Here is a 56,381-nt window from a genome sequence, read left to right on the forward strand (position 1 = left end):
ACCGCCGAGGTGATCGTGGTGGCCTTCCGGCACGACACCATCGGCACGATCGTCATCGTCGCCACCGCCACCGCGGCCCTGGTCGTGCTCGCCGGGCTGCTGCTACCGGTGCGTAGCCGGAAGACCACCGAGGATCCACCGGTTCTCGGACAGTTTGGGGTAGGACTGTAGGCATGGGCAGCCGATGTGAGGTGTGGTGGGCACAACCGGCGGTCGAGACCCCACGCCTGCTCGGATTGCTCGACGGCGTTGAGCGGGACCGGCACGCGGCCTACCACCGGGCGGTCGACCAGGCCCGGTTCCTGGCCGGGCGGGTGGTCGGCAAGGCGCTGCTGGCCGCGCGGCTCGGTCTCGAACCCGGTCAGGTGGTGCTGGACAGCACCTGCGCGGACTGCGGGCGCACCCACGGCAAGCCGCGGGTGGTGCGTCCGGAGTCGTTCCCGCCGGATCGCCCGCTGCCCGAGATGTCGATCTCGCACTCCGGGGACCGGATCGCGGTCGCGGTCACCGACGGCGAGCCGGTGGGCGTCGACGTCGAGCAGGAGCGCGACGTCCAGGTGGAGGACCTGGTCCGGATGACGCTGTCGGTCGACGAGCTGCCGGTGTTCGCCGGGGTGCCCTCGGCCGACCGGGACGCCGCGTTCTTCACGATCTGGTCCCGCAAGGAGGCGGTGCTCAAGGCGACCGGGCGCGGGTTGTCCATCGCGATGACCAAGGTGACGGTCAGCCCGTGGGATGCCCCGCCCCGGCTGCTGGCCTCCCGATCGTCCGAAGTGGACGTCGCGGCGCTGCGGATGGCCCAGCTGGACGCCGGTTCCGGGTACCGGGCCTGCGTGGCGGTGCTGGCCGGCCCGAACTTCCCGGCCGACGGCTGGGTGAGCGAGCACGACGCCGGCCCGCTGGTGGCCGGGCTGTCCTGACCGGTCGGCTCAGCCCGACAGCTCCAGTCCCATCGCGCCGAGCAGGGTGCGGAACTTGGCCGAGGTCTCGGCCAGCTCGAGGTGCGGCTGGGAGGCCGGCATGATCCCGGCGCCGGAGTAGAGCTGGACGGTGTGGTCGACGATCTCGGCGCAGCGGATCGCCACCACCCACTCGCCGTCACCGGCCGCGTCGCACCAGCCGACCGCCCCGGCGTAGAAGCCACGGCGGAACGGCTCCAACTCGGCGATGGTGCGCCGGGCCAGATCGGGCGGGGTGCCGCAGACCGCCGGGGTGGGGTGCAGCGCGCAGGCCAGCCGCAGCGCCGAGATCCCCGGGTCGATCAGCTCGCCGGTGACCTGGGTGGACAGATGCCAGACCGCGGGCGTGCTGACCAGCTCCGGCTCCGGCGATACGGCCAGCCGGCGGCAGAACGGCCGCAGCGCGTCCACCACCGCCTCCACCACGACCAGGTGCTCGTCGAGGTCCTTTGCCGAGGCCAGCAGCGCCTCGGCGGCCCGCCGGTCGGCGTCCGGATCGGGGTCGCGCGGCACGGTGCCGGCGATCGGGTTGGCGGTGACCATCGGGCCGGTCCGGCGCAGCAGCAGCTCCGGGCTGGCCCCGACCAGGGTGCGCCGCTCGGCGCCGGCCGGCGGCAGGTCGACCGCGTAGGTGTAGCCGGAGACGTTGGCGCGCAACAGGTTGCCCAGCACCGCGCGCGCCTCCACCGGCACCGCCGTGGTCAGCCGCAGCGCCCGGGCCAGCACGACCTTGCGCAGCTCACCGCCGTTCAGCGCGGCCACCGCGCGGGCGACCCGGCGCTCGAACTCCTCCGGAGCGGGCAGCGGTTCGACCGCGCAACCGGGTAGGGCCACCGGGAACCGGTCGGCGCTGGCCCGCGGTGGCCCGGCCCAGCGCGCCGTCCTCGGCAGCACGACGTGCGGTGAGTCCGCCGGGTCGAACGGAAGGGCGCCGACCGCGACCGGGATGCCGGAGTCGGTCAGCAGCTTGGTCACCAGTCCGGACAGCTCGTCGGGGTCCGGCTCGGTGACGGTGTCCTCGGCACCGGAGGCGAGCAGCGTGCGCTTCGGGGTGGACAGAAAAAACGACCCGGGGCGGTAATCGTTCACCAGCCCGATCGGGTCGCGGTTCGGCTCGCCGTTCGCAGCGCCCACCTGTTCATGATGGCCGGGCGATGCGCCGGCGGTGCGGCCCCGGAGGTGAGACCTTGACCACGCAAGACCACACCTCCGGCGGGCCACCCCAGCTAGGACAGAGCGTCGATCAGGGCGGAGCGCTGCCGCTCGCCCAGGCCGGCGGCCCGGCGGTCCGGGTCGATCCCGGCCTGCTCGAGCAGTGCGGCCGCCTTGACCGCACCGACGCCGGGAACCGCCTTGAGCAGGGCGGACACCTTGGTCTTGCCGACCGTTTTGTCCTCCTTGGCGCGCTTGAGCACGGACGCGATGGTCTGCTTACCGGCCTTGATCGACGCCAGCAGCTCCGAACGCGCCTTGCGCGCCTCGGCAGCCTTCGCCAACGCCTCAGCGCGCTGCTCCGGAGTCAACGTGGGCAGAGCCACTGTCATTTCCTTCCGTTGTCGAGGTCTGAACGGACCGACGCGAACACTGACCGTCACCGGGCTACGAAACCGCTCCGTACCCGGCACGCCGTTCAGCACGGCCGCGCGGTGCCTCCCACCAGTAAACGACAGGCGCCGATGAACATACGCGCGACACGCGCAAACGTCACGGTCCCCCACCCGTCGGAGTGGAAACAACTCTCCGTGACCACACGCGGCGTATCCGCCCCTGCGGGTTATCGTGCACCGTGACGGCCCCCAACGCCCACGCCAGTCAAGGGAGTCTGAACAGCGATGTTGAGCACGATGCAGGATGGACCGCTGTCCATCGCCCACCTGCTCCGGCACGGCAGCCGGGTCCACGCCGCCAGCGAGGTTGTCACCTGGACCGGTGACGGTTCGCGCAGGTCAAGCTACGCAGAGGTGGGACGGGAGGCGGCCCGGCTGGCGCACGCGCTGCGCGGCCTCGGGGTCACCGGGGACCAGCGGGTCGGCACGTTCATGTGGAACAACACCGAGCACCTGGTCGCCTACCTCGCGGTGCCGTCGATGGGCGCCGTGCTGCACACGCTCAACCTGCGGCTGTTCCCCGAGCAGCTGACCTACGTGGTCAACCACGCCGAGGACCACGTGATCCTGGTGGACGCCTCGGTGGCGCCGCTGCTGGCGAACGTGCTGCCCACGTTCACCACCGTGCGGCACGTGATCGTGGCGAACGGCGACGCCGCGGCGCTGACCGCTCCGGACGGGGTCACCGTGCACTCCTACGCCGAGCTGCTGGCCGACCAGCCGGACGAGTTCGACTGGCCGATCGTGGACGAGAACTCGGCCGCGGCCATGTGCTACACCTCCGGCACCACCGGCAACCCCAAGGGCGTCGTCTACTCACACCGCTCGATCTGGCTGCACTCCATGCAGGTGTGCATGACCGACTCGATGGCGGTCTCCCAGGCCGACCGGGCGCTGGTGATCGTGCCGCAGTTCCACGCGATGGCCTGGGGCATGCCGTACGCGGCGTTCATGGTGGGCGCGTCGCTGATCATGCCGGACCGGTTCCTGCAGCCGGCTCCGCTGGCCGCCATCATCGCCGCGGAGAAGCCGACCCTGACCGGCGCGGTGCCCACGATCTGGCAGGGCCTGCTCGGCCACCTCGCCGAGCACCCGCAGGACCTGGCGCCGCTCGGGGACGTGATCGTCGGCGGGTCGGCCTGCCCGCCCGCGCTGATGACGGCGTTCGACGAGCTGGGCGTCAACATCATCCACGCCTGGGGCATGACCGAGACCTCGCCGCTCGGCAGCGTGTCCCGGCCGCCCGCCGGGCTCGACCCCAAGCAGGCCTGGGAGTACCGCATCCTGCAGGGCCGGTTCCCGGCGTCGGTGCGGGCCCGGCTGATCGACGACGACGGTGCCGAGGTGCCGTGGGACGGCGAGAGCGTGGGCGAGCTCGAGGTGTCCGGCCCGTGGGTGACCGACTCCTACTACCGGCTCGAGGACGGCGGGGACGGCTCGGAGAAGTTCGACAACGGGTGGCTGCGCACCGGTGACGTCGGCAGCATCACTCCGGACGGGTTCCTCCGGCTGACCGACCGGTCCAAGGACATCATCAAGTCCGGCGGTGAGTGGATCTCCTCGGTGGACCTGGAGAACCAGGTGATGGCGCACCCGGCGGTGGTCGAGGCCGCGGTGATCGGGGTGCCGGACGAGAAGTGGGACGAGCGGCCGCTGGTCGCCGTCGTGCTGCGGGAGGGGCAGCAGGCCACGCCGGAGGAGCTGCGCGAGTTCCTGGCCGGCAAGGTGGCGAAGTGGCAGGTCCCGGAGAACTGGACCTTTGTCGACGAGGTGCCCAAGACCAGCGTGGGCAAATTCGACAAGAAGCGGTTGCGCGCGGCACATGCCGAGGGACGGCTCGATATCCGCCACCTGATCTGATCTTTGGGTTCATACTGCCGGCATGGACTTCCGGCCGGTACCAAGTGGACACGCGAACCCGGCGGCCCGGCCCGTGCGGCCGGCCGCCGGGTCACGGTTGTGGAAACCGATATCCTGGGGGGCGAGGGATCGGCTCATCGCCGTGGAAGTCGCGCAAAGCCAGGCTGTCCTGTGAGATCAGCGCGCGGTGTGGGGGCTAACCTACCGGTAGGTATGCATCTTATGGCCGATCACCCGAGGGAGGTGACCAGCCTGCAGTCCGAGTCGGTGGCGCCCCAGTCCGACCGGGCGACCGAGCGTTCCCGGAAGCTGAACGCGACGTCGTACGTGGTCCTGGGGATGCTCTGCCACGGCCCGGCCACCAGCTACGACCTCAAGCAGCGGATCGCGTACACGATCGGCAACTTCTGGGCGTTCGCGCACTCGCAGATCTACGACGAGCCGGTGCGCCTGGTCGCCGACGGGCTGGTCACCGAAACGGTCGAGCAGGGCGGCCGGCGCAAGCGCACCTACTCGATCACCCGGGCCGGGCGCACGGCGCTGCGGGACTGGCTGGCCAGCAACACCCACGAGCAGACCGAGATCCGGGATCTGGGGCTGCTCAAGCTGTTCTTCGCCGCGTTCGGCGACAAGGAGGACCTGCTCCGGCTGGCAAGGGACCGGTACGAGTCGCACCGGGCCCGGGCGGACAGCTACATCGAGCAGTACGAGCGGATCGTGGACGCGGCCGATCCGTGGCAGGTCAAGACGCTCGAGCTGGGGATGCGCTACGAGCGCACGGTCGAGCAGTTCTGGGCGGACTTCATCGCGGAGCTGGAGGGCACGGACCAGCCGGACGCCAAGTGACGGCGAAGCATTTACAAACCCGGTGACGAGCGCGAAAATCACCACCATGCGCGCGCACCCGTTCCGGCTTCGCCTCGCCCGGCTGTGCACCGTCGTCGTCGTGGGGGCCGCCATGGCTGTGTCGCTCCCGGCCGGCGCCGTTGCGGCACCGGACCCGGCGCCGGTCGACTTCCACCAGTGGCGCTCGCTGCCCGAGCTGCTCTCCGGCCGCACCGAAGGCCTGCTCCCGGCCCCGCTCGGGGGTCTGCGGATCGGCCGGCCGGTGGGCACCGTCGAGCACACCGAACCGGACCTGGGCACCACCCGGCGCTACGAGTACGGCCGGTGGACCTCGCCGCTGTACCGGCCGGGGTTCGACGCCAACCAGCTGGTCGCCTCCTGGAACGCCCGCACCCCGGCGGCGACCTGGCTCCAGGTGGAGATGCAGGGCCGCACCGACGCCGGGGTGAGCACCGCGTGGTACGTCATGGGCCGCTGGGCGCTCGGCGACACCGACGTCATCCGGACCAGCCTGCCCGCCCAGTCCGACGAGTCCGGCTTCGTCGACGTGGACACGTTCGTGGCGCGCGGCGCCGTGCGGCTGCGGGCCTACCAGCTGCGGGTCACGCTGTACCGGGAGGCCGGCAGCCACGCCTCCCCCACCCTGGCCATGATCGGCGCGATGGCCTCGGCGGTCCCCGACCGGTTCACCGTCCCGTTGTCCGCGCCCGGCCCCGCACGCGGCATCGAACTGCCGGTGCCGCGGTACTCGCAGAACATCCACATCGGCGAGTACCCGCAGTACGGCGGCGGCGGGGAGGCCTGGTGCAGCCCGACCTCGACCGAGATGGTGGTCGAGTACTGGGGTCGCCGGCCCAGCCCGGCGGACCTGGCCTGGGTCGATCCGTCCTATCCGGACCCATCGGTGGACCACGCGGCCCGCTACACCTACGACAAGGACTACGACGGCACCGGGAACTGGCCGTTCAACACCGCCTACGCGGCCAGCTTCGGCCTGTCCGGGCACGTCACCCGGCTGAAGTCGCTGACCGAGCTGGAGCGCTACATCCGGGCCGGCATCCCGGTGGTCACCTCGCAGTCGTTCCGGGCCGACGAACTGGACGGCGCCGGGTACGGCACCGCCGGGCACCTGATGGTGATCGTCGGGTTCACCGAGAACGGCGACGTGATCGCCAACGACCCGGCGTCGAGCGGCAACGACGAGGTGCGCAACGTCTACCGGCGCGACCAGTTCGAGACGATCTGGTTGCGCACCAAGCGATACACCGCGAGCGGCAGCGTGGCCGGCGGCTCCGGCGGGATCGCCTACATCATCAAGCCGGTGTGGTGGCGCGGCCCGTAACCTCGCCGGGTGGAGCTGTTGTTCGTGTACGGCACGCTGCAACCCGGGGCCAGCCACTGGCACCTGCTCGAGCCGTGGGTGACCGGAACGCCGCGACCGGCCCGGTTGCCCGGCGTGCTGTACGACACCGGCCGCGGCTATCCGGCGCTCGAACTGCGCGCGGACGGGCCGGGGGTGCCGGGATGGGTGGTTGCGCTGCGCTCGCCGAGCGATCCCGCGCTGGCCGTGGTGGACTCCTACGAAGGCCCGGAATACCAGCGGGTCCGGGTGACCCTGCCGGACGGAGTCCGGTGCTGGACCTATGTCTGGGTCGAGGGATTCGACGGGATGCGCCGGCTCGAGGAGCCGTGGCCGGCCGGATAAGGGGGTGGCACGGGTGTTTCGGCCCGTCGTCGTCGCCTGCTGCCTTGCCGGCGCGGGCCTGGCCGGGTGCGGTGCGCCGAGCCCGGACCCCGCGGCCGGCTCGGGCACGACCACCACGACCGCCGGCCCGCCGGCCACCGCCTCGACCGCCCCGTCGCTCGGCGACGTGCCGCGGTGCGAGACCGGCTGGCTGACCGGCAGCGTCAGGCCGCTGGAACCGGCCGCCGGCAACCGGTACGCGCAACTGGTGCTGACCAACACCGGCGGTCCGCTGTGCGCCATGTACGGCTACGGCGGCCTGCAACTGGTCGACGCACAGGGAACGCCTAACCCGACCGACCTGGTGCGCACCCCGGACCCCGGACCGACGCTGGTGAGCCTCAAGCCCGGCGAGGCGGCGGTCAAGAAGCTGCACTGGACCGTGGTGCCGTCCGGCGACGAGCCGACCACCGGGCCGTGCCAGCCGCCGTCGGCCGGCGCCAAGGTGATCCCGCCGGACGAGACCACGGCCCTGTCGGTGAACTACGACTTCGGCTCGGTCTGCGCCGGCGGCAAGATCGAGGGCAGCGCCTACTTCCGGGCCTGATGGGCGGATTTTCGGTGAATCGCTGGTCAAATCGACGGCCCGAGGAGCAGGCTGGGCCCCATGAGCGAGCTTGCGAGCGAATCTCCAACACTGCGCCGCCGCCGAGCCCGCGAGGCGGCGGGCCGGAACAGCACCGAGCTTGCGAGGGGCTGGAACGAATGAGTAGCGAGCAGATCATCGCGACGCCTCGTACCGAGCGGCTGGAGCCGGTGACCGGGCCGGAACCGGACCCGGACCCGCTCGCCAAGATCACCCTGACCCCGCGCCGGTTCGCCGCGGTGCTGGCCACGGTCGGGCTGCTGGTCGGCCTCCTCCTCGCCCTGCTGCCGGTGCACGTGGCCGGGCCGGATCCGGCCAACCCGACCAGGGTCAGCTGCGGCAACACAATCGGCGGCGTCGAGTCCGGTTCCGTCGCCGGCGGTCTGGACCGGCCCGGCGAGGACACCATGGTCGCCTACGTCGACATGTGCGAACGCGCGATCGGTGCGCGGGTGTTCTACGCCTGGCCGATGTTCTTCGCCGGCGGCCTGGTGATCATCTGGCTCGGCGTGGTGCGCCGGCCGGTGACCTGACCGGGTCGGCGTCAGACCAGCTTGCCGGGGTTGAGCACCCAGTTCGGATCGAGCGCCTCCTTGACCGCGCGCAGCACGTCCACGCCGAGCGGGCCGATCTCCGCACCAAGGTAGGGCGCGTGGTCGACGCCGACCGCGTGGTGGTGCGTGATCGTCCCGAATGGACGGATGGCGGCGCAGGCCGCCGCCTTGGCCGCCGACCACTGGCCGATCGGGTCCTCGTCGGAGCGCGGGGCGATCACCGTGAAGTACAGCGACGCGCCGGTCTCGTAGGCGTGCGAGATGTGGCAGGCCACCACCGGAACCTGCCCGGCCACCTCCAGCGAGCTGGTCAGCGCCTCCCGCACCGCGTCGCGCAGGAGGTCCAGAGATGACCAGTAGGTGGCGGTCTCCAGCGTCTCGACGCACACGCCCTGGTCCATCAGCGCGTCCCGCTGGCGCGGACCGGAGAACCGGCCGGCGCGCCATTTCTCCCCCACCGAGCGTCCCAACCCGACGGTGCGCACGCCCCGCAGCGCCCGCAAGGTGGCCGCCCGGCGAGCCCGCACGGCGTCCGTCGCGGTGTCCTCCCAGCCGAGGATCAGCAGGCACGGCTCGCCGATGCCGCGCAGCCGCAGATAACGGCGCAGTGCCGCGGTTTTCCACCCGCCGGACAGGCTCAGCGCCATCTCGGTCTCGGTGGGGTCGGACAGCCGGGTCACGTCGGCCAGCACCCGGGCCTGGGCCAGCGCGCGCACCGCGGCGGCCCCGGCGGCCCAGCCGTCCACCACGAACCCCTCGTAGCGGCGCACCGACGGTCGCGGCCGCACCCGCAGGGTCACCTCGGTGATCACGCCGAAGGTGCCCTCGCTGCCCACCACGAGCTGACGCAGGTCCGGACCGGCCGCCGAGGCCGGCGCCACGCCCAGCCGCCACTCGCCGCGCGGGGTGGCCAGCCGCACGCCCTCGATCATGTCCTCGAACCTGCCGTAGCCGGCCGAGGCCTGGCCGGAGGACCGGGTCGCGGCGAACCCGCCGAGGGTGGCCCGCTCGAACGACTGCGGCACGTGGCCGATGGTCAGCTCGTGCGGCAGCAGCAACCGTTCCGCCTCCGGCGCGACCACGCCGGCCTGGAAGGTGGCCAGCCGGGACACCGGGTCCACCGACACCAGCCGGTTCAGCCGCACCAGGTCCAGCGCCACCACGGCCGCGCAACCGCCGCGCAGCGCCGTCACGCCGCCGACCACCGAGGTGCCGCCGCCGAACGGCACGATGCCGACGCCGTGCTCGGCGCAGCACTCGACCACCCGCTGCACCTGGTCCGGGTCGGCCGGCAGCAGCACCGCGTCCGGCACCGCCAGCTCGCCGGATCCCCGGTGCCGCAACAGGTCCAGGTAGGACAGTCCACCGGCCCTTGCCAGCCGCTCGGCCGGGTCGAGCAGCAGGTGCTGTTCGCCGACGATGGCGGTCAACGCCGCGTGCGCCGGCTCCGGCAGGGCCGACTCCGGCACCGGGAACGTCGAGCCGGGTGCGACCGGCGTGCTCCGCTCGACCAGTCCGGTGCGGGTGCGCAGCCAGCGCATCACGTGCGCCGGCAGGTGTGCGGCCTCGGCGCCCTCCGGCGTCCAACCGCACCGGACCCCGGGGTCCAGGTGTTCCACAGGCTCTGTCACGCGCTACAGTGTGACACATGACGTCAAAACGTCACACCGCACCGTCACCCAACCGGGTGGAAGACGACACGCTGCTGGACGCCGCCCGGGCCTGTGTACTGGCCGACGGGGTGCGCCGGACGACGCTGTCCAGTGTGGCGCGGGCCGCCGGGGTCAGCCGGATGACGCTCTACCGCCGGTTCCCCGACGTGCGCAGCCTGCTCGCCGCGCTGATGACCCGGGAGTTCGGCACGCTGCTGACCCGGGCCGGTGCGGCCACCTCGACCTCCGCCAGCGCGCGCGAACGCCTGGTCGCGGCCACCGTGGACGGCGTGTGCGCGTTGGTGATGGAGCCGCTGATGCGCACCCTGCTCGACCGCGACGCCGAGCTGCTGCTGCCGTACCTGGTCGATCGGGTCGGCACCGTGCAGCGCAGCGCCGAGCTGTTCCTGCGCGAGCAGCTGATCGCCGGGCACCAGGACGGCTCGGTGCGCCGGGCCGACCCGACCGTGCAGAGCCGGGCGATCTACCTGGTGGCGCAGTCGTTCGTGGTGTCCATGCGCCCGGCCACCCGGGACGTGGACCGGGTGGCGCTGGTCGGCGAGCTGACCCAACTGCTGGATGCGGCCCTGCGGCCGAAGACCGGGGAGGACCGGTGAACACGTCTCTGGATGCCGGACGGCGGGCCCGCGAGCTGGACGCGCTGACCGAGGTCGACCTGCTGGTGGTCGGCGGCGGCGTGACCGGGGCCGGGGTGGCTCTCGACGCCGCCTCCCGCGGTCTGTCGGTGGCCCTGGTCGAGGCGCACGACCTGGCCTTCGGCACGTCGCGCTGGTCCAGCAAGCTGGTGCACGGCGGGCTGCGCTACCTGGCCCGTGGCGACGTCGGGTTGGCGCACGAGAGCGCGGTGGAGCGCGGAATCCTGATGACCCGCACCGCGCCGCACCTGTCCCGGCCGCTGCCCCAGCTCATTCCGTTGCACGACACGGTTTCCGGGCGTACCGCTCGGCTGGCCATGGCCGGGCTGCGGGCCGGCGACGGGCTGCGCCTGCTCGCCCGCACCCCCGGTTCGCTGCTGCCCCGGCCGCGCCGGGTGTCCGCCCCGGAGGCCCTGGCGCTGGCGCCCGGCCTGCGCACCGCCGGCCTGCGCGGAGGGCTGCTGTCCTTCGACGGCCAGCTCACCGACGACGCCCGGCTGGTGGTGGCGCTGGCCCGGACCGCGGCCGGGTTCGGCGCCCGGATCCTGACCAGGGTCCGGGCCCTCGCGCTGACCGGCACCGGAGCCGAGCTGCGCGACGAGCTGACCGGTCGGGTCTTCTCCGTGGCGGCCCGGGCCGTGATCAACGCCGCCGGGGTGTGGGCCGGCTCGCTGGTGGACTCCGTGCGGCTGCGCCCGTCCCGCGGCTCGCACCTGGTACTCGACGGCACCGCGCTCGGCCTGTCCGGCACGGCCCTGACGGTCCCGGTCCCGGGCGGCTTCGGCCGGTTCGTCCTGCTGCTGCCGCAACGCGACGGCCGGGTCTACCTCGGCCTCACCGACGAGCCGGTCTCCGGCCCGATCCCGGACGAGCCCACCGTCCCCGCGTCCGATGTGGACTTCCTGCTCGAGATCGCCTCGTCGGTGCTGCGTCGCCCGCTGACCTCCGCCGACGTCCTCGGCAGCTACGCCGGCCTGCGCCCGCTGCTGGACACCGGCGGCGCCACCGCCGACCTGTCCCGGCACCACGCCGTGCTCACCGCACCGTCGGGCGTGATCACCGTGGTCGGCGGCAAGCTCACCACCTACCGCAAGATGGCGCAGGACGCGGTCGACGCCACCAACCTCCCCGCCGGCCCCTGCCGCACCCGCGGGCTCCCCCTCGTCGGCGCCGCCGCCCGCCCCACACTGTCCACTCTGGACGCCGGACCCCGCCTGGTCGCCAAGTACGGCACCGAAGCCCCACGGATCGCCGCACTCGCCGAACTCGACCCCGAGCTGGGTCGCCCGGTCGCGCCCGGCCTTGAGGTGACCGGCGCCGAGATCGTCTGGGCGGTCCGCCACGAAGGCGCCCTCGACCCCGACGACGTCCTGCACCGCCGCACCCGCATCGGCCTGGTCCCCACCGACCTCGCCGCCGCCCGCCCGGCAGTCGCCGACCTCGTCGGCCGCACCCTCGCCGGCCTGGAGGCGTCCGCGCCCTAAGGGGTCAGCTCGATGGCGCGGACGCGGTCGGCGGCGCGTTGGACTTCGTCGGGGGTGCCGTGGATTTCGAAGTGCATCTCGTCGACGGCGGCGTTGCGGAAGTCGCCGCCCCAGCGGACCACCTGGACGTCATAGAGGATGCGGCGGAGTTCCTCGATCTGGGCGGTGCTGAAGGTTCCGGCGCGGCCCTGCGGGTGGGCACCCCAGTTGGCGTCCACGGCGGTGCCGCTGGCGTGGTTGGACCAGACGCCGGTGTTGCCGATGGTGCGGGGGTTGTAGCCGCCGGTGGTGGCGGCGTCCAGCGGCTCGACGCCTTGGTTGAACCGGGTGAGCACATGGATGAGGATGTCGCCGGCCGGACCGCGGGCCACCGAGATCCGCACGTTGGTGCCCGGGATGGTCGTGGTCTGCAGCGGCGGGTTGATCGGCCAGCCGTTCTGCGAGGTGACCGCGGGCGGGCGGGTGACGGGCTGCCCCTGAGCCAGTTGGGTGTTGCCGGGCTGCGCCTGAGCCGACTGGGTGTTGCCGGTGAAACCGTCGTAGCGGTAGTTCGGACCGCCGTCGAAGTTCTGCCGGGTGATGTCCGGCGCCGCGCCCTGCGGCGAGGTGCCGGCGGAGACGTTGCCGCCGTAGTTCAGGTTGGACCCGGTGATCTGCGCCGTCTGGTTGCCGCTGGCGATGTTGCCGACCGTGTTCATCAGCTGCTTGACCGCCTTGACCAGCTGCATGACCTTCTGCACCAACTGGAGGATCTTCTGCAGGGTCTGGATCAGCTTCTGGATCTTCATCAGGCACTTCTGCGCCGACTGCACCGCGGTCATCACCGACTGCGCGATGCCCTTGGCGATGCTGGCCCCGAACGAACCCCAGGCAGCGGCCAGCGCCTCGATGATGATCATGATGATCCTGTTGCACGCCTGGTTGATCAGGTCCATCACCATCTTGCGCACCTCGGCGAGCGCCTTGCCGGCACCGGCCAGCGCACCGGAGATGCCCTGGCACACCTGGGACATGCTGTCCAGGTTGGTGGCCTGGGTCTCGCCGGTGGTCCGGTAGGCGTCGCCGGCCGCGCCGGTCCAGGAGGCGGTCTCCCGCCGGGACGCGTCCCGGTACTGCTGGGCGCTGTTCACCAGCTGCTCGGCCGACCGGATGAAGCCCTGGGCGCTGGTCATGATCGAGTTGGCGTCGCCGAGCAGCGCGTCGAACGGCTCCCGGAGGAACTTGATGTGCCCGATCAGCCAGCCGAACCCGGCCGAGGAGATCGACCCGAGCGGGTCGCCGCCGAGGTTGATGATGTCCATGGCGACGTTGGTCGCGCCCATCCCGGCGGAGAGCCAGTCCCCGCGGTCGATCGCGGACGCGGTGCCGCGCACGTCGTTGTAGAGACCCTGGGCGGTCGTCTGGCCGCGGTTCGCCGTCGTGCCCGGACTGCTCATCGCCGTTCTTCCCCTCCGGTCACAGCCAGGAGCTGGGCGTGCGCCTGGTCCACCTGCTGGTAGAGGTCGGCGACATCGCGCAGACCGTTGTGCACGTCGACGAACGACTTGGCGGCGCCCAGCAACCCGTCCCGGACCAGCTCACTGGCCATGATCAGCGCCGAAGCGAAGAACTTGCCGACCACGCCGTATGAGTCGCCGCCCACCGACGAGGCGGCCATGTTGACCGCCGAGCTCACCTGGTTCGAGATGGTCGCAACGGTCTGCGCGTGCTGCCGTACTTCGGCCACGTTGACGGCAAAACTGTCTGCCATGGTTGTCCACCGATCGCTCTACTGGATGACTTCCGGGGGATTTTCGAAGTAGTCGTCGTCGGATCTGGTGTCCGGCTTCAGGTCCGGGTTCTCCGCATCGTCCTTGCCGTCGCCGCTGTAGCCCTCCGGCAGGGCGTGCTTGACCACGTCGAGCGCCTCGGACTCGCCGACCAGGCCGCGCATCGCCTCGACCACCTGGGCGCCGGCGTCGCGCTGGGCCTGCCGGGTGGTCTCCAGGATCAGCCGGGACAGCCGCTCCGGGTCCATGTCCCGCACGCTGGGCCGCAGCTCGAGGTCGGTGGTGGCGCCGCTGGCGCTGACCCGTACCAGCACCTCGCCGTCCGGCGACGTGGCCATGCCGCCGACCGCGCGCAGCGCCTTGTCGGTCTGCTCGGCGCGCTCGGCGACCGCCTTCAGCTTCTCGTCGTACTGCAGGAGCCACTGCTGTGGGTCCATCGGGCGCCCCTCCAATGGTCCATCACGGATCATCGTAAGTCTTTGACGGAGCATGCCCCATCCGGTTCCCCCGGGAGAGCGGTTTGGGAAAACTTTCTCCAGGCCATGCCCGCGCGATCGACTCTACGACGAGGCGGGATACTTGGTCACGGGGTGCAGCCGAGGAAGGGGTCGCGCGTGCCACCACCGGCACTGGAGATCGACGGGATCTCCAAGCGGTACGGCGAGATCGTCGCCCTGCGGGAGCTGACCTTCGACGTGCGGGCCGGGGAGCTGTTCGGGTTCGTCGGCAGCAACGGTGCCGGCAAGACCACCACGATGCGGATCGCGCTCGGCGTGCTGGCCGCGGACGCCGGCCAGGTGCGCTGGGCCGGGGAGCCGGTCACCCTGGCCGCGCGGCGCAGGATCGGCTACCTGCCCGAGGAACGCGGCCTCTACCCGCGGATGAAGGTGTTGGACCAACTGGTCTACCTCGCCGAGCTGCACGGCATGTCGACCAACGACGCGCACCGCGCCGCCGAGCACTGGATCGCCCGGCTCGGGCTGCGCGACCGGCGCGGCGACGAGGTGCAGAAGCTGAGCCTGGGCAACGCGCAACGGGTCCAGCTGGCCGCCGCGCTGGTGCACGACCCCGAGGTGCTGGTGCTGGACGAGCCGTTCTCCGGGCTGGACCCGGTGGCGGTCGACGTGCTGAGCCAGGTACTGCGTGAGCGCGCGGCCGCCGGCACCCCCGTGCTGTTCTCCAGCCACCAATTGGATCTGGTGGAGCGGCTCTGCGACCGGGTGGGCATCATCGCCGCCGGCCGGCTGGTCGCCTGCGGCACGGTGGCCGGGCTTCGCGCCGGCGGCGGCACCCGGCTGGTGGTGCACGCGCCGAACGCCCCGGCCGACTGGGCCGCCGGAATCGCCGGGGCCGAGGTGCTCGGTGTCCACAATGGATGGACAACTCTGTTACTGGAGAACGAAAGCGACGACCAGGCCGTGCTGTCGGCGGCGCTGGCGACCGGGCCGGTGCACGAGTTCAGCCGGCGGGCGCCGTCCCTGGCCGAGCTGTACCGCGACGTGGTCGGCAAGGGGGCCGGGTGAGGAACCACTCCCCGGCCCGCATGGTCCGGCTGATCGCCCGGCGCGAGCTGAACACCAGGCTGCGCACCAAATCCTTCGTGATCGGCACCGTGGTGTCCATTGTGGTGCTCGCCGGGTTCGTGTTGATGCAGAGCACGCTGTTCAGTACTGCCAACACACTCCTCGTCGGACTGAACGGCCAGGCGATCGCGGTGGCCGAGCAGCTGACCCGGACCGGAGAGCAGCTCGGCCGGGACATCGCGACCCGGGAGATCATCGACGCCGAGGCCGGCCAGCAGCTGGTCGCCGACGGCGAGCTGGACGCCCTGGTCAGCGGTCCGCCGGCCGGCCTGCAGGTGCTGGTGCGCGAGGAGCTGGACCCCGACCTGCAGGTGGCGTTGGACGCGATCGTGCAGCAGCAGGTGCTCGAAGCCCAACTGGCCGCGGTCGAGGATCTGGACGCCGAGGCGGTGCTGCAGACGGTGGCCGGCGCGCATGCCGAGGTCGACGCGCTTGAGGAGCCCGACCCGCAGCACGGCCAGCGGCTGGGCACCGCGCTGCTGATCATCGCGCTGCTCTACGTCTCGCTGGTGCTCTACGGCACGGCGGTGGCCCAGGGCGTGATCGAGGAGAAGTCCAGCCGGGTGGTGGAGCTGCTGCTGTCCACGGTGCGACCGTGGCAGCTGCTGTCCGGCAAGGTGGTCGGCCTCGGCCTGGTCGGACTGATCCAGCTGGCCGTGATCGAGGGGGTCGGGTTGCTGCTGGCCGTGCTGACCGGCGTGCTGGGCACCTCCGGCATCGCGGCCGGCTCGGTGCTGTGGGGCCTGGTCTGGTACGTGCTGGGATTTTTCCTGTACGCAACGGTGTTCGCCGCGGTCGGGTCGCTGGTCTCCCGCCAGGAGGACGCGCAGCCGGTACTCACCCCGATCACCCTGATGCTGGTGCTCGCGTTCGTGCTCGGCTTCGGGGTGCTGGCGCAGGACCCGACCAGCACGGCCAGCACGGTGCTGTCCCTGATCCCGCCGTTCTCCCCGATCCTGATGCCCGGCAAGATCGCCCTCGGCGCCGCGCCGGCCTGGCAGATCGTGGCCGCGATCGGCCTCACCCTGGCCGCGGTCGCCGTGCTCACCGCGATCGGCGGCCGGATCTACCACAACGCCGTGCTGCGCATGGGAACCCGGGTTCGGCTGCGGGACGCGCTGCGCGGGTAGGGGTTACCGGCCGGACTCAGCGCCGGTCCACCGACAGGTAGTCGCGCTCGGTCGGACCGGTGTAGACCTGGCGCGGCCGGCCGATCTTGGTGGCCGGGTCGTTCATCATCTCGCGCCAGTGCGCGATCCAGCCGGGCAACCGGCCGAGCGCGAACAGCACGGTGAAGAACTTGGTCGGGAACCCCATCGCCCGGTAGATCAGACCGGTGTAGAAGTCCACGTTCGGGTAGAGCTTGCGCTCGATGAAGTAGTCGTCGGCGAGCGCCCGCTCCTCCAGGCTCTTGGCGATGTTCAGCAACTCGTCGTCGCCGCCGAGCCGGCCGAGGATCTCGTCCGCGGTCTTCTTGATGATGGCGGCCCTCGGGTCGTAGTTCTTGTAGACCCGGTGGCCGAAGCCCATCAGCTTGATGCCCTCCTCGCGGTTCTTCACCTTCTTCACGAAGGTGTCCACATCGCCCTCGTCGTCCCGGATCCGCTCGAGCATGTCCAGCACGGCGCTGTTGGCCCCGCCGTGCAGCGGCCCGAACAGCGCGTTGATCCCGGCCGAGATGCTGGCGAACAGGTTGGCCTCGGACGAGCCGACCAGCCGCACAGTGGAGGTCGAGCAGTTCTGCTCGTGGTCGGCGTGCAGGATGAACAGCAGGTCCAGCGCCCGGGCCAGCTCCGGGTCCACCTGGTAGGGCTCGGCCGGCAGACCGAAGGTCATCCGGAGGAAATTCTCCACCAGTCCGAGTGAATTGTCCGGATACAGGAACGGCTGACCGACCGATTTCTTGAACGCGTAGGCCGCGATCGTCGGGAGCTTGGCCAGCAGCCGGATGGTGGAGATCTCCACGTGCTGCTGATCGAACGGCTTCAAACTGTCCTGATAGAAAGTGGACAGTGCGGACACCGCGGAGGACAGCACCGGCATCGGGTGCGCGTCGCGGGGAAAGCCGTCGAAGAACCGCTTGAGATCCTCGTGCAGTAACGTGTGTTTGTTGATCTTTTCGGTGAACTCGGCCAGCTCGGTCGCGGACGGCAGCTCGCCGTAGATCAGCAGGTAGCTGACCTCGATGAAGGTCGATCGCTCCGCCAGCTGCTCGATCGGATAGCCGCGGTAACGCAGGATTCCGGCGTCCCCGTCGATATAGGTGATCTCCGACGAGCAGGCGGCCGTGTTGACGAAGCCCGGATCGAGGGTCACCAGGCCGGTGGTCGCCAGCAACTTGCCGAGGTCGATGCCTGGGGCGCCTTCCGCGGCCGGCTTGATGGTCATCGTGTGCTCGCCGCCGTGATGGCTGAGCACAACGGTGCCGGGGTTCGTGGTCCCGTCAGGCATGCAAGTCCCTCTCGCAGTCTTTGCGGATTGGGGTCTCCCATTCTTACGCTAGTGCTCCGCGCGCGCTACGGACACTTTTCCGGCGCGATGTCGATCACAACCGGTCAGGCCGGGTCGAGCTCGGCGGCGTAGGGCGGCTCGGCGCCGGCGCGGGAGACGGTGACCGCGGCGGCCCGCGCGGCGAAACCGAGGGCGGCGCGCCAGGCGTCCACGGGTACCGCGCGGAGGGCGTCCGGGCTGGTCACGCCGGTGCGGTGCAGCCAGCACAGCAGCGCACCGTGCACGGTGTCGCCGGCCCCGATCGTGTCCACCACGGTGACCCGGGGGGCCGGCACGTCCAGGTGCCCGCCGTCGCCGGTGAGCACCGCGAGGCCGGCACCGCCCCGGGTGAGCACCGCGGCGGCCGGACCTTCAGCCAGCCACGAGCGCACCACGGCCAGCACGTCAGCCTCCGGCGTGCCGGAATCCAGCGCGGCCAGCCAGCGAGCGTCCTCAACGGACAACTTCAGCAGGCCGACGTCGGGCAGCCAGGAGGCGAACCGGGCCCGGTGGCCGTCCGGGTCGGACACCAACACCGGCCGGATGTTGGGGTCCAGCACGGTGAGGCCACCGCGCCGGGCGTGCCGGCGCAGCAGCGACTCGTAGGTGCTGGCGCCGGGCTCGAGCAGCAGCGAGAGGGTGCCGAGGGAGAGCGTGTCGACCTCGGGCGGCAGTTCGCCGGGATCGGCCACCAGCCGGTCGGCGGTTCCCTCGACGTGGAAGGTGTACCGGGCCGACCCGTCCGGGCCGATCCCGGCCACCGCGAGCGTCGTCGGCTCCGGCCCGCGCTGGACCAGCCCGGTGTCCACACCGGACCGGTGCAGCCTGCGCAGCAGCGCATCGCCGAAGGCATCGGTGGACAGCCGGGACAGGAACCGCACCGGTGCGCCGAGCCGGCCGGCGGCGATCGCCACGTTGTACGGCCCACCACCGGGAAACGGGCGCAGCGGGGCGAGCCCATCGTCCACAGTGGAGGAGACCGGAACCAGATCGATGAGGGCTTCGCCACCGACGACTATCACCCCGCCGTTATAGCATCCCTACCGATCAGTAGGACGTCATACTGTTTACATGCCTGCCGATCGACTGTTGCCCACCACCGAGGCCGAGGACCTCATCAAGCTCGTCCGCGAGATCGCCCGGGACGAACTGGCCCCGCTGGCCGCCCGGTACGAGGAGGAGGAGCGGTTCCCGCGCGAGCAGTTCCGGCTGCTCGGCCGCAGTGGGCTGCTCGGGCTGCCCTACCCGGAGCAGTATGGCGGCGGAGCCGTCAACTACGAGGTCTACCTGCAGGTCCTCGAGGAGCTCGCCAGCGCCTGGATGACCGTCGGCGTCGGGCTCTCGGTGCACACCATGTCGTGCTACGCGTTGGCCGAGTACGGCACCGAGGAGCAGCGCGAGCGCTGGCTGCCGGACATGCTGGCCGGCGAGTTGCTCGGCGCCTACGCGCTGTCCGAGTCGCACGCCGGGTCGGACGCCGCGGCCCTGGCCACCCGGGCGATCCGGGACGGCGAGGTGTACCTGGTGAACGGCACCAAGTCCTGGATCACCCACGGCGGTCAGGCCGACTACTACACGACCATGGTGCGCACGTCCGACGACGGCGGGAAGGGGATCAGCTGCCTGCTGGTGGCCGCCGCGACCCCGGGGCTGTCCGCGTCCTCGCCGGAGCGCAAGATGGGCCTGACCGGCTCCCCCACCACCCAGATGATCTTCGACGACGCCCGGGTGGACGCCGACCGGCTGATCGGCCGGGAGGGCACCGGACTGAAGATCGCGCTGAGCTCGCTGTCCTCCGGCCGGCTGGGCATCGCCGCGTGCGCGGTCGGGCTGGCCCAGGCCGCGCTGGACGAGGCGGTCCGGTACGCCAAGCAGCGCACCCAGTTCGGCCGCCCGATCATCGACTTCCAGGGGGTGGAGTTCCTGCTCGCCGACATGGCGGCCGCGGTGGAGTCGTCCCGGGCCACGTACCTGGAGGCGGCCCGGCGCCGGGACCGCGGCCTGCCGTTCCAGCGCCAGGCCTCGATCGCCAAGCTGATCGCCACCGACGCCGCCATGCGGGTCACCACCGACGCCGTCCAGGTCCTCGGCGGCGCCGGCTACACCCGCGACTTCCCGGTCGAGCGCTACATGCGCGAGGCCAAGGTGCCGCAGATCTTCGAGGGCACCAACCAGATCCAGCGGCTGGTCATCGCCCGCGAGCTGCGCGGCACCTGATCAGCGGGACTCGGTGTAGAACGGGCTGACCGTGACGCCCTCGCCGGTGTGCTCGTCGAACCGGTAGACCTCGCGGCCGCCGATGAAGACCCGCATGGCGCGGCTCATCACGTCAAGCGGATCGCCGGACCAGATCACCAGGTCGGCGTCCTGGCCGGGGGCGATGCTGCCGACCCGGTCGGCAAGGCCCATGATCTCGGCCGGGTTGACGGTGATCGAGCGCAGCGCGGTGTCGGCGTCCAGACCTTCCTTCATGGCCAGCGTGGCCTGGTGCACCAGGAAGTGGATCGGCACCACCGGGTGGTCGGTGGTGATCGCGATCTTCACCCCGGCCCTGGCCAGGATCCCGGGGTTGCGCAGCGACCGGCGGCGCAGCTCGACCTTGAGCCGGCTGGTGAACAGCGGCCCGATGATCACCGGGATGTTCTTCGCCGCCAGCAGATCGGCCAGCAGGTGGCCCTCGGTGCCGTGGTCGATCACCAGCCGGTAGCCGAACTCCTCGGACAGCCGGATCGCGGTGACGATGTCGTCGGCCCGGTGGCTGTGCTGGCTCCAGGACAACTGCCCGTCCAGCACCCGGACCAGCGCCTCCAGCGTGGTGTCCCGGGTGAACGGCTCGCGCTCCCGCTCGGCGTGCTCGCGGCGCAACCGGTAGTCCTGCGCCGCGACGAACGCGTCCCGGATCACCGCGGCCACGCCCAGCCGGGTGGACGGCAGCTTGTCCTTCTCGCCGTAGACCCGCTTGGGATTCTCACCGAGGGCGCTCTTGATGCTCACCGGCTCGCGGATCACCATCTCGTCGGCCGTGCGGCCCCACGCCTTCACCGCGACCGTCTGGCCGCCGATCGGGTTGCCCGAGCCCGGTTTGACCACGATCGTGGTGACGCCGCCGGACAGCGCGTCCCGGAAGCCCTCGTCGTCCGGGTTGATCCCGTCGATGGCACGCAACCGGGCGCCGTTCGGATCGGTCATCTCGTTGACGTCGACGCCGACCCAGTGCTCACCCTCCTCAAGCACCCCGACGTGCCCGTGCGCCTCCACGAAACCGGGCAACAGCCAGGAACCGGACACATCGACGGTCTCCGCGTCGTCCGGAATGTCCACGTCGACCGGCTTGCCCACGGCGACGATCTTGCCGTCCGCCACCAGAACCGTGCCGTCCTCGATCGGCGGGCCGGATACCGGAACCACGTACCCGCCCAGGAATGCGGTAGTCACAGCGGCATGATCCCCCAGCGTCCGGCCCAGGACTTACCGGGCTCCAGATGTATCAGGTCGGTGCCCGAGTTCAGCGCGTCCGGCGGGCAGGTCATCGGCTCGATGGCCACGGCGAACCCGCCCTGGTCGTTCGGGAAGTCGGACGGCGTGAACACCTGCACCCAGCGGAAACTGCGGTCCGCCCACACCTCGACGCCGCCGCGCGGATGCCACAGCGCGTGCCGGATCACGCTGCCGCGTGGCTTGCAGCCGCCGAACGCGTGGTCCAGGTCCGGCATCTCGCAGACCAGCCGGCCCCGCCGGAAGTCCAGGTCGGAGCCGCGGATGTCCACCGCGGGGCCACTCGGCACCATGCGCACCGGGTCGAGCGGCAGCATCGTGGTCGCGGCCAGCTTGAGCTCGCAGTCGGACATGCTCACCCGGCCGGTCCGCAGGTACGGGTGCGCCCCGACGCCGAACGGCATGACCGCGTCGCCCAGGTTGTGCATGCCGTGCGTGACGTTCAGCCCGCGCAGCCCCAGCTCATAGGAGATGCTGGTGCGAAAGGGAAACGGCCAGCCGGGCTGGGGCTCGACGGTGACCTCCATGGTCACCTTGGCCTTGGTGTGCTCGGTGACCTTCCAGGTCTCCTGCCGCACCAGGCCGTGGATCGCGTTGCCCCTGGCCGGCTCGGTGATCTCCAGGTCCTGCGGTTTCCCGTCGTGAGTCCAGCGGGCGCCGGCCACCCGGTTGGGCCACGGCACCAGGATCGCCCCGGCGCCAAGCGGCGGTTCGACGTCCTCGCCGAAAGTTTCGGTGTAGGGCACGCCTTCCGCCTCGAAGGCGCGCAGCCCGGCACCGACCGTCGTGACGATCGCTCGGGAGCCGGACTGGCTGATCTCCAGCTGTTCCCCGGTGGGTCCGCTCATGGGGATGAGCTTAGGGCTCGGCCGGGCCGGCGACCACGCCGCCGCGCCCGGCCGGCTGCGGTCCTACTTGGACAGTGCGGAAGTGTCGTCCGATTCGTTGGCCCGCACACCCTTTTTGCGCAGGTACAGCCAGTTGACGATCCAGAGCAGAACGCCGAGGCCGATCAGGATCAGGGCGATCACGTAGTCGCTGGCCGGCCGCCCGGACAGCACCGGGATCGCGAGGTACCCGCACAGTACGGCGGCCAGCAGCGGCGCCCAGGTCGGTGCGACGAAGTGCTTGTGCGACACGGTTTCCCGGCGCAGCAGCAGCACCGCGACGTTGACGATGGTGAACACGATCAGCAGCAACAGCGCCGTGGTGCCGCCCAGCTTGCTCACCCCGTCGGCGCCGACGGTGGCCACCAGTACCGCCGCGATCCCCGTGGTGACCAGGATCGACACCCAGGGCGTGCGCCGGAACGGGTGCACGATGCCGAACGCGCCCGGCAGGATCCGCTCGTTGGACATGCCGTACAGCAGCCGGCTGGCCATCAGCATGTTGATCAGCGCCGAGTTGACCACCGCGAACAACCCGATGAACGCGAACAACCGCAACGGGAAGTCCGGGGCACCGACCGTGATCACCTGGAGCAGCGCGTTCGACCGGGCCGCCGCGAGCTGGTCGGCCGGGATCAGCAGCGACGAGGTGAGCGCCACCAGGATGTAGATCACCGCGGCCGCGCCGAGCCCCAGCAGCAGGGCCTTCGGGAAGATCCGGGGCGGATCCACGCATTCCTCGGCCATGTTCACCGAGTCCTCGAAGCCCACCATCGCGAAGAACGCCAGCGAGGTCGCGGCCGTGATCGCCAGCAGCCAACTGGTGTCCGCGGTGTTGATCTCGGTCAGCCGGCTCGGCTCCCCCTTGCCGCCGGCGACCGCCAAGACCCCGATCGCGATGATGATCAGCAGACCGGACAGCTCGATGCAGGTCAGCACCACGTTGGCCTTGACCGACTCGGACACCCCGATGAAGTTGATCGTGGCCAGCATGAGGATGAACAGCACCGCCACGATCGCCACGACCGTCGGCGTCACCGTGATCCCGAACGACGCCGGCAGGTAGGTCGCGCCGAACGCCCGTGCCGCCGCCGACGCCGAGGTGATCCCGGAGCACATGACGGTGAACGCCACCAGGAACGTCAGGAACGGAACCCGGAACGCCCGGTTCGTGTAGAGCGCCGCCCCCGCGGCCTGCGGGTACTTCCCGGACAGTTCCAGGTAGCTGAACGCGGTCAGGAACGCCACCACGAACGCCACCAGGAACGGCACCCAGAGCGCCCCACCGATCCGCCCCGCCACACTGCCGGTCAGCGCATAGATCCCGGTCCCCAGCACATCCCCGATCACGAAGAAGAACAGCAGCTTCGGCCCGATCGCCCGCTTCAGTGCGGGCTGCCCCGTGGGTGTCTCAGTCGCCATTCCCCAGAGTGTGCCGGATCACACCACCACAAACCATCCCATCCCGGTTAGCTCCCCCACCCCAGTTCCGCACCCGCCCGAGTCGCCAATTCCAGCACCCGAGTCGCCGGTGACAACACGGCGAGTTCCCGGTTCCGGCAGGTGAGTTGCTGGTTCCGGGCCGGCGAGTCGCCGGATCGGGTTCAGGGATGCGGGTCTGGTTGGCAGATGTCCCCGGCTGCGTGCGGAACGCCGGGTCGGTTGCTCTGGCAGAGCCGGGCCCGGCGTTCCGGGCACCGAGCAACCGGCGCCACTCGGCGAGCCGCCCGTTCGTGCGCGAGTCGTGCAGTTCAGTCCGGGTGGCGGCGAGCTGGCGTTATCCGCGATCAAGCGCGATGGTGCGATCCGAACGGAGGAACCGGTGCCAGGTCGGCGGCTCGAAGGTGAGAGTCGGGCCGGAGGTGTCCTTGGAGTCGCGGACGGCGACTCTGGCATGGGTACGGGCGACCTCCACGCATCCGCCCTGCGGCTCCTGGCTGTGACTACTCTTCCGCCACGCGGTGGGGAACATCCTTGTCCAATCGGTCGTACTCGCTCGCCAGGGCGGCGAGCAGCACTCGCGATTGTTCCGCATCGAGCGCGGCCTTGGTGATCTCCTGGGATCGCGCCTGGTAGCGCTCAACGAATTCGGCATCCTCCATGAACAGGCCGTTGAAACCATTTTCTTGGTAGACCAGGGGCTTGTGCCCGCTGTAGTAGAAGACATGAAATCCGGGGCCGAAGTAAGAACCCTCGCCCAAGCAGCGTGGCACCACCCGGATGTCGATGTTCGGCTGGTCGGAGAGCAGGACCAGGTTCAGGAGCTGATCGTTCATCACTCGGTTGCCACCGATTGACAGATGGAGCACCTGCTCATGCACGAAGAAAGCTGCGCGGACCGGCCGCCATGGATCGCGCAGGATGCGCTGGCGCCGCATCCGGATCTCCACCGCACGGTTGACGTCGTCGCGGCCGAGACCGAACTGTCTGATGAGGGCACGGGCATAGTCCTCCGTCTGCAGGAGACCGGGCAGGACAAGCGGCTCGTAGCCGAACGTTTCGGCGGCGGTGCTCTCGTGGAAAACCAGCGATCTGAGCTGCCGGCTCATCCAGAAGCCTCGTTCGGCGTCGCGGCAGAGTGGGAGGATCTCGTCGAGGTCCTCGCGCTTCGCGCCGAGGTGGGCGAGGTAGAAGACCACGTCGACTTCGTCGCTGGTGCGTTGGCCGGTTTCTATTCGGGAGACCTTGGTCGCCGACCATTGGAGTTTGGTGGCGATGTCGTGGCCGCGGAGACCGGCGGCTTTGCGGCGGAGTTTGAGTTCGTTGCCGAGTTCGCGGGTGCAGGCGGTCGACTCGATGGGGCTCATGCGGTCAACTTAGGAGTGGGGCCGCGTCAATCAAGGGACACGCGGGGAAGTGCACTCGAATGGTTTAGGGGGTGGGGGTTGTTTCGGTGGGTGCAATGTGGCGCCAGAAGGCGGGGAGGAGGGCGACGGCGATGATGGTGAGGATGATGACCAGGGTGCCGCCGATGATGGTGGTGGCGGCGGTGCCGATGGTGGTGGCGGCCCAGCCGTGCAGGAGGTCGGCGATGCGGGGGCCGCCGGATACGACGACGGTGAAGGCGCCTTGCATTCTGCCGCGCATTTCGTCGGTGGCGGCGGTTTGCAGGATGGCGTTGCGGTGGATGGCGCTGACCAGGTCGGCGGCACCGCCTATCGCGAGGAAGAGGACGGCGAGAAGAAGCGCGGTGGAAAAGCCGAAGGCGATGACGGCGGCGCCCCAGAGGATGACGGCGAAGGTGACCACGACGCCTTGGCGGGGGAGGCGGGAGACGGAGCCGGAGAACAGGCCGCCGAGGACGGCGCCGATGGGCATGGCGGCGTAGAGCAGGCCGAGGGCGAGGCCGCCGCCGGGGGGATCGCCGAAGGTGTGTTGGGCCATCTCGGGGAACAGGGCCCGGGGCAGACCGGCGACCATGGCGATGAGGTCGATCACGAACGAGGCCAGCAGCACGTTCTTCGTTGCCATGTAGCGGAAGCCGGCCAGGATGTCGCGGATGCCGGCGCCGGTCGAGGTGCCGGTGCCGGGGGGCATGGCGGGGAGCAGGAACAGGGGAATCTGGGCGAGGAACAGGGCCACCGTGTCGATCAGGTACAAAGTGGACAGTCCGAGAACGGGGATGAGGGCGCCTGCGGCGAGCGGGCCGAAGACCATGCCGAACATGAAGACCGTGAAGCCAAGTGCGTTGGCCTGCGGAACCAGGTCCACCGGGACGAGGCGGGGGATGGCGGCGTTGCGGGCCGGCCCGTTGACGGCCAGGCACGCCTGCTGCACGCCGAGCAGGACCAGGATCACCCACACGGATGCGAGGCCGGCGAAGGCCTGCAGCCAGAGCAGGGCGGAGGTGATCCCGAGACCCATACCGCTGACGATCATCACGGTGCGGCGGTCGAACGCGTCGGAGATGGCGCCGCCCCACAGGCCGAACACGATGAGCGCGACCAGGCCGACGGCACCGGTCAGGCCGACCCAGCCGGACGACCCGGTGATGTCGTAGACCTGCTTGGGAACCGCGACCGCGGACAGTTGGCCGCCCACCGCGGTCACCGCGGTCGTGGTCCACAGCCGGCGGAATTCCCGGATCCGCAGCGGCCGGACATCGATCAGAATCCGGCCGAGCAACGACCGCGGCCGCGCCTCGGCCCGAGATCCCCCGTCAGAACCCACAACGGATGAGCTTAGCTCTGCTAACTATCTCGGTTCGAGTGAATTGGGACTCAGGGCGCGACGCGCTCGATCTGCCAGGTGTCGCGGACCAGCTTGTAGCGCAGCCGGTCGTGCATCCGGTCGGCCCGACCCTGCCAGAACTCCACCAGCTCGGGCCGAATCCGCCACCCGCCCCAGTGCGGCGGCACCGGCACGTCGTCGGTGTCGGCGAACCGGCGCTGGATGTTGGCCAGCGCCGCGTCCAGGGCCTTGCGGCCGGACACCACGCTGGACTGCGGCGAGGCCCAGGCGCCGAGCTGCGAACCGCGCGGCCGGCTGGCCCAGTACTCCGCCGTCTCGTCCTGGCTGACCTTCTCCACGATGCCGCGGACGGTCGCCTGCCGGTGCAGGTCGTACCAGGGGAACGTGGCCGAGGCGTACCGGGTGGCGAACAGGTCGTGGCTCTTGTTCGAGGTGTAGTTGGTGAAGAACACGACCCCGCGCTCGTCCAAGCCCTTGGCGAGCACGGTGCGTGACGACGGCAACCCGTCCGGGCCGGCCGTGGCCAACACCATCGCGTTGGGCTCGGCGACCCCGGCCCGGGTGGCGTCGTCCACCCAGCGCTTCAGTTGCGCCAGCCACGTGGCGGCCAGATCCGACTCGTAGAGCGCGCCCTGCTCATAGGACACCCGCATCGCCGGCAGGTCGATCGCCACTTCGGTGAGCTCACCGTCGGCCATACTTCATCTCCTCGCCCGCTCCAGACCTTCCTCTGGACGGTACGGGGAAATCGGGCACACCGAAACCACCGCTACGGTGACTCCGCCCACGCGGAATCGATCTCGTTGGGCGGGGTCGGCACGGTATCGATTACGGGATCGTTGCCGGTCGGGTGATGGATGCGATGATCATGGCCCGGATCTCGGCGGCCACGTCCGCGGCCGGCACCGGCGGGTCCTGGGTCTGCCACTCGCGCAGCAGCCCGGTGATGGCTCCGACCAGGCCGATCGCGGTCAGGTGGTAATTCCGCTCCGGCGCGAGCCCGGCGGCCGCCGCGCGCGCACATTCCGCCTCGATGAACTGTGTGTAACGCTCGACCCAGTCCTTGTGCTGGCGCTCCATGGCATCGCTGACGCCCGGCGCCTCGACGTAGTTCAGCCGCGGGTACCGGGGGTCGGACGTGACCGCCTCGACGAACGCGTCCACCAGGCTGGTGACCCGGGTGAGCGCATCCGCGTCGGTGAGCACGTCGAGCAACGGCAGCATGCGTCTCATGGCGAGTTGATTGATCTGCGCGTGCAACTCGAGCAGAAGGGCTTCCTTGCTGGCGAACTTCTCGTAGAAGTTGCGGGTGGACACGCCGGCCCGGGTACACAGGTCGGCGATCTTCGTCCGGTGATAACCCTTCGAGGTGAACTCGTCCAGCGCGGCCTCGAGAAGCTTGTCTCGCCGCTCGGCTCGCCGCTGCTCGGTGTCGACACCCCCGTAGGTACGGGTATGTGTGCTGCCGTTCTCTTCGCCCAAAACTACCGCCTCCTCGCGCGCGGAATATTTCATCACGAAAGGAGGCCTTTTGTAACTGCGATCTGCAACTTGCCCCCCGCCCGGGGGACCCACGCTCGAGCGGTTCGATAACGATGGAAATACCGACCGCCAAGAGTGGGCGATTGTCATCGATTTATCGGACGCTTCCGGTAGGATTCCGCGCCTCGTCGAGGTCACGCAGTGCCGTCACGGCGTCGTCGGCCAGCGCCGTGGCGATCCAGCCGCCTGCGGCCAACGGGGAGCGCGACCACCAGTCCCCGCTCGCCGGGGCGGGCGGGGGACCGTCGCTGACCACGATCTCCGTGGCCAGCACCCGACGACCGGCGAACCGGGCCAGGCTGCCGTCCAGCACCTCGTCACCGATCTCCAGACACTGCCGCAACACCGGCACCCCCGCCCGGCAGACGTGCGTCTCGGTGGTCAGCCGGCCCGGCCGCTCCCCCGTACGGCCGAGCACCAGCACCTCCCGGCAGCGCAGCCCGGCAGCGCCGGCCAGCTCGGCCCGCAGCACCGACCGGTGCCGGGCCCGCCCGGTGACCACGGTGGGCTCCGGCAGATAGGACATCTCGGCACCGGCACCGAGGTCGAGGGTGAGGCGGAACCGGCTCGGCTCGAACCGGTGTCCCGGCAACGCGAGCGTGGCGGCCACCCCGAGGAGCTCGAGCCGGGCCCCGGCCCCCACCCGCACGGTCAGCTCGAGGTCGTCGCCGGCGAGTGGCGCGGCGGCCGAGTTGAGCAGGCGCACCACGGCCGCGGCACCCCGGTCGCGGTCGGGCATCAGGGTCAGCGGGGCGGCCGAGCGCAGCCGGCGGATCACGCTGTGGCCGCGGCCGTCCAGCTCGACGGCGAGCCCGGCGCGCGCTCTCACGCCGGTGCCGCCACGAGGCCAAGCTGCGCCCGTACCCAGGCGGCCACGTCCGGCGCATCCGGACTGTCCACAAGCGACTGACTGATCACCGGAAGGCCGCCGCGGACCCGGTGCGCGTCGGCCGACATCACCCCGAGGTCGGCGCCGACCAGCGGGGCAAGGTCGGTCTTGTTGATCACCAACAGATCCGCGGTGGTCACACCCGGACCGCCCTTGCGCGGCACCTTGTCCCCGCCGGCCACGTCCACGACGAAGATCTGCCGGTCGACCAGACCCCGGCTGAACACCGCGGTCAGGTTGTCCCCGCCGCTTTCGATGATCACCAGCCGCAACCCGGAAAACCGGTGCTCCAGCCGCTCGACCGCGTCCAGGTTGGCGGTGATGTCGTCCCGGATCGCCGTGTGCGGGCAGCATCCGGTCTGCACCGCCTCGATCCGCTCCGGGTCGAGCACGCCGGCCGCGCGCAGGAAGTCCGCGTCCTCGGTTGTGTAGATGTCGTTGGTCACCACGGCAAGCGGGACGGCCGGACCGAGCACCCGGCACAGGGCCGCCACCAGCGCGGTCTTCCCGCTGCCCACCGGTCCGCCCACGCCGAGCCGCATTGCCCGCCCGGCAAGCGGCTGATGCTCGTGCGGGTCGTGGTGGAATCCGTCAGCTGGCAAACAGACGCACCTCCCTGTCGTGCGCTCGCCGGTGCGACTCGGCCAGCAGGTCGAGGCCGGGCGCGCCCGGGGCGGGCAACTCGGCCGGATCCAGCGCGGCCGTCGCGGCCGCCCACTCGGCCACCGCGCGCAGCTCCCCGGCAAGGTCGAGCACGGTCGCGTTGACCGCCAACGGATCCAGGCCGAGCAACCGGACCGCCGCGGCGGCCGGCCCGCTCACCGAAAGATAGGCCGCGGTCCGCGCGGCGTCGACCGGAAGCCCGCCGCCGAGCCCGATCGCGACACCGAGCACCACGCAGTGGTGCGGCCGGCGCAGGGCCGGCAGCCGGGCCGGGGTCGCGCGCAGCGCCCGCAGCGTGCCGGCACCCTGCGCCCGGGACGCCTCGCGCTGCGCCGCCGACGGCGTGCGGGCGTCCAACTCGGCGTCCAGGCGGCCCCAGAACGTGGCTTGCGCCCCGCGCCGGGCGGCGTGCGCGGCCGCCCCGGCGAACACCGCGGCCAGCGCGCCGGCCGTGTGCAGCCGGCCGAGCAGGAAGGCCGGCAGATCGGACTCGCCGGTGATCAGCCCGCGGCCGGCCGCCTCCTCGAGGCCGCCGGAGTGGACGTGTCCGCCGCCCGGAAACCGGGCGTCGGCAAGGGCGAGCGCGAGCACGTCCATCAGAACAGGAAGTACTTCTGTGCCATCGGAAGCACCTCGGCCGGCGCCGGTTCGATCAGCTCGCCGTCGACGTGCACCGCGAAGCTGTCCGGATCGACCCGCACGTCCGGCCGGGCGTCGTTGGCGATCATTTCCGCCTTGCCGATCCGGCGGGTGTCGGCCACCGCAAGGATCGGCGTGGCGGTGCCCAACCGGTCCGCGATGTCCGCCTCGATCGCTTCCCGCGCAACGAAATGCAGGCTGCTGGCGGCGGCGACCCGTGGCGCGGCACCGAACATCGGCCGGGCGAACACCGGTTGCGGGGTGGGGATCGAGGCGTTGGCGTCGCCCATCTGCGCCCAGGCCATGAACCCGCCCTTGAGCACCACGCTCGGCCGGACCCCGAAGAACTTCGGGTCCCAGAGCACCAGGTCGGCAAGCTTGCCGACCTCGACCGAGCCGAGCTCGTCCGCCATTCCGTGCGCGATCGCCGGGTTGATCGTGTACTTCGCCACGTACCGGCGGGCCCGCAGATTGTCCGCCAAGCCGTCGCCGGGCAGCGACCCGCGCCGCCGCTTCATCACGTGCGCGGTCTGCCAGGTCCGGATGATCACCTCGCCGATCCGGCCCATCGCCTGCGAGTCCGAGCTGATCATCGAGATCGCGCCGAGGTCGTGCAGCACGTCCTCGGCGGCGATCGTGGTCGGCCGGATCCGGCTCTCGGCGAACGCCAGGTCCTCCGGCACCGACGGGTTCAGGTGATGGCAGACCATCAGCATGTCGAGGTGCTCGTCGATGGTGTTCACCGTGTGCGGCCGGGTCGGGTTGGTCGACGAGGGCAGGATGTTCGGCTCGGACACCACCCGGATGATGTCCGGCGCGTGCCCGCCGCCGGCACCCTCGGTGTGGTAGGCGTTGATCGAGCGCGCACCGATCGCGTCCACTGTGGACTCGAGGAAACCGGCTTCGTTCAGGGTGTCCGTGTGGATGGCCACCTGGACGCCGGACTCGTCGGCCACCCGCAGGCAGGCGTCGATCGCGGCCGGCGTCGTGCCCCAGTCCTCGTGCAGCTTGAACCCGCCGGCACCGCCGATCAACTGCTCCCGCAACGCCTCCGGGTTGACCGTGTTTCCCTTGCCCAGCAACAGGATGTTCAGCGGGATGCCGTCCATCGCCTGCAGCATCCGGCCCAGGTTCCAGGCGCCCGGCGTGACCGTGGTGGCCTTGGTGCCCTCGGCCGGACCGGTGCCGCCGCCGACCAGCGTGGTCAGCCCGGAGGCCAGCGCGGTGTCGGCCAACTGCGGGCAGATGAAGTGCACGTGACAGTCCACTCCGCCCGCGGTGAGAATCTTTCCGTTGCCGGACAACACTTCCGTGGACGGGCCGATCACCAGTGCCGGGTCCACCCCGTCCATCGTGTCCGGGTTGCCGGCCTTGCCGATGCCGACGATCCGGCCGTCCCGGATCCCGATGTCGGCCTTGATCACGCCCCAGTGGTCCAGCACGATCGCGCCGGTGATCACCAGGTCCGGCGCACCCGCGGCCCGGGTGGCCGTGGCCTGACCCATCGACTCGCGGATCACCTTGCCACCGCCGAAGATCACCTCGTCGCCGGAGCCCAGCCCGCGGCTGCGGTCCTCGGTCACCTCGATCAGCAGGTCGGTGTCGGCCAGCCGGATCCGGTCGCCGACCGTCGGACCGAACAACTCCGCATACCGCCCCCGGTCAATGGAGGTCACGCCGTCACCTCGCAGGCTCGGTGCCGGTACGCCCCGCCGCCTCGCAGGCTCCGCGGCGGGGCAGTGTTGATTTGTTCGCTCGCAAGCTCGCTCACCGGTCCAACTCCCCGGCGAACTCCGGACGCAGGCCGGGAACCACCCGGCGGCCGGCGATCGGCACCAGGTCGACCTCGCGCTCGACCCCCGGCTCGAACCGCACCGAGGTGCCGGCCGGAATGTCCAGCCGGTAGCCCCACGCCTCGTTGCGGTCGAAGTCCAGGCCCAGGTTGGCCGCGGCGAAGTGGTAGTGCGAGCCCACCTGCACCGGCCGGTCCGCGGCGTTGCGCACAGTCAGCCGCACCCGGTGCCGGCCCGGGTTCAGCGGAACGGGCTCGCTGCCGGTGATGATCTCTCCTGGTCGCGCGGCGCTCACGCGGTCCTCCCGGGTCAGACGATCGGGTGGTGCACGGTCACCAGCTTGGTGCCGTCCGGAAACGTGGCCTCGACCTGCACGGAGTCGATCAGCTCTGGCACGCCGTCCATCACCTGGTCCCGGCGCAGCACCGACCGCCCGCTGTCCATCAGGTCGGCCACCCCGCGGCCGTCCCTGGCGCCCTCCAGCACGTGCTCGCTGATCAACGCGACCGCCTCCGGGTGGTTCAGCCGCAACCCCCGGTCCAGCCGGCGCCGCGCCACGTCCGCGGCCACGTGGACGAGGAGTTTGTCCCGTTCCTGCGGGGAGAGGTGCATGAGGGACACCCTACAAACTGAATCGATCACTTAACCGTGACGGACGACACCGGGGTGAACGATTGCCTCGGGCAGAACGGAGGGGCATGGTGGGCGTGAGCCGCGCAGTGGAGCCCGGCGCCGGCGACCTGCCCACGTTGCCGCCGCCCACCGCGCGAATCGATCGGGGCAATGAGTCGTTGTGGAAGGCGAGACAATGCACGGCGTAGTGCAACACGTGGAAAAGGCTCCTGTGGGTGCGTCCGGCGTGGTACCGAGTCCGACCGATCCCGACGACGGGTTCCGGCCGGGGCTGGAGGGCGTCGTCGCCTTCCGCACCGAGATCGCCGAACCGGACCGGGACGGCGGTGCCCTGCGCTACCGGGGCGTGAACATCGAGGACCTGGCCGGCAAGGTCACCTTTGGCGACGTGTGGGCGCTGCTGGTCGACGGCCGGTTCGGCCAGGGCCTTCCGCCGGCCGAGCCGTTCCCGATCCCGGTGCACACCGGTGACGTCCGGGTCGACGTGCAGGCCGCACTGGCCATGCTCGCCCCGATCTGGGACTACCAGCCGCTGCTGGACGTGACCGACGAAGAGGCCCGCGAGCAGCTCGCCCGCGCCTCGGTGATGGCGCTGTCCTATGTGGCCCAGTCCGCGCGCGGCATCGGCCGCCCCGCGGTGGCGCAGCGCCGGATCGACGAGTGCAACACGATCACCGAGCGGTTCATGACCCGGTGGCGCGAGGAGCCCGACCCGGCGCACGTCAAGGCGATCGACGCCTACTGGGTGTCCGCCGCCGAGCACGGCCTGAACGCCTCCACCTTCACCGCCCGGGTGATCGCCTCCACCGGCGCCGACGTCGCGGCGTGCATGTCCGGGGCGATCGGCGCGATGTCCGGCCCGCTGCACGGCGGCGCCCCGGCCCGGGTGCTGCCGATGATCGAGCAGGTGGAGAACATCGGCGACGCCCGCAAGGTGGTCGCCAACATCCTGGACAACGGCGACCGGCTGATGGGCTTCGGGCACCGGGTCTACCGGGCCGAGGACCCGCGCGCCCGGGTGCTCCGGCGGACCTGCCACGAGCTGGGCGCCGAGCGTTACGAGGTGGCCGCCGCGCTGGAGCAGGCGGCGCTGGCCGAGCTGCGCGAGCGCCGGCCGGACCGGGCGATCGAGACCAATGTGGAGTTCTGGGCCGCGGTGATCCTGGACTTCGCCAAGGTGCCGCCGCACATGATGCCGGCCATGTTCACCTGCGCCCGCACCGCCGGCTGGTGCGCGCACATCCTGGAGCAGAAGCGCACCGGCCGCCTGGTCCGTCCGTCCGCTCGCTACGTCGGCCCCGGGCCGCGCCGGCCGGAGGACGTCGACGGCTGGGACACCGTCACGCACCGCTGACCATCTACTTTCGGGTAAACGTGAAGGCTCCTACCGATGCACGGTGTCCGACAGAATGCCTCCATGCTCCCCACCACCGAGCTCGCCCTGCTCCGCCGCCTGGCCGGTGAGCAGGCGGACAGCCGCGCCCCCTCGCTGATCGCCGCCGTCGTCCGCGGCGATGAGGTGCTGTGGACCGGCGCGCGCGGCCGGGTGGACGGCGAACGGCCGACGCCCGACACGCAGTACCGGATCGGCTCGATCACCAAGACCTTCGTGGCCGTGCTGGTGATGCGGCTGCGCGACGAGGGCCGGCTGGACCTCAACGACCCGCTGGACAAGCACCTGCCGGGCACCAACCTCGGTCATCTGACCATCGCCCAGTTGCTGGCGCACACCGGCGGGCTCACCTCGGAGTCGCCGGGGGCCTGGTGGGAGCGGGCCGAGGGCGGTGACTGGGCGGCGCTGCAGAACAGCCTGACCGACGGGGTGCTGCGGCACCGGGCCGGCGCCCGGTTCCACTACTCCAATGTGGGCTACGGCGTGCTCGGCGAGCTGGTCGCCCGGCTGCGCGGAATGAGCTGGTTCGAGGCGTTGCGCGCCGAGGTGCTGCTGCCGCTCGGGCTGACCCGCACCACCCCGCAGCCGCAGGCGCCACACGCGCTCGGCTGGGCCGTGCACCCGTACGCCGACGTGCTGCTCAACGAACCCACCCCGGACTCCGGGGCGATGGCGCCGGCCGGGCAGCTCTGGTCGACGGTCAACGACCTGGCCCGGTGGACCCGGCTGCTGGCCGGCGACACCGGCGAGGTGTTGCACCCGGACACCGTCGCCGAGATGCGCGAGCCGGCGCATGTGGACGACGCCGACGCCTGGACCTCCGGCTACGGGCTGGGACTGCAGGCGTTCCGGGACTCCGGGCGCCGGCTGTCCGGGCACGGCGGCTCGATGCCCGGGTTCCTGGCCAGCGTGGTCGCCGACCCGCGGACCACGACCGGGGCGCTGGCGCTGACCAACAGCACCTCCGGCGTACCGGTCATGGTGCTGGCGTTCGACCTGCTCAAGCTGGTCGACGAGTACGAGCCGGCGCTGCCCGCCGAGTGGCTGCCGATGGACGGCGCCGACCCGGACCTGCTGGCGCTGACCGGCCCGTGGTTCTGGGGCCCGGTGCCCTACGCGCTGCACCTGCTCCCGGACGGATGGCTGAACCTGCGCCCCACCAGCGGTGCCGGCCGCGCCTCCCGGTTCCGGCCGGAGGCCGACGGCACCTGGACCGGTCTGGACGGCTACTACGCCGGGGAGACGCTGCGGGTCAGCCGGAACCCGGACGGCACCCCGAACCACCTCGACCTGGCCACGTTCATCTTCGCCCGCTCCCCGTACGACCCGGCCGCCCCGATCCCCGGCGGCGTGGACGACCAGGGCTGGCGGGGCGGCCGGTAGTACGGATCAGGCCAGTGCCTCGGTGGGGGCGAGGCGGGCGGCGCGCATGGCCGGGTACATGCCGGCCAGTGCGCCGGTGAGCGCGGCCACCGCGACGCCGCCGGCGAGGGCGAGCGGCGGGAACACGGCGGGCCAGTTCTTGGTCAGCGCGTAGCCGGCGGTGACGCCGACGCCGACCAGGACCCCGACCAGGCCGCCGAGGCTGGACAGCAGCACCGACTCGGCCAGGAACTGACCGCGGACCTGACGCCGGGTCGCGCCGAGCGCCCGGCGCAGGCCGATCTCCCGGCGCCGCTCCAGCACGGCGATCACCATCGTGTTCGCCACGCCGACGCCGCCGACCAGCAGCGCCACCCCGCCGAGGGCGAGGAACAGCGCGTTGTAGGAGCTGTCCGCGAGCCGCTGGGCGGCCAGCGCCTCGGACGGCAGTCGCACCTGCACCTCGTTCGGCCGCTCCGGGCTGATCGTGGCGCCGAGCACCGACCGCACGGACTCCACCTGGGCCTCCTCGGCGCGCAGGTAGATCACGCCGGGATTGCCGCCGAACCCCAGCCGTTCCTGGGCGAGGGTCCAGCCGACCAGCACCGAACGCTCGATCTCGGGCGCCAGCGGCAGCTTGTCCAGCACCCCGATCACGGTGAACCACTGCCCGTCGATCCACACCTGACGGGGTGAACCGGGAGTCACCTGGTCGATGCCGAGCCGGGTGGCCGCCTCGGAACCCAGCACCACCGCCGGGAACCGCTCGGCCACCGCGTCCAGGAACCGTCCACTGTGGACGCTGCCGCGCAGGGTGTCCAGCAGGTCCGGGGTGGCCGCGTACACGGCGAGCCCGGAGGTCTCGCCGGCCGGCACCCGGTCGCTGCGCCGCACCGTGGCCGACACCGTGCCGGTCGCCGAGACCGCGGTGACCGGGGCGATCCGGCGCACCATCGGCACCGCGGTCTCCGGCAGCTCGGCGTCGTCGCCGCCGAAGGTCTGCCCGGGCTGCGCGGTGAGCAGGTTCGGCCCGAGCGCGGCGAGCTCCGCGCGCAGCGCGGCCGCACTGGACGCCGGGATGCTGACCACGGCGATCATGGCCGCGATCCCGATCGCGATGCCCAGCGCGGAGAGCACCGCGCGCAGCGGCCGGGTGCGCATCCCGTGCCCGCCCAGCCGCAGCACGTCCCGCGGGCCGAGCCGGCGCGGCCGCGGCAACGGCTCCCGCTCGACCGGCGCGGGCGCCACCGCCATGATCGTGCTCACGGGGCCACCCCCGTGTCCAGCCGCACCGAGCCGTCCAGCATCTCCACCCGGCGCCGGGCCGACGCGGCGATCGCCAGGTCGTGCGTGACGATCACCACGGTGGTCCCGGCCGCGTTCAGCTCGACCAGCAACCGCATGATCCCGGAACCGGTGCGGCTGTCCAGGTTCCCGGTCGGCTCGTCGGCCAGCACGATCGCCGGCCGGTTCACCACCGCCCTGGCCATCGCCACCCGCTGCCGCTCGCCCCCGGACAGCTCGCCCGGCACGTGCCAGGCCCGGTTGGCCAGGCCCACCCGCTCCAGCGCGGCCATGGCCAGACCGCGCCGCTGCCGCGCCGGCACCCCGGCGTAGGGCAGCCCGGCGGCCACGTTGTCCACCGCCGGCAGCCCGTCGGTCAGGAAGAACTGCTGGAACACGAACCCGATCCAGCGTGAGCGCAGCGCCGAGAGCCTGCGGTCGGACAGCCGGGCCACGTCGTGCCCACGCACCAGCACCCGGCCGGCGCTCGGCCGGTCCAGCGTGCCCATCAGGTGCAGCAGCGTCGACTTGCCCGACCCGGACGGGCCGACCACGGCCACCAAGTCGCCCGGCTCGACCGAAAGCGACACCTCCCGCAGGGCCCGCACGCCACCCGGATAGGTCCGGCTGGCCGCACTGATCGTCAACACGGTCATGCGGTGGTCACCACCCGCGTGCCCGCTTCCAGGTCCGCGCCGGTCACCTCGACCATGCCGTCGGCGAACAGCCCGGTCTGCACGGCCACCAGCCGCCGGGCGTCGCCCTCGACGATCTCCACGCCGTACCCGCCCTCGGACAGCGCCAGTAGCGCGCCGACCGGTACGGCGAGCACGCCCTCGCGGCTGCCGGTGGTCAGCCGGACGTCCACCGAGCCGGCGTCGGACCCGCCGAGCGCGGCCGGGTCGTCCGGGATGATCGTCGCGGTGAAGGTCTGCTCCTGCTCCTCCCCCGGGCGCCCGGTCCCCTCGCCGCTGTCCGCGGTCGGCGCCAGCGCGGTGACCGTGCCGGGGACGGACGTGCCGGCCATGGTCAGCGTGACCTTGGTGCCGGGCTTGGCCAGGTCCTTGTACGCCGGGTCCACCTCGACGGTCACCGCCCGCCCGGTGCCGGTCCAGGTCAGCACCGACCCGGTGCCGGGCGCGCCCAGCTCGGCGGTCACCGTGCTGACCCGCAGCGGGCCGGGCGCCACCACGACGTCGGCCGGGCCGAGCGTGCCGGTCTGGTCCAGCCCGAGCGACTTCTGCCACTTCTTGATCGCGGTCGCGGTGGCCGCGGTGAACGTCGAGTTCGGCGTGCCGAACCCGGTGAAGCCGAGGGCCTTGAGGTTCTCCTCGACCACGGCCACGTCCGGCCCGGCGTCCGCGCCCGTCGCAAGGTCGCGGTAGAGCGGCACGGCGCCGAGGAACAGCGGCACCGGCCGGGCGTCCACCTGGTACACGCTGGCGCCGCGGTCCAGCACGGCACCGGCGGCCGGCAGCGCGGTGATCGTGCCCGGCCGGCGGCCGGTGAGCGTGTGCTCCTCGCCGTAGCCCAGCTTGCCGGTCTCGGTCCGCCGCTCGGCCAGGTCGGTGCGCACCACCTCGGCCGTCTCGACCGCCGCCGGTCCCTGTGCGGCCGCAGCGGTCGGGGTGACCCGCCGGGTCAGCACCACGCCGGTGCCGACGCCGAGCAGGACCACCAGCACCGCCCCGGCGACCACCCACCGGATCCGCCGTCTGCGGCGCACCGCGCGCGGCCCGTCCACGGCGCTCACCGGCCACCGTCCTGGACCTTGATGCGGACCGGGCCCTCCGGTCCGCCGCACGCCTTCATCGCGGCGTCGACCTTGGCCTTGTCCTCGCCGGTGATCTCGATGCCCGGGTCGTTCGGATCCGGGTCGGGCACGTCGAGCCCCTGCTCGCGGAGGCACTTGGCGGTCTCGCGCAGCTTGTCCAGCTGCGCGGCGTCCAGCTTGGGCGGCTGGCCGCCGTTGGGCAGCAGCGGCCGGCACTTCTCCTCGGCCGCCTTCATCTTCGCGTCGTCCTTGGCGTCGACCTTCATCGAGATCCCGCCGCCGTTCGGACCGGACTGGGGATCCTGCACATCGATCCCCTGCTCCCGCATGCAGGCGGCGAACTCCCGCATCTTGTCCTCGTCGGTCTTGCCGTCATCGGCGGACTGCTGATCGCTCGGGGTCGCCGAGCCGGACAGCGACGCCACCTCGTTACCACCGTCCCCGCCCGAGGCGCAGGCTCCGACCAACGCCCAGGTCGCCGCCGCCAGTACGAGTAACCGCCATCGCACACCCATGGTCCGATCCCTTCTTCGAGCCCCGTATGAACCTGTGTGCCGACGGTTCTACGCAGCGCGTGATTCGGGCCCGCTAAGCGAATGTCCTTATCTCGCGCTTACCCCCGGTTGCTCCACACTGGCCCGGTGCGGGTTCTTGTCGTGGAGGACGAGCGGCTCCTGGCGGACACCGTGGCCGAGGGGCTGCGGCGGCTGGCCATGGCCGTGGACGTCTGCTACGACGGCACCGCGGCGCTGGAGCGGATCGGGGTGCACGGCTACGACGTGGTCGTGCTGGACCGGGATCTGCCCGGCACCCACGGTGACCAGGTGTGCGCGGCGGTGATCGCGTCCGGCGGCGAGATCAAGGTGCTGATGCTCACCGCGGCCGGCGATGTGACCGACCGGGTGGCCGGCCTGTCGCTCGGCGCCGACGACTACCTGACCAAGCCGTTCGCGTTCGCCGAGTTGGTGGCCCGGATCCAGGCGCTCGGCCGGCGGGCCCGCCCGGCGCTGCCGCCGGTGCTGAACCGGGCCGGCGTGCTGCTCGACCTGCCCCGGCACCAGGTTTCCCGGGACGGCCGGCACATTTCGTTGTCCCCCAAGGAGTTCGCCGTGCTGGAGGTGCTGATGCGGGCCGAGGGCGCGATCGTGAGCGCGGAGGAGCTGCTGGAGAAGGCGTGGGACGAGCACGCCGACCCGTTCACCAACGCGGTCCGGGTGGCGGTGATGACGTTGCGCCGCAAGCTCGGCGAGCCACCGGTGATCGAGACCGTGCCGGGCGCCGGATACCGGATCGGATCATGAGCGAGCTTGCGAGCGAATCATCGAGCACTGCCCGGCCGCCGAGCTTGCGAGGCGGCCGGGTCGGCCAGCACCGAGCTTGCGAGGTGGTGGCGTGAAGTTTTCGGTACGCACCCGGTGGGCGGTGATGTTCAGCGGGTTGTTCCTGCTCGCCGGGCTGGCCCTGTTGATGATCAACTACGTGGTCGTGAACGAGACGCTGCCGGACGGAGCCGGAGTCGCGCGCTCGATCGTCGAGGGCGTGCCGCCCGATCCCAGGGTGAACCCGCCGCCGAAGATGGACTCGGTCATCGTCTCGACGGTGGCCCAGACCTACCGCGCCTCCACGATGCGCCAGCTGGTGCTGGCCTCGGGGATCGCGCTGATCGGGGCCGCGGCCATCGCGGCGCTGCTCGGCTGGCTGACCGCGCGGCACGCGCTGCGGCCGCTGCACACGATCACCGCGACCGCCCGCCGGCTGGAGGCGGAGAGCCTGGACCGGCGGATCAACCTGGAGGGCCCGGACGACGAGCTCAAGGAGCTGGCCGACACGTTCGACCGGATGCTGGACCGGCTGGCCGCCTCGTTCGACGGCCAGAAACGGTTCGTGGCCAACGCCTCGCACGAGCTGCGCACCCCGCTCGCGGTGCAGCGCACGCTGATCGAGGTGGCCATGGCCGACCCGACGGCCAGCCCCGAACTGCTCCGGCTCGGCCAGCACCTGCTGCACACCAACGAGCGCAGCGAGCGGTTGATCGAGGGGCTGCTGGTGCTGGCCCGCAGCGATCAGGGCCTGGTCAGCCGGCTGCCGGTGCGGCTGGACGAGGTGACCGACACGGTGCTGCGCTCGGCCGGCGGCATGGCCGCGGAACAGGGGGTGGCGGTGGCCAGCCGGCTCGAGCCGCGCACCGTGGTCGGGGACCACGTGCTGCTCGAGCGGCTGGTCACCAACCTGGTGCACAACGCGCTGCACTACAACGAGCCCGGCGGTTCGGTGGTGGTGGAGGTGACCGCGGAGCCGGCGCTGACCGTGACCAACACCGGGCCGGTGGTGTCCGCCGACGCGCTGCCCGGGTTGTTCGAGCCGTTCCGCAGGCTGGACCGCACCCGGGCCGCCGGCCGGGACGGCGCCGGGCTCGGCCTGTCCATCGTGCGGTCGATCGTCAAGGCGCACAACGGAGTCGTCTACGCCGAGCCGAACCTGGGCGGCGGGTTGCGGATCACAGTCCACCTGCCGGGAATCAACCGGGTGCCGAGCTTTGACCAAGCCCCGGCTGAGACACTGAGGGTATGACACAGTCCGTAACCGGCACCGACCTGAGCACCCTGCGGATTCCGGACGGCATTAAGCCGTCCGACGGGCGGTTCGGGTCCGGCCCGTCCAAGGTTCGCCCCGAGCACCTGGCCCGGTTGGCGTCCGACGGTGCCGCGCTGCTGGGCACCTCGCACCGGCAGAAGCCGGTGAAGTCCCTGGTCGGACGGGTGCGGGCCGGGCTGCGCGAGCTGTTCGGGCTGCCCGACGGCTACGAGGTGGTGCTGGGCAACGGCGGCTCGACCGCGTTCTGGGACGTGGCCGCGTTCGGGCTGGTGCGGAACCGCTCGCAGCACTTCAGTTACGGCGAGTTCTCGGCGAAGTTCGCCAAGGCGACGGCCGGGGCGCCGTTCCTGGCCGACCCGGTGGTGGTCACGGCCGCGCCGGGCACCGCGCCGGAGATCAGCTACGCCGCGGGCACCGACCTGGTGGCCTGGGCGCACAACGAGACCTCGACCGGCGTCGCGGTGCCGGTGCGCCGGCCGGCCGGATCCGAGGGCGCGCTGGTCGCGATCGACGCCACGTCCGGGGCCGGCGGGCTGCCGGTGGCGGCCGGGGACTTCGACGTCTACTACTTCGCGCCGCAGAAGTCGTTCGCCGCCGACGGCGGGCTGTGGATCGCGCTGATGAGCCCGGCCGCGCTGGACCGGGTGGCCGAGATCGGCGCGAGCGACCGGTGGGTGCCGGAGTTCCTGTCGCTGCCAACGGCGCTGGACAACTCGGTCAAGGACCAGACCTACAACACCCCGGCGATCGCCACGCTGTTCCTGCTTGCCGAGACGATCGACTGGATGCTCGCGAACGGCGGCCTGGACTGGACGGTGTCGCGCACCGCGGACTCGTCCGGGCGGCTGTACTCCTGGGCCGAGCGGACCGCATACACCACGCCGTTCGTCGCCGACCCCGCACACCGCTCGCAGGTGGTCGGCACGATCGACTTCGCCGAATCGGTGGACGCCGCCGCGCTGGCGAAGGCGTTGCGCGCCAACGGGATCGTCGATGTCGAGCCGTACCGCAAGCTGGGCCGCAACCAGCTGCGGGTGGCCATGTTCCCGGCCGTGGAGCCGGACGACGTGACCGCGCTGACCCAGTGCGTGGACTGGCTGGTGGAGCGGCTGTAATACCCGGGTGGACCCGCTGACCCACCTCAACGCCGGCAAGATCAGGGATCTGTACGCCTACGGTGCCGACCTCCTGCTGGTCGCCTCGGACCGGATCTCGGTGTACGACGTCGTGCTGCCGACCGCCATCCCGGACAAGGGCGCGCTGTTGACCCGCCTGTCGGTCTGGTGGTTCGAGCGGTCCGCGGACATCGCGCCCAACCACCTGATCTCGGCGACCGACGTGCCCGCCGAGTTCGCCGGCCGGGCGATGCGGTGCCGGCGGCTGACGATGCTTCCGGTGGAATGCATCGCCCGCGGCTATCTCGCCGGCCTCGGTCTGCGCGAGTACCAGGAAACCGGGAGCGTGTCCGGAATCCCGCTGCCGCCCGGACTTCAGGAGGGCAGCGAACTTCCGGAGCCGATCTTCACGCCGACCACCAAGGCGACCGGTGGCGGGCACGACGAGTTCATCACGTTCGACGATGTGGTCCATTTGGTGGGCAAGGAAACCGCCGGCCGGCTGCGCGAGCTCACCCTCGCGCTCTACCGGCGGGGCGCGGAGCACGCACGGGAAAAGGGAATCATCGTCGCCGACACCAAGTTCGAGTTCGGCGTCGACGGGAACGGCGAACTGGTCCTCGGCGACGAACTGCTCACCTCCGACTCGTCGCGATTCTGGCCGGCGAGCGAATGGCGGCCGGGTGGTCCACAACGGTCCTACGACAAGCAGTTCGTGCGGGACTGGGCGGCCGGGACGGGCTGGAACAAGGAGCCGCCCGGGCCGGATGTTCCGGATCACATCGTGGCGGCGACCCGCGCGCGGTATGTGGAAGCTTACGAGTTGATCACCGGAATGACCTGGTCGGCGCCCGGCGCGCCTAGCTGATGATCACGATCGGGCCGACTAACGTGGCAGGGTGACGAGGTGAAGTCTGTTCATGGCCAAGAGGAGGCCTGAGATGCGCCCGCTGCGGATCATCGGGCTCGAGGATGACGGCCGGACCGTCATCGTCGAGGACCCGGCCCGCGGTGAGCGTTTCCAACTTCCCGCGGATGAGCGGCTGCGGGCAGCAGCCCGGGGAGACATCACCCGACTCGGCCAGATCGCCATCGAGCTGGAGAGCCAGATGCGTCCTCGAGAGATCCAGACCCGCATCCGCGCGGGAGAGTCCGTCGAGCAGGTGGCCGCGGTGGCCGGATTGCCCGAGCACAAGGTCGAGCGGTTCGCCTACCCGGTGCTGCTCGAGCGGTCCCGCACCGCGGACCTGGCTCAGCGGGCGCACCCGGTCCGCGAGGACGGGCCGGACGTGCAGACCCTCGGCGAGGTGGTGGCGCATGCGTTCGGCTCCCGGGGACAGGACTACTCGGTGGCCACCTGGGACTCCTGGCGCGGCGAGGACGGCAAGTGGGTGGTGCAGCTGTCCTGGACCGCCGGGCGCTCGTTCAACCGGGCGCACTGGGCGTTTCACCCCGGCGCGCACGGCGGCACCGTCACCCCGCTGGACGACCAGGCGATCGACCTGATCGACCCGAGCTCCAACCGCCCGCTACGCACGGTCCGCCCGGTGACCCGGCTGGCCCAGCAGGCGCTGGAGGCGGCGGCGCAGACCCAGCAGGCCGAGCCGCGCACCGAGCGGCAGGCGGTGGGCGGCGGCGAGCCGCCCCGCCGGCACACCCCGGCCGAACCGGACCCGGAGCAGCGCACCGACCAGGACTACGTCCAGGACTTCGAGCTCACCCCCGAGCCGGTGACTCCCCCGGTCCAAGCACCGCCGGTCCAAGCACCGCCGGTCCAGACACCCGCTGTCCAGGCACCGCCGCCACCCCCGGTCAAGCCGCAGCCGCAGCCCGAACCCGCGGCCACCGTCCCGCCGCCGGCCGCCGCCGCGCGGCCGGCACCACGCGCGGAGCCGCAACCGGCCAAGCAGCCCGAACCGGAGCCGGCCCCGGCCGCCGAGCCCGCGCCGGCCGCCCCGGCGCCCGCCGCGGCCCGGCGGAGCAAGAGCAAGAAGGGTCGCCCGATGGTGCCGTCCTGGGAGGACGTCCTGCTCGGCACCCGGTCCAACCGGGGCTGACCCGCGCTACCCGGTCAGCGTCGGCACCTGGTCGAGCAGGTGCAGGTCCCAGCCCTCCCGCTCGCACCAGTCCTCGGCCTCCTGCCGGGTCAGGCTGGTGCGTCCGGTCGGTCGCGCGCCGGCCAGCCTGGTCCAACCGTCCGGTGCCAGCAGGTAGAGCTGGCCGTCGCGCAGGGCCAGCAGCCGGCCCTCGGGGAACGCCATGGTCGGCTCGGTGCGCAGGAACCGCACCGGCTCCGCTCGGGTCATGACCGCACCGTAAACCGATCGGGTACGACCTCGCCCCTCGACGGGTGAAAACCCGTTCCACCCGGGCAAACTCGCCGTTCACCGCTCGGGGCTCCGCCAGGATGCCGACGTCCACCGGCCCCGACCCGAGGGATCCCCGAACGATGCGCCTCAACGGCGGTACCCGCCCGCTGACGCTCGCGGCCGTCGCCGCGCTCACCGCCGCCGCCCTGGCCTGGCCGGCCACCGGGCCGCCATCCGCGGTCCACGTCCGGCCCGCGCTCTCGGGCCCCGAGATCGCGTTCCAGCAGACCGTGACCGGGCCGCCCAACATGGTGGCGATGCTGACCGTCGGGATCGGCGTCGTCAGCCTCGGAATCGGCCTAATCCTCCTCGGACGCCGCAGGCGGCGGCACGCGCGCCGCTGAACCGTCCCGTGCCGCCCGTAAAGCGGATGCCGGCGATGGTGACGATCCGTTACCGTCGTTGGTCGGGCGGCGAGGGGACGAACCGGTGGAGCATGGCGGCAAGGTACCGAAACGCGGCTCCAGCTTCGCGTCGTTGCGGCGGCTCGGACCGTATCTGCGGCCGGTCCGGGGGCGGATGATCGGTTCCGGGCTGGCCGTGCTCGGGTCGATGATCTGCGGGTTGACCATCCCGCTGGTGATCCAGCGCATCCTGGACGGGCCGGTGGCGACCGGCGACACGGCGGCGCTGCCCTGGCTGGTGCTCGGGGTGGCGGCGCTCGGCGCGACCGAGGCGACGCTGTTCTTCGTCCGGCGCAAGGTGATCGTCGGTCCGGCCACGCAGACCGAGGCTCGGATGCGGATGGACCTCTACCGGCACCTGCACCGCCTGCCGATCTCGTTCCACGACCGCTGGCAGTCCGGGCAGTTGCTCTCCAGGGCGGTCACCGACCTGTCCACGCTGCGCCGGTTCATCGCGTTCGCGGCGATCTTCCTGGTGATCAATACCAGCATCCTGGTGATCGGCCTGGTGTTGCTGTTCGTGCTCGCCCCGGTGCTCGGGCTGGTCTCACTCTGCTGCGCGGCGCCGCTGATCCTGATCTCCACGGTGTACGAGTCGAGGTACGCGCTGCTGACCCGGCGCAGCCAGGACCAGGCTGGCGACCTGGCCACCACGGTGGAGGAGTCGGTGCTCGGCATCCGGGTGCTCAAGGCGTTCGGGCGGGGGCCGAGGCTGGCCGCCGAGTTCGCCCGGCAGGCCGGCGAGCTGCGCCGCACCGAGCTGACCATGGTGCGGGTGCTGGCGCTGCTCTGGGCGGCGATCATCATGCTGCCCGAGCTGAGCATCGCCGGCCACCTGCTGTTCGGCACGCTGGGCATCGCGAACGGGACCATGACGGTGGGCACCCTGGTCGCCGCCGTCACCATCGCGACCTACCTGCGATGGCCGACCGACTCGATCGGCTGGCTGCTGGCCGAGACCAACCGGGCGGCCACCGCGGCCGAGCGGTACTGGGAGGTCCGGGACACCCCGCTGACCATCGTCGACCCGGACCGGCCGCGGCCGCTGGCCACCCCGGTGCGCGGGCACGTCCGATTCGACAACGTCCACTTCGGACATTCCGGCGACCGGAGCGCGGTGCTCCGCGGGGTCACCCTGGACGTGCGGCCGGGCGAGACCGTGGCCCTGGTCGGCGCCACCGGCAGCGGCAAGACCACGCTGACCGCGCTGGTCCCCCGGCTGGCCGACGTGACCGGTGGGCGGATCACCATCGACGGGGTGGACGTGCGCCGGCTGACCCTGCACGACCTGCGTTCGGTGGTGGCCACCGCGTTCGAGGAGGCGGTGCTGTTCTCGGCCAGCGTCCGGGAGAACGTGGCGATGGGCGCGGACGGGGTGACCGAGGACGACGTGCGCGCGGCTCTGCGGATCGCCCAGGCCGAGGAGTTCGTCGCGGCGCTGCCGTGGGGCCTGGACACCCGGATCGGCGAGCAGGGCCTGTCCCTGTCCGGCGGTCAGCGGCAACGGCTGGCCCTGGCCCGCGCCGTGGTCGGCCGGCCGGCGGTGCTGGTGCTGGACGACCCGCTCTCCGCACTGGACGTGGCCACCGAGGCCGAGGTGGAGCGCGCGCTGCGCAGCGTGCTGCACGACGTGACGGCCCTGGTGGTGGCCCACCGGCCGAGCACCGTGCAGTTGGCCGACCGGGTCGCCCTGCTCTCCGACGGCGTGATCACCGCGGTGGGCACGCACTCGCACCTGTTGGCCCACAACGAGGAGTACCGATCGCTGTTGTCCACATTGGACAGAAACCGGGACGAGGTGTCGGCATGAGTGGGCCGGCGGTGTCTGGACCGAGGAGCAGCGCAGGAAGCGAGGAACGAGCGACCGAGCAGCGCACGAGGGAAGACACCGCACCAACGGCCCACTCACGCGAGCGGAGCGAGCCAGAAAAACACTGGGAGGGGGTGGCGGCGGAGGAGGTCGAGGAGCTCGACCAGCGCACCGGGGTGCTGCTCCGGGCGCGGTCCCGGCGGTTGCTCGGTTCGCTGCTGCGGCCGCACCTTGGCCGGGTCGGGCTGGCGCTGTTGCTGGTGTTGGCGGAGAACCTGGCCAGTCTGGCCGGGCCGCTGATGATCGCGGTGGCGATCGACGCCGGGATTCCGGCGGCGCTGGCCGGAGACACCACGGTGCTGCTCTGGTGCACCGGCGGCTACCTGGTCGCCGCGCTCGGCTCGGCCGGCGGCCGCTACCTGTTCCAGCGGGTGTCCGGCCGGCTCGGTCAGGACGTGCTGTTCGAACTGCGCCAGCGGATCTTCCGGCACGCGCAGCGGCTTTCCCTGTCGTTCCACGAGTCCTACACGTCCGGCAAGGTGATCTCCCGGCTGACCAGCGACGTGGACGCGCTCAAGGACATGCTCGACGACAGCATCGAGGGCATGCTGTCCGCCGTGCTGTCGGTGGTCGCGATCGGCGTCATGCTCGTGGTCCTCGACCCGCCGTTGGCCCTGCTGGTGCTGGCCGCGTTCGTGCCGCTGCTGTGGGTGACCCGCTGGTTCTACCGCACCTCGCGGCAGACCTACCGGGGTACCAGCGGTGCGATCGCGAAGATCATCGTGCAGTTCGTCGAGACGATGAACGGTATCCGCGCCGTGCAGGCGTTCCGCCGCGCGCCGCGGAACGAGACGATCATGGGCGAGCTGAACGAGCGGTACCGCAAGGCCAACCGGCGGGCGTTCGGTCTGGTCGCCACCTACACGATGACCGTGCGCATGGTGGGCAACCTGTCGCTGGCGCTGGTCCTCGCGATCGGCGCCGCCAGGGTGATCGGCGGCGGGCTGGAGCTCGGCGTGCTGACCGCGTTCCTGCTGTACCTGCGGCGGTTCTACGACCCGCTGGACGACATGGCCATGTTCGCCAACACCTACTCCTCGGCAAGCGCCTCGCTGGAGAAGATCTCCGGGCTGCTCGAGGAGACCCCGGAGGTGGACGAGCCGGCCGACCCGCAGCCGCTGCCGCACCGGGACGGCGGCGGCGGCCGGGCGATCACGTTCGACCGGGTGTCGTTCCGCTACGGCCCGGACACGCCGGTGGTGCTGCCCGAGTTCGACCTGACCATCCCGGCCGGGCAGACCGTGGCGCTGGTCGGGGCGACCGGAGCCGGCAAGTCCACGATCGCCAAGCTGGTCGCCCGGTTCTACGACCCGTCCACCGGCACGGTCGCGCTGGACGGCGTGGACCTGCGCCGGATCACCGACGCGCGGCTGCGGGCGGCGACCGTGATGGTGACCCAGGAGAGCTTCCTGTTCGCCGGATCGGTGGCGGACAACATCGCGCTCGGCCGGCCGGAGGCGAGCCGGGCCGAGGTCGAGGCCGCGGCAAGGGCGGTCGGCGCCGAGGAGTTCGTGCTGCGCCTGCCGGACGGCTACGACACCGACGTGCGCAAGCGCGGCGGCCGGCTCTCCGCCGGACAGCGCCAACTGGTGGCGTTCGCCCGGGCGTTCCTGGCCGACCCGGACGTGCTGGTGCTCGACGAGGCCACCTCCAGCCTGGACGTGCCGACCGAGCGGGCGGTGCAGGCGGCGCTGGAGTCGGTGCTGGCCGACCGGACCGCGCTGATCATCGCGCACCGGCTGTCCACCGTCCTGATCGCCGACCGGGTGCTGGTGGTCGACGGCGGCCGGATCGTCGAGGACGGCTCACCGGCCGACCTGGTCGACGGCGCGCCGGCCGGCGGCCGGTTCGCGGCGCTACACCGGACCTGGCTGAACTCCCTGGTTTAGAAGACGATGAACGGCAGGGCCAGCCAGCCCGCTCCGATCGCGGCGGCCACGCCGAAGGCGACCCAGCGCCAGATCGGGGTCCGGCGCACCAGCCAGATCGACGGCGCGAGGCCGACGGTCACCACCACGTTGGAGCCGATCGCCAGCAGCGGGTTGGTGGCGGCGAGCGTGCTGGCCAGGGTGAGCACCGCGTAGAACACCAACGCGAACACGAACGCCGAGACGGTCAGCCCGGTCGGCCAGGGCACCGGCTCCGCGCTCGCGGCGGGTGCCGGGCGCGGCTCCGGTTCGACCGGCGGGTCCACGATGGACTCCGCACCGGTGACCGGGTCGACGTAGCCGACCGGCGCGCCGATCGACGCGGCCAGCCGGCCGGCGAGCTGCAGCCCGCGCCGGGTCACCACGTCCCCGGCCGCGCCGTCCGGGGTGCTGCGGGCCACCGCGCTGGCCACCCGGGCCCACTCGCGCAGCGCCTCGGGCAGGTCGCCGGCCAGGGCCAGCGCGCCCGGGTCCACCTCGTGCTCGGTGTCGCCGTCCCGGGCGACCAGCACCGCCCGCTCGTCCAGCACCCGCAGCCGCACGACGGACACGGTCTCTTCCGCGGTCACGAGCCGACCGTACCGAGCGCGTGGAAGGCGACCGCCCCCGCGGTGGCCACGTTGAGCGAGTCGACCCCGGGGGCCATCGGGATGCGCACCGCGACGTCCGCGGCCTCGATCGCCTCCGCGCTCAGGCCGGGGCCCTCCGAGCCGAGCAGCACGGCCACCCGGGCCGCGCCGTCGGCCGCCGCCAGCAGCGGCAGGGCTCCCCCGGGGGTGAGGGCCAGCACCCGAAAGTCCTGGTCCCGCAACCATTTCAGCCCGGCCGGCCAGGGTTCGAGCCGGGCGAACGGGACCGCGAGCACGTGCCCCATGGACACCCGCACGCTGCGCCGGTACAGCGGATCGGCGCAACCCGGGCCGAGCAGCACGGCGTCCACGCCGAAGGCGGCGGCGTTGCGGAACAGCGCGCCCAGGTTCTCGTGGTCGCCGACGCCTTCCAGCACGGCGAGCCGGCGCGCCCGGCCGACCAACTCCTCGGCCGCGGTCGGCGGCACCCGGTCGGCCACCGCGAGCACGCCCCGGTTGAGGTGGAAGCCGACCACCTCGGCCATCAGCTCGGCCGAGGTGACGTAGGCGGGAATGTCCACATCGGCCAGTGCGGCGGCCAGCTCGTCGATCCGCCGCGCGGTGCCGAACACCGCCCGCGGCGGGTAGGGCGAAGCCAGCAGGCGGAGCACGACCAGCACGCCCTCGGCGATCACCAAACCCTTACCGCCGGGCCGGTCCGGGCGCCGGTCGGCCCGGGTGAGATCGCGGAAGTCGGCCAGTCGCGGGTCCGCCGGATCCGTCACCTCGATCTCCCGCGCCACAACGCAGAGTGTCCCATGCCTGCCCAGCGCGAGACATGTCACAACGCCCCCGGCGACGCTGGGTTGCCCGCCACGAGCTGCGCGTATTCGCCTGCCGCAGATCGGGTAAACCGCCGTGCACCTTTTGGGCGCTAGAAAAATCGTTATTCAATGTGTCACGGTAAATATCCCGCTCAGCACCCGGGCGATACCCCGCGCTTGAGGAGGACGGCATGGGCAGCACCGTTACGACCGTGTCGTTCAGTGGGGCGGATCGGCACCGCTACCGGCAGAAGGTGCAGCGCTGCCTGGACGCCCTGGCGCGGATGCTGACCGAGGGCGGGTTCGCCAGCTCGCCGCCGCGGATGGGGCTGGAGATCGAGCTGAACCTGATCGGCGCGGACCTGGGCCCGGCCATGGCCAACGGCGTGGTGCTGGAGAAGCTCGATGATCCGGCGTTCACCATCGAGCTGGCGCAACACAATCTGGAGTTCAACGTCGCGCCCCGGCTGCTCGGCGGCAACCAGGTGATGGAGCTGGAGCTCGAGCTGACCGAGGCGTTGGCCGACGCGAACTTCAAGGCGCAGGACGCCGGCGCCACCATCGTGCTCACCGGGATGCTGCCCACCCTGCGCGAGGTGCACTTCGACCAGCGATGGCTGTCCGACAGCCCGCGCTACACGCTGCTCAACGACCAGATCTTCGCGGCCCGGGGCGAGGACATGGTGCTCAACATGGAGGGCACCGCGATCCCCGGCCAGCGCACCGAACGGCTGCGCAGCTCGGTGAACTCGATCGTGCCGGAGTCGGCGTGCACGTCGACCCAGCTGCACCTGCAGGTCGAGCCGGAGCACTTCGCGGCGAACTGGAACGCCGCGCAGTGCCTGGCCGGTGTGCAGGTGGCGATCGCGGCCAACTCGCCCTTCCTGCTGGGCAAGGCGTTGTGGCACGAGACTCGGATCCCGCTGTTCCTGCAGGCCACCGACACCCGGCCGGACGAGCTGAAGAACCAGGGGGTCCGGCCGCGGGTGTGGTTCGGCGAGCGGTGGATCACGTCGATCTTCGACCTGTTCGAGGAGAACGTGCGCTACTTCCCCGGTCTGCTGCCGGAGTGCGATGCCGAGGACCCGTTCGAGGCGCTGGATTCCGGGCGGGCGCCGGCACTGTCCGAGCTGCGGCTGCACAACGGGACGATCTGGCGGTGGAACCGCCCGGTCTACGACGTGCACGACGGCGTGCCGCACCTGCGGGTGGAGAACCGGGTGCTGCCGTCCGGTCCGACCGTGCTCGACCTGGTGGCCAACGCGGCGTTCTTCTTCGGCGCGCAGCGGGCGCTCGCGGTGGCCGAGCGTCCGGTGTGGACCAGGATGTCGTTCGAGGCCGCGCACGAGAACCTGCACGCCGGGGCGCGGCACGCGTTCGGCGCCCGGCTGTACTGGCCGGATCTCGGCTGGCTGTCGCCGGACGAGTTGGTGCTGCGGCATCTGCTGCCGCTGGCGCACGAGGGGCTGCGGGACTGCGGGGTGTCCGATGCCACCCGGGAGCGTTATCTCGGGGTGATCGAGCAGCGCTGCCTGGTCCGGCAGACCGGGTCCTCATGGCAGCGGGACACCGTGGCGGCGTTGGAGAGCCGTGGGCTGGACCGGGACGCGGCGCTGGTCGGGATGCTGCGCCAGTACGTGGAGCTGATGCAGGCCGGCGACCCGGTGCACACCTGGATGGTGCTGCCCTGACCGTCCCCGGATACGGCGCAGGGCTCCACCGGGGGCGGAGCCCTGCTGTTCCCGAACTGACTGCCGCTCCCACCACGAAGCGGACGATGTTAGGCTAACCTAACTTCGCGGTGACCGGCAACTCCCTTTTGACCGAAATCTCCTCCTGGGCTGCCGGCGTGTTCCGCCGGCGCCGGACCAGCACCACCCCGCAGACGATGCCGGACACGGCGGCCACCAGACCGCCGAGGACGAACGGCGACCGGCCGCCGAACTCCGCGGCCAGCCAGCCGGTCATCGGCGCGCCGATCGGGTTTCCCCCGATGAACACCAGCATGTAGAGCGCCATCACCCGGCCGCGCATCTCCGGCGCCACGCTGAGCTGCATGGTGGTGTTCGCGGTGGTCATGAACGTCATCATGGCCACGCCGACCGGGATCAGCGCGAGCCCGAAGGTCAGGTACGTCGGCATCAGCCCGGCAAGCACCTCCAGCACGCCGAACGTCACCGCCGCGCCGACCAGCAGGCGCGGCGTCGGCCGGCCCCGGGTGCTGCGCCGGGCGGCCAGCAGCGCGCCGGTCAGCGAGCCGACCGCGAGCAGCGTGGAGAGCAACCCGTAGGCGTCGGCCTGCCGGTGGAACACGGTGGCCGCCGCGATGGCCAGCGTGGCGAAGAACGTGATGGCGAAGGTGCTGACACAGAACACCAGCACCAGCACGGTCAGCACGTCCGGCCGGCCGCGCACGTACCGCAGCGCCTCGCGCAACTGTCCGCTCTTGCGCGGCACCGGTTCGCCCCGGTGCAACTCGGCCGGGTTCATCCGGAGCAGTTGGGCGATCACCGCGACCGTGCTGACCGCGTTGACCAGGAACACCGGGCCGGTGCCCACCCAGATGATCATGAATCCGGCGATGGCGGGGCCGACCACCCGGGCCAGGTTGAACGTGGTCGAGTTCAACGCCACCGCGTTGGTCAGGTGCTCCCGGCCGACCATCTCGGCCACGAACGACTGGCGCACCGGCATGTCCCCCGCGGTGAACACGCCGAGCGCGAAGCAGAGCAGGTACACCTGCCAGAGCTGGACCAGACCGGTCACGTCCAGCACGCCGAGCACCAGGGCGCAGCCGGCCATGCCGCTCTGCACCACGATCAGCATCTTGCGCTTGTCCAGCCGGTCGGCGAGCACGCCGGCCCACAGCGTGAACATCAGCGTTGGCAGGAACTGCAGGGCCGCCGCGATGCCCAGCGCCAGCGGGTCGTAGCCGGTGAGCGTGAGGACCAGCCAGTCCTGCGCGATCCGCTGCATCCAGGTGCCGATGTTGGACACCACCTGCCCGGAGGCGAACAGGCGGTAGTTGCGCAGCCGGAGCGAGGCGAACATGCCCCGTTGCGCCCCCGCGGGCGTCGAGGACTCTGCTTGCGGTAGGCCTGACTCGCGACCATCGCCATGGCCCCGGGTCCGACCCAACCACACCATCAGTCCTGTTGCCCCGCCATCCTGTCGATGATCTCCGCCGCTTCCGCGAGCGTGTTCCGTTCCGCGTCGGTCAGCTCGGCCAGCCGCTTGTCCAGCCAGGCCTCGCGGGCCGAGATGTCGGCCAGCACGTAGCCCCGGCCCGCCTCGGTCAGCTCCACGATGGACTGCCGGCCGTCGGTGGGGTGCGGCCGCCGGCTGACGAAGCCGGCATCCTCGAGCGCCGCGATCACGCGGGTCATCGATGGCGGCTGCACGACTTCCTTTGCGGCCAGCTCACCGGGGGTCATCGACCCACACTTGTCCAGCGTGGACAGCGCCGAGAACTGGGTCAGCGTCACCGTGCTGCCGCTCCGCTGGGCGCGGAGCCTGCGGTTGAGCCGGACGCTGGCCAACCTCAGGCGACTGGCCAGCGAGCGCTCGTCGCCCTGCTGCGGCATATAGTTAGCATACCTCACTAATTACTTAGCCGAGGGCCTGCTGGATCGGTCCGATCGCGAAGTACACCCCGAACGCGCCCGCGATGATCCACATCAACGGGTGGATGCCGCGCACCCGGCCGGTCAGCGCGCGCAGCAGAACGTAGCTGATGAACCCGGCGCCGATGCCGTTGGCGATCGAGTAGGTGAACGGCATCACGACCATGGTCAGGAACGCCGGCAGCGCCACCGTGAAGTCGGCGAAGTCGATCTCCTTGATCTGCGCCATCATCAGCACGCCGACGATGACCAGCGCGGGCGCCGCCGCCTCCACCGGGACCACCTGGTAGAGCGGGGTGAAGAACATGGCGAGCAGGAACAGCAGACCGGTCACCACGTTGGCCAGGCCGGTCCGGGCGCCTTCGGCGATGCCGGCGGCGGACTCGATGAAGACGGTGTTCGAACTGGACGAGGCCGCGCCGCCGGCCACCGCGCCGAGCCCGTCGACGAACAGCGCCTTGCCGACGCCGGGCAACTGGCCGTCCTGGTCCACCAGGCCGGCCTCCTTGCCCAGACCGGTCATCGTGCCGATGGTGTCGAAGAAGTCGGTCAGCACCAGAGTGAACAGCAGCAGCGTTGCGGTGATCACCGGCACCTGCACCCAGGCGTCGAAGTTGAAGTCGCCGAGCAGGGACAGGTCCGGCGTGTCCACCACGCTGTCCGGCGCGGCCGGGTAACCCAGGTTCCAGCCCTTCGGGTTGGTGCCGCCGGACGGCCCGGCCTTGGCGATCGCCTCCACGATGATGGCGATGATCGCGGTGGCGATCACCCCGATCAGGATCGCGCCCTTGACCCGGCGGGCCACCAGCACCCCGGTGATCACCAGCCCGAGGACGAACACCAGGGTCGGCCAGGACGCGATCGACCCGTTGATGCCGAGCCCGACCGGAACCGTGGTGTTCGCCGCGTCCGGTAACCGGCGCACGAATCCGGCGTCCACCAGGCCGATCAGCGTGATGAACAACCCGATCCCGACCGCGATGGCGGCCTTGAGCGAGGGCGGCACCGCGTTGAACACCATCGTGCGCACCCCGGTGACCACCAGCACCAGCACCACGAGGCCGTTCAGCACCACCAGCCCCATCGCCGCCGCCCAGCTCATCTGCGGCGCGATGGTCACCGCCACGAACGCGTTGAGCCCCAACCCGGTGGCCATCGCGAACGGATAGTTGGCCACCAGTCCGAACAGGATGGTCATCACGCCGGCCACCAGCGCGGTCACCGCGGCCACCTGCGCCACCGGCAGAATGTCGCCGAACTCGTCGCGGTGCGCCCCCGGCCCGTCCGCGCTGAAGCTCCCGATGATCAGCGGGTTCAGCACCACGATGTAGGCCATCGTCACGAACGTGACCAGCCCGCCCCGGATCTCCCGCCCGGTGGTCGATCCCCGCTCGCTGATCTTGAAGAACCTGTCCAGCGCCCCCCGCCGCGGGGTGGTGTCCGCCGTCTCGGTGTCAGTCGGTGCAGCCATGCGGGGTAGCCTCCCCGGGTGGCGTCCGAAAAGGAACACCAAGGGCCAACCGATACACAGAAGTCACTTCGCCCCCCACCCCCCCTGCCGGCACGCCTGCTCGCCCTCCCGCCACTGGTCTACGTCGGCACCGCGATCTGGTTCGCCGCCGCCGGTGTCTTCGCGGTGCTGCACTACGCCTTCGAACTCGTTCCCGCCGGCTGGCTCTGGACCGCCCTCGCCGGCGTCTTCCTCGGTTTCATCGGCATGCCCATCATGTGGTGGCAGACCTCCGCCTCGCGCCGCGGCACCAGAACCGCCCAACGCAACCTCTGACCGCCGGGCCGAATCTCCTCTCAGCCGAGGACGGTGCGGGGTTCCGGTTCGTTGATCAGGGTGGCCAGCGTGTGCCGGTCCGGCCAGCCGCCGGTGGACCAGGCGAGGGCGCGGGCGAGGCCGTCGGCGGAATCCTCGGTGTGCAGGGTCCCGTCCGGCGTGCTCCACCAGGGGACGCGGGTGCCGTCGACGACCAGTTCGTCGTGCACCAGCGGGCCGCCCGGGGGCACCGGCAGGTCGAGCAGGTCGCAGGCGGCGACCACGGCGCCGAGGTCGGCCCAGGGCACGTACTCGCCCGAACTGTCCACTGTGGCCGGTACCTCGGTGGTGGCCAGGGACAGGTCGAGGACCTCGGCGAGGGACGGGGCGAGCGCGAAGTCCTCGCCGGCGGAGACCACCCGGTCGTCGGGCAGCACCCCGAGCGGCCAGGGGGCGTCGAGCACGACGCAGTCCTCCGCCGGGGCGACGGTGCCGGCGAGCGTGCGCACCGCCTCCGGTGGGTCGAGGCGATCCGGGTCGGCGGCGGCCAGCGTCGCGTGCGCCCGCAGGACCACGCCTTGCGGGACGGCGCGGGCCGGATCGGCGAGGCGGGCGAGCAGGTCGGCCGGGTCGGCGGCGTCCAGGGTGGCCAGCACGCCGATCGCGGTGAGCAGGTGCTCGGGCAGGTCGAGGTCAGCGACGGGGTCGTACAGGCCGGTCAGCGCCGCCGCGCCGGGGAGCCGCCAGGAGCGCGGCGGGGCGCCGGCGAGCACGCCGTTGCGGGCGATCCACCAGGAGGTGTAGCCGCCGGGGTGAATCAGCGCGCGCCAGGTGTCCGGCTCGCCGGCCAGCAGGCGCAGCGCGGCCGGCCAGGCGTCGGCGGCGACCAGGTCGAGGTCGCGCACGGCCAGCACCCGGTCCGGGGGCTCGGGCGCCGCGTCCCACCAGTCGCCCTCGCCGTCCAGGTCGTGGTCGGGGACGGTG

At 71.5% G+C, this 56,381-nt stretch carries 58 protein-coding genes (2 of these 58 cut by a window edge); 25 read left to right on the forward strand and 33 right to left on the reverse strand.

Translation table 11 applies throughout. The features are described from left to right. On the forward strand, positions 1-171 hold the end of the coding sequence (locus VFV67_RS32610; RefSeq protein ID WP_326474553.1) for a hypothetical protein. It extends 1,074 nt beyond the left edge of the window; the window shows 171 of its 1,245 coding nt (coding positions 1,075-1,245); its start codon lies beyond the left edge, outside the window; the stop codon is at positions 169-171. 2 nt (positions 172-173) lie between these two features. Continuing rightward, positions 174-920: a 4'-phosphopantetheinyl transferase family protein gene (locus VFV67_RS32615; RefSeq protein ID WP_326474554.1), complete on the forward strand. Its 747-nt coding sequence runs from the start codon at positions 174-176 to the stop codon at positions 918-920. A gap of 9 nt (positions 921-929) precedes the next feature. Here the strand turns inward: VFV67_RS32615 and VFV67_RS32620 are convergent, their stop codons facing one another. Both VFV67_RS32620 and mihF read right to left on the reverse strand, forming a co-directional pair. Continuing rightward, positions 930-2,093 carry an isochorismate synthase gene (locus tag VFV67_RS32620; protein WP_326474555.1) on the reverse strand — a complete coding sequence of 388 codons (1,164 nt, stop codon included), beginning with the start codon at positions 2,091-2,093 and terminating at the stop codon, positions 930-932. Positions 2,094-2,185: 92 nt separating this feature from the next. Continuing rightward, positions 2,186-2,497 carry an integration host factor, actinobacterial type gene (mihF, locus tag VFV67_RS32625; protein ID WP_326474556.1) on the reverse strand — a complete coding sequence of 104 codons (312 nt, stop codon included), beginning with the start codon at positions 2,495-2,497 and terminating at the stop codon, positions 2,186-2,188. 294 nt (positions 2,498-2,791) lie between these two features. Here mihF and VFV67_RS32630 point away from each other — a divergent pair, with 294 nt between their 5' ends. The 6 genes from VFV67_RS32630 to VFV67_RS32655 all read left to right on the forward strand — a co-directional run bounded on the left by VFV67_RS32630 (position 2,792) and on the right by VFV67_RS32655 (position 8,135). Then, positions 2,792-4,426: a long-chain fatty acid--CoA ligase gene (locus VFV67_RS32630; protein ID WP_326474557.1), complete on the forward strand. Its 1,635-nt coding sequence runs from the start codon at positions 2,792-2,794 to the stop codon at positions 4,424-4,426. A 243-nt stretch (positions 4,427-4,669) separates the two neighbouring features. Continuing rightward, positions 4,670-5,272 (forward strand): PadR family transcriptional regulator, encoded by a 603-nt coding sequence (locus VFV67_RS32635; RefSeq protein ID WP_326474558.1) that lies wholly within the window; start codon positions 4,670-4,672, stop codon positions 5,270-5,272. Positions 5,273-5,318: 46 nt separating this feature from the next. Continuing rightward, on the forward strand, positions 5,319-6,614 hold the full coding sequence (locus VFV67_RS32640; RefSeq protein WP_414636394.1) for a C39 family peptidase: 1,296 nt from the start codon (positions 5,319-5,321) through the stop codon (positions 6,612-6,614). Positions 6,615-6,623: 9 nt separating this feature from the next. Then, positions 6,624-6,977: a gamma-glutamylcyclotransferase family protein gene (locus tag VFV67_RS32645; RefSeq protein ID WP_326474560.1), complete on the forward strand. Its 354-nt coding sequence runs from the start codon at positions 6,624-6,626 to the stop codon at positions 6,975-6,977. A 13-nt stretch (positions 6,978-6,990) separates the two neighbouring features. Beyond that, positions 6,991-7,563, forward strand: a complete 573-nt coding sequence (locus VFV67_RS32650) for a DUF4232 domain-containing protein (protein ID WP_326474561.1) — start codon at positions 6,991-6,993, stop codon at positions 7,561-7,563. A 158-nt stretch (positions 7,564-7,721) separates the two neighbouring features. Continuing rightward, complete coding sequence (locus tag VFV67_RS32655) at positions 7,722-8,135, forward strand: hypothetical protein (RefSeq protein WP_326474562.1); 414 nt, start codon at positions 7,722-7,724, stop codon at positions 8,133-8,135. A gap of 11 nt (positions 8,136-8,146) precedes the next feature. Here the strand turns inward: VFV67_RS32655 and VFV67_RS32660 are convergent, their stop codons facing one another. Next, positions 8,147-9,697: an FAD-binding oxidoreductase gene (locus VFV67_RS32660; RefSeq protein WP_414636395.1), complete on the reverse strand. Its 1,551-nt coding sequence runs from the start codon at positions 9,695-9,697 to the stop codon at positions 8,147-8,149. Positions 9,698-9,804: 107 nt separating this feature from the next. On the opposite strand from VFV67_RS32660, the gene VFV67_RS32665 reads away from it, so the two are divergent. Both VFV67_RS32665 and VFV67_RS32670 read left to right on the forward strand, forming a co-directional pair. Then, entirely contained in the window at positions 9,805-10,425 is a 621-nt protein-coding gene (locus VFV67_RS32665) for a TetR/AcrR family transcriptional regulator (protein ID WP_326474564.1), read from the forward strand. After that, positions 10,422-11,948 (forward strand): glycerol-3-phosphate dehydrogenase/oxidase, encoded by a 1,527-nt coding sequence (locus VFV67_RS32670; protein ID WP_326474565.1) that lies wholly within the window; start codon positions 10,422-10,424, stop codon positions 11,946-11,948. Before VFV67_RS32665 ends, VFV67_RS32670 begins: the two co-directional genes overlap by 4 nt. Here the strand turns inward: VFV67_RS32670 and VFV67_RS32675 are convergent. The 3 genes from VFV67_RS32675 to VFV67_RS32685 are packed head-to-tail and all read right to left on the reverse strand — an operon-like array spanning position 11,945 to position 14,154. Beyond that, complete coding sequence (locus VFV67_RS32675; RefSeq protein ID WP_326474566.1) at positions 11,945-13,384, reverse strand: M15 family metallopeptidase; 1,440 nt, start codon at positions 13,382-13,384, stop codon at positions 11,945-11,947. The genes VFV67_RS32670 and VFV67_RS32675 overlap by 4 nt on opposite strands. Next, positions 13,381-13,698, reverse strand: coding sequence for a type VII secretion target (locus VFV67_RS32680; protein ID WP_326474567.1), 318 nt, complete (start codon positions 13,696-13,698; stop codon positions 13,381-13,383). The genes VFV67_RS32675 and VFV67_RS32680 overlap by 4 nt, the downstream gene beginning before the upstream one ends. A gap of 18 nt (positions 13,699-13,716) precedes the next feature. Continuing rightward, positions 13,717-14,154, reverse strand: coding sequence for a YbaB/EbfC family nucleoid-associated protein (locus VFV67_RS32685; protein WP_326474568.1), 438 nt, complete (start codon positions 14,152-14,154; stop codon positions 13,717-13,719). Positions 14,155-14,331: 177 nt separating this feature from the next. On the opposite strand from VFV67_RS32685, the gene VFV67_RS32690 reads away from it, so the two are divergent. Further along, entirely contained in the window at positions 14,332-15,240 is a 909-nt protein-coding gene (locus VFV67_RS32690; protein ID WP_326474569.1) for an ABC transporter ATP-binding protein, read from the forward strand. Next, a complete protein-coding gene (locus VFV67_RS32695) occupies positions 15,237-16,430 on the forward strand; it encodes an ABC transporter permease (protein ID WP_414636391.1) in 1,194 nt (397 codons plus the stop codon). The genes VFV67_RS32690 and VFV67_RS32695 overlap by 4 nt, the downstream gene beginning before the upstream one ends. A 16-nt stretch (positions 16,431-16,446) precedes the next feature. On the opposite strand, the gene VFV67_RS32700 is transcribed toward VFV67_RS32695, so the two are convergent. Next, the gene (locus VFV67_RS32700) at positions 16,447-17,751 is read right to left on the reverse strand and encodes a citrate synthase (protein WP_326474570.1); all 1,305 of its coding nucleotides are present in this window, start codon (positions 17,749-17,751) and stop codon (positions 16,447-16,449) included. 104 nt (positions 17,752-17,855) lie between these two features. After that, positions 17,856-18,812 carry a carbohydrate kinase gene (locus VFV67_RS32705; protein WP_326474571.1) on the reverse strand — a complete coding sequence of 319 codons (957 nt, stop codon included), beginning with the start codon at positions 18,810-18,812 and terminating at the stop codon, positions 17,856-17,858. A gap of 49 nt (positions 18,813-18,861) precedes the next feature. Here VFV67_RS32705 and VFV67_RS32710 point away from each other — a divergent pair, with 49 nt between their 5' ends. Then, positions 18,862-20,007, forward strand: coding sequence for an acyl-CoA dehydrogenase family protein (locus VFV67_RS32710; RefSeq protein WP_326474572.1), 1,146 nt, complete (start codon positions 18,862-18,864; stop codon positions 20,005-20,007). Here the strand turns inward: VFV67_RS32710 and VFV67_RS32715 are convergent, their stop codons facing one another. From VFV67_RS32715 to VFV67_RS32780, 14 genes are all read right to left on the reverse strand, one after another. Further along, on the reverse strand, positions 20,008-21,225 hold the full coding sequence (locus VFV67_RS32715) for an amidohydrolase (protein ID WP_326474573.1): 1,218 nt from the start codon (positions 21,223-21,225) through the stop codon (positions 20,008-20,010). After that, on the reverse strand, positions 21,222-22,133 hold the full coding sequence (locus VFV67_RS32720; RefSeq protein ID WP_326474574.1) for an aldose 1-epimerase family protein: 912 nt from the start codon (positions 22,131-22,133) through the stop codon (positions 21,222-21,224). Before VFV67_RS32720 ends, VFV67_RS32715 begins: the two co-directional genes overlap by 4 nt. A gap of 63 nt (positions 22,134-22,196) precedes the next feature. Beyond that, a complete protein-coding gene (locus tag VFV67_RS32725; protein WP_326474575.1) occupies positions 22,197-23,594 on the reverse strand; it encodes an APC family permease in 1,398 nt (465 codons plus the stop codon). Positions 23,595-23,949: 355 nt separating this feature from the next. Beyond that, positions 23,950-24,207: a DUF397 domain-containing protein gene (locus VFV67_RS32730; RefSeq protein ID WP_326474576.1), complete on the reverse strand. Its 258-nt coding sequence runs from the start codon at positions 24,205-24,207 to the stop codon at positions 23,950-23,952. Continuing rightward, complete coding sequence (locus VFV67_RS32735; RefSeq protein WP_326474577.1) at positions 24,116-24,979, reverse strand: helix-turn-helix transcriptional regulator; 864 nt, start codon at positions 24,977-24,979, stop codon at positions 24,116-24,118. The genes VFV67_RS32730 and VFV67_RS32735 overlap by 92 nt, the downstream gene beginning before the upstream one ends. A 64-nt stretch (positions 24,980-25,043) precedes the next feature. Continuing rightward, positions 25,044-26,342, reverse strand: a complete 1,299-nt coding sequence (locus VFV67_RS32740) for an MFS transporter (protein WP_326474578.1) — start codon at positions 26,340-26,342, stop codon at positions 25,044-25,046. Positions 26,343-26,392: 50 nt separating this feature from the next. Further along, entirely contained in the window at positions 26,393-27,061 is a 669-nt protein-coding gene (gene pdxH / locus VFV67_RS32745; protein ID WP_326474579.1) for a pyridoxamine 5'-phosphate oxidase, read from the reverse strand. Positions 27,062-27,191: 130 nt separating this feature from the next. Continuing rightward, positions 27,192-27,845 (reverse strand): TetR/AcrR family transcriptional regulator, encoded by a 654-nt coding sequence (locus VFV67_RS32750; protein WP_326474580.1) that lies wholly within the window; start codon positions 27,843-27,845, stop codon positions 27,192-27,194. Between the two features lie 154 nt (positions 27,846-27,999). Then, the gene (locus VFV67_RS32755) at positions 28,000-28,734 is read right to left on the reverse strand and encodes an urease accessory protein UreD (RefSeq protein WP_326474581.1); all 735 of its coding nucleotides are present in this window, start codon (positions 28,732-28,734) and stop codon (positions 28,000-28,002) included. After that, a complete protein-coding gene (gene ureG / locus VFV67_RS32760; RefSeq protein WP_326474582.1) occupies positions 28,731-29,396 on the reverse strand; it encodes an urease accessory protein UreG in 666 nt (221 codons plus the stop codon). The genes VFV67_RS32755 and ureG overlap by 4 nt, the downstream gene beginning before the upstream one ends. Beyond that, positions 29,386-30,054: an urease accessory protein UreF gene (locus tag VFV67_RS32765; protein WP_326474583.1), complete on the reverse strand. Its 669-nt coding sequence runs from the start codon at positions 30,052-30,054 to the stop codon at positions 29,386-29,388. Before VFV67_RS32765 ends, ureG begins: the two co-directional genes overlap by 11 nt. Further along, positions 30,054-31,772, reverse strand: coding sequence for an urease subunit alpha (locus VFV67_RS32770; RefSeq protein ID WP_326474584.1), 1,719 nt, complete (start codon positions 31,770-31,772; stop codon positions 30,054-30,056). The genes VFV67_RS32765 and VFV67_RS32770 overlap by 1 nt, the downstream gene beginning before the upstream one ends. 91 nt (positions 31,773-31,863) lie before the next feature. After that, a complete protein-coding gene (locus tag VFV67_RS32775; protein ID WP_326474585.1) occupies positions 31,864-32,184 on the reverse strand; it encodes an urease subunit beta in 321 nt (106 codons plus the stop codon). 14 nt (positions 32,185-32,198) lie between these two features. Then, the gene (locus VFV67_RS32780) at positions 32,199-32,501 is read right to left on the reverse strand and encodes an urease subunit gamma (protein ID WP_326474586.1); all 303 of its coding nucleotides are present in this window, start codon (positions 32,499-32,501) and stop codon (positions 32,199-32,201) included. Positions 32,502-32,748: 247 nt separating this feature from the next. Between VFV67_RS32780 and VFV67_RS32785 the strand changes: the two genes are divergently transcribed. Together VFV67_RS32785 and VFV67_RS32790 are read left to right on the forward strand one after the other, a co-directional pair. Continuing rightward, a complete protein-coding gene (locus VFV67_RS32785; RefSeq protein WP_326474587.1) occupies positions 32,749-33,876 on the forward strand; it encodes a citrate synthase 2 in 1,128 nt (375 codons plus the stop codon). A 63-nt stretch (positions 33,877-33,939) separates the two neighbouring features. Next, complete coding sequence (locus VFV67_RS32790) at positions 33,940-35,298, forward strand: serine hydrolase domain-containing protein (protein WP_326474588.1); 1,359 nt, start codon at positions 33,940-33,942, stop codon at positions 35,296-35,298. Between the two features lie 6 nt (positions 35,299-35,304). On the opposite strand, the gene VFV67_RS32795 is transcribed toward VFV67_RS32790, so the two are convergent. From VFV67_RS32795 to VFV67_RS32810, 4 genes are read right to left on the reverse strand one after another with little or no spacing between them, the layout of a single operon-like run. Next, the gene (locus VFV67_RS32795) at positions 35,305-36,531 is read right to left on the reverse strand and encodes an ABC transporter permease (protein WP_326474616.1); all 1,227 of its coding nucleotides are present in this window, start codon (positions 36,529-36,531) and stop codon (positions 35,305-35,307) included. 8 nt (positions 36,532-36,539) lie between these two features. Then, on the reverse strand, positions 36,540-37,217 hold the full coding sequence (locus tag VFV67_RS32800; RefSeq protein WP_326474589.1) for an ABC transporter ATP-binding protein: 678 nt from the start codon (positions 37,215-37,217) through the stop codon (positions 36,540-36,542). After that, positions 37,214-38,314: a peptidoglycan-binding protein gene (locus tag VFV67_RS32805; protein WP_326474590.1), complete on the reverse strand. Its 1,101-nt coding sequence runs from the start codon at positions 38,312-38,314 to the stop codon at positions 37,214-37,216. The genes VFV67_RS32800 and VFV67_RS32805 overlap by 4 nt, the downstream gene beginning before the upstream one ends. After that, positions 38,311-38,850 (reverse strand): hypothetical protein, encoded by a 540-nt coding sequence (locus tag VFV67_RS32810; RefSeq protein ID WP_326474591.1) that lies wholly within the window; start codon positions 38,848-38,850, stop codon positions 38,311-38,313. Before VFV67_RS32810 ends, VFV67_RS32805 begins: the two co-directional genes overlap by 4 nt. 126 nt (positions 38,851-38,976) lie before the next feature. Here VFV67_RS32810 and VFV67_RS32815 point away from each other — a divergent pair, with 126 nt between their 5' ends. The 5 genes from VFV67_RS32815 to sepH all read left to right on the forward strand — a co-directional run bounded on the left by VFV67_RS32815 (position 38,977) and on the right by sepH (position 44,102). After that, positions 38,977-39,636 (forward strand): response regulator transcription factor, encoded by a 660-nt coding sequence (locus tag VFV67_RS32815; RefSeq protein WP_326474592.1) that lies wholly within the window; start codon positions 38,977-38,979, stop codon positions 39,634-39,636. A gap of 124 nt (positions 39,637-39,760) precedes the next feature. Further along, positions 39,761-40,906, forward strand: a complete 1,146-nt coding sequence (locus VFV67_RS32820; protein WP_326474617.1) for a HAMP domain-containing sensor histidine kinase — start codon at positions 39,761-39,763, stop codon at positions 40,904-40,906. Further along, the gene (gene serC / locus VFV67_RS32825) at positions 40,903-42,045 is read left to right on the forward strand and encodes a phosphoserine transaminase (protein ID WP_326474593.1); all 1,143 of its coding nucleotides are present in this window, start codon (positions 40,903-40,905) and stop codon (positions 42,043-42,045) included. Before VFV67_RS32820 ends, serC begins: the two co-directional genes overlap by 4 nt. A gap of 7 nt (positions 42,046-42,052) precedes the next feature. Next, complete coding sequence (locus VFV67_RS32830) at positions 42,053-42,913, forward strand: phosphoribosylaminoimidazolesuccinocarboxamide synthase (protein ID WP_326474594.1); 861 nt, start codon at positions 42,053-42,055, stop codon at positions 42,911-42,913. Positions 42,914-42,986: 73 nt separating this feature from the next. Then, complete coding sequence (gene sepH, locus VFV67_RS32835) at positions 42,987-44,102, forward strand: septation protein SepH (RefSeq protein WP_326474595.1); 1,116 nt, start codon at positions 42,987-42,989, stop codon at positions 44,100-44,102. Between the two features lie 6 nt (positions 44,103-44,108). Here the strand turns inward: sepH and VFV67_RS32840 are convergent, their stop codons facing one another. Then, positions 44,109-44,351: a hypothetical protein gene (locus VFV67_RS32840; RefSeq protein WP_326474596.1), complete on the reverse strand. Its 243-nt coding sequence runs from the start codon at positions 44,349-44,351 to the stop codon at positions 44,109-44,111. A gap of 143 nt (positions 44,352-44,494) precedes the next feature. Between VFV67_RS32840 and VFV67_RS32845 the strand changes: the two genes are divergently transcribed. The 3 genes from VFV67_RS32845 (at position 44,495) to VFV67_RS32855 (ending at position 48,577) form a co-directional block, all read left to right on the forward strand. Continuing rightward, on the forward strand, positions 44,495-44,758 hold the full coding sequence (locus VFV67_RS32845) for an LPXTG cell wall anchor domain-containing protein (RefSeq protein ID WP_326474597.1): 264 nt from the start codon (positions 44,495-44,497) through the stop codon (positions 44,756-44,758). Positions 44,759-44,843: 85 nt separating this feature from the next. Beyond that, positions 44,844-46,628: an ABC transporter ATP-binding protein gene (locus VFV67_RS32850; protein ID WP_326474598.1), complete on the forward strand. Its 1,785-nt coding sequence runs from the start codon at positions 44,844-44,846 to the stop codon at positions 46,626-46,628. A 134-nt stretch (positions 46,629-46,762) separates the two neighbouring features. Next, positions 46,763-48,577 carry an ABC transporter ATP-binding protein gene (locus tag VFV67_RS32855; protein WP_326474599.1) on the forward strand — a complete coding sequence of 605 codons (1,815 nt, stop codon included), beginning with the start codon at positions 46,763-46,765 and terminating at the stop codon, positions 48,575-48,577. On the opposite strand, the gene VFV67_RS32860 is transcribed toward VFV67_RS32855, so the two are convergent. After that, positions 48,574-49,185 (reverse strand): DUF2537 domain-containing protein, encoded by a 612-nt coding sequence (locus tag VFV67_RS32860; RefSeq protein WP_414636392.1) that lies wholly within the window; start codon positions 49,183-49,185, stop codon positions 48,574-48,576. The two genes, VFV67_RS32855 and VFV67_RS32860, sit on opposite strands and share 4 nt — an antisense overlap. Further along, on the reverse strand, positions 49,182-49,988 hold the full coding sequence (locus VFV67_RS32865; protein WP_326474600.1) for an RNA methyltransferase: 807 nt from the start codon (positions 49,986-49,988) through the stop codon (positions 49,182-49,184). The genes VFV67_RS32860 and VFV67_RS32865 overlap by 4 nt, the downstream gene beginning before the upstream one ends. 212 nt (positions 49,989-50,200) lie before the next feature. On the opposite strand from VFV67_RS32865, the gene VFV67_RS32870 reads away from it, so the two are divergent. Then, a complete protein-coding gene (locus VFV67_RS32870) occupies positions 50,201-51,700 on the forward strand; it encodes a glutamate--cysteine ligase (protein WP_326474601.1) in 1,500 nt (499 codons plus the stop codon). 94 nt (positions 51,701-51,794) lie between these two features. Here the strand turns inward: VFV67_RS32870 and VFV67_RS32875 are convergent, their stop codons facing one another. From VFV67_RS32875 to VFV67_RS32885, 3 genes are all read right to left on the reverse strand, one after another. Further along, on the reverse strand, positions 51,795-53,060 hold the full coding sequence (locus VFV67_RS32875) for an MFS transporter (RefSeq protein ID WP_326474602.1): 1,266 nt from the start codon (positions 53,058-53,060) through the stop codon (positions 51,795-51,797). Positions 53,061-53,155: 95 nt separating this feature from the next. After that, positions 53,156-53,593: a MarR family transcriptional regulator gene (locus tag VFV67_RS32880; protein WP_326474603.1), complete on the reverse strand. Its 438-nt coding sequence runs from the start codon at positions 53,591-53,593 to the stop codon at positions 53,156-53,158. Positions 53,594-53,618: 25 nt separating this feature from the next. Continuing rightward, positions 53,619-55,103, reverse strand: a complete 1,485-nt coding sequence (locus VFV67_RS32885; protein WP_326474604.1) for an NCS2 family permease — start codon at positions 55,101-55,103, stop codon at positions 53,619-53,621. Positions 55,104-55,121: 18 nt separating this feature from the next. On the opposite strand from VFV67_RS32885, the gene VFV67_RS32890 reads away from it, so the two are divergent. Then, positions 55,122-55,418 (forward strand): DUF2530 domain-containing protein, encoded by a 297-nt coding sequence (locus tag VFV67_RS32890; protein ID WP_326474605.1) that lies wholly within the window; start codon positions 55,122-55,124, stop codon positions 55,416-55,418. Positions 55,419-55,438: 20 nt separating this feature from the next. Here the strand turns inward: VFV67_RS32890 and VFV67_RS32895 are convergent, their stop codons facing one another. Next, on the reverse strand, positions 55,439-56,381 hold the end of the coding sequence (locus VFV67_RS32895) for a sacsin N-terminal ATP-binding-like domain-containing protein (protein ID WP_326474606.1). It continues 1,982 nt past the right edge of the window; only the last 943 of its 2,925 coding nucleotides appear in the window; its start codon lies beyond the right edge, outside the window; its stop codon occupies positions 55,439-55,441.

It is taken from the genome of Actinophytocola sp. (assembly GCF_035762905.1).
In the GTDB taxonomy this organism is placed as follows: Bacteria; Actinomycetota; Actinomycetes; order Mycobacteriales; family Pseudonocardiaceae; genus DASYTH01.

Excerpts from the sequence above, each read along its gene's own strand:
- VFV67_RS32660 (WP_414636395.1), bottom strand. The coding sequence starts at position 9,697 with ATGCGCTGGCTGCGCACCCGCACCGGACTGGTCGAGCGGAGCACGCCG.
- VFV67_RS32845 (WP_326474597.1), top strand. The coding sequence starts at position 44,495 with ATGCGCCTCAACGGCGGTACCCGCCCGCTGACGCTCGCGGCCGTCGCC.
- VFV67_RS32680 (WP_326474567.1), bottom strand. The coding sequence starts at position 13,698 with ATGGCAGACAGTTTTGCCGTCAACGTGGCCGAAGTACGGCAGCACGCG.
- VFV67_RS32720 (WP_326474574.1), bottom strand. The coding sequence starts at position 22,133 with ATGAGCGGACCCACCGGGGAACAGCTGGAGATCAGCCAGTCCGGCTCC.
- VFV67_RS32870 (WP_326474601.1), top strand. The coding sequence starts at position 50,201 with ATGGGCAGCACCGTTACGACCGTGTCGTTCAGTGGGGCGGATCGGCAC.
- VFV67_RS32730 (WP_326474576.1), bottom strand. The coding sequence starts at position 24,207 with ATGCGGAACAATCGCGAGTGCTGCTCGCCGCCCTGGCGAGCGAGTACG.
- VFV67_RS32840 (WP_326474596.1), bottom strand. The coding sequence starts at position 44,351 with ATGACCCGAGCGGAGCCGGTGCGGTTCCTGCGCACCGAGCCGACCATG.
- VFV67_RS32675 (WP_326474566.1), bottom strand. The coding sequence starts at position 13,384 with ATGAGCAGTCCGGGCACGACGGCGAACCGCGGCCAGACGACCGCCCAG.
- serC (WP_326474593.1), top strand. The coding sequence starts at position 40,903 with ATGACACAGTCCGTAACCGGCACCGACCTGAGCACCCTGCGGATTCCG.
- VFV67_RS32800 (WP_326474589.1), bottom strand. The coding sequence starts at position 37,217 with ATGACCGTGTTGACGATCAGTGCGGCCAGCCGGACCTATCCGGGTGGC.
- sepH (WP_326474595.1), top strand. The coding sequence starts at position 42,987 with ATGCGCCCGCTGCGGATCATCGGGCTCGAGGATGACGGCCGGACCGTC.
- VFV67_RS32875 (WP_326474602.1), bottom strand. The coding sequence starts at position 53,060 with ATGTTCGCCTCGCTCCGGCTGCGCAACTACCGCCTGTTCGCCTCCGGG.
- VFV67_RS32735 (WP_326474577.1), bottom strand. The coding sequence starts at position 24,979 with ATGAGCCCCATCGAGTCGACCGCCTGCACCCGCGAACTCGGCAACGAA.
- VFV67_RS32725 (WP_326474575.1), bottom strand. The coding sequence starts at position 23,594 with ATGGCGACTGAGACACCCACGGGGCAGCCCGCACTGAAGCGGGCGATC.
- VFV67_RS32640 (WP_414636394.1), top strand. The coding sequence starts at position 5,319 with ATGCGCGCGCACCCGTTCCGGCTTCGCCTCGCCCGGCTGTGCACCGTC.
- VFV67_RS32685 (WP_326474568.1), bottom strand. The coding sequence starts at position 14,154 with ATGGACCCACAGCAGTGGCTCCTGCAGTACGACGAGAAGCTGAAGGCG.
- VFV67_RS32615 (WP_326474554.1), top strand. The coding sequence starts at position 174 with ATGGGCAGCCGATGTGAGGTGTGGTGGGCACAACCGGCGGTCGAGACC.
- VFV67_RS32665 (WP_326474564.1), top strand. The coding sequence starts at position 9,805 with ATGACGTCAAAACGTCACACCGCACCGTCACCCAACCGGGTGGAAGAC.
- VFV67_RS32655 (WP_326474562.1), top strand. The coding sequence starts at position 7,722 with ATGAGTAGCGAGCAGATCATCGCGACGCCTCGTACCGAGCGGCTGGAG.
- pdxH (WP_326474579.1), bottom strand. The coding sequence starts at position 27,061 with ATGGCCGACGGTGAGCTCACCGAAGTGGCGATCGACCTGCCGGCGATG.
- VFV67_RS32765 (WP_326474583.1), bottom strand. The coding sequence starts at position 30,054 with ATGGACGTGCTCGCGCTCGCCCTTGCCGACGCCCGGTTTCCGGGCGGC.
- VFV67_RS32710 (WP_326474572.1), top strand. The coding sequence starts at position 18,862 with ATGCCTGCCGATCGACTGTTGCCCACCACCGAGGCCGAGGACCTCATC.
- VFV67_RS32630 (WP_326474557.1), top strand. The coding sequence starts at position 2,792 with ATGTTGAGCACGATGCAGGATGGACCGCTGTCCATCGCCCACCTGCTC.
- VFV67_RS32700 (WP_326474570.1), bottom strand. The coding sequence starts at position 17,751 with ATGCCTGACGGGACCACGAACCCCGGCACCGTTGTGCTCAGCCATCAC.
- VFV67_RS32820 (WP_326474617.1), top strand. The coding sequence starts at position 39,761 with ATGTTCAGCGGGTTGTTCCTGCTCGCCGGGCTGGCCCTGTTGATGATC.
- VFV67_RS32795 (WP_326474616.1), bottom strand. The coding sequence starts at position 36,531 with ATGGCGGTGGCGCCCGCGCCGGTCGAGCGGGAGCCGTTGCCGCGGCCG.
- VFV67_RS32790 (WP_326474588.1), top strand. The coding sequence starts at position 33,940 with ATGCTCCCCACCACCGAGCTCGCCCTGCTCCGCCGCCTGGCCGGTGAG.
- VFV67_RS32810 (WP_326474591.1), bottom strand. The coding sequence starts at position 38,850 with ATGGGTGTGCGATGGCGGTTACTCGTACTGGCGGCGGCGACCTGGGCG.
- VFV67_RS32780 (WP_326474586.1), bottom strand. The coding sequence starts at position 32,501 with ATGCACCTCTCCCCGCAGGAACGGGACAAACTCCTCGTCCACGTGGCC.
- VFV67_RS32885 (WP_326474604.1), bottom strand. The coding sequence starts at position 55,103 with ATGGCTGCACCGACTGACACCGAGACGGCGGACACCACCCCGCGGCGG.
- VFV67_RS32880 (WP_326474603.1), bottom strand. The coding sequence starts at position 53,593 with ATGCCGCAGCAGGGCGACGAGCGCTCGCTGGCCAGTCGCCTGAGGTTG.